Genomic DNA, 42,954 nt, shown 5'->3' on the forward strand with positions numbered 1-42,954 from the left:
GTAGCCGCTAGGTACGGTTGGCAGCGTCAAGCTCGTCGCATCCGCGACCGGCGCGGTTACAGTCGTAATGTCCGCGGCAATCTCCGCGGCCGTTAACGCATGCGCCGGCACCGTTACCGCAATCGATCCTGTATCTGCAGTCGCGCTATTCGATGTTCTTGTAATGGTGAACACCAGATTGACGCTCGTGGCCGTTGCCGGCGGCGTAATCGTTCCGTTGATTCCAATAACGGCTGTGTTACTCGAAGATTTAATCGCAATCGTATAGCCGCTCGGCACGGTCGGCAACGTCAAGCTCGTCGCATCCGCAATCGGCGCGGTTACGCTCGTAATGAGTTCTGCTTCGTCCTCGATCGTTAATGTCGCATGCAAAAAGGGGTATCCGTCATTACGGGCTGAATGAATTCCCCATGTGCTTGCGAAGTCCCAGCCTGCATCGCCATAGGTGCTTTGCGTCTTCATCTCGTCAGTCGACTTGCCATCGCCTTTTCCTTCATCGTCTTGCCCCGTCGCGTCCATATCGTAGAAGCTGTTGTTGACCGTCCCACCCCAACTATAACCAACCAGACCGCCTAATTCATTAGTTCCGTCCACATATCCGTTAGCATAGCTGTTACTGATCGTTCCATGATCGTTTCCACCGACCAGACCGCCTACAAAACTATTCCCGCTCACAGTTCCCATAGCGTAGCTGTTACTGATCGTATCGCTATCGCTGTAACCGACCAAACCGCCTACAAATTGATCTCCGCTCACAGTTCCCGTAGCGTAGCTGTTGCTGATCGTTTCGCCAACGCTGGAACCTACCAGTCCGCCTACAAATGGTGCATCTTCCGAACCGTTCACGGTTACAGCGGCGCTACTGGCGCTGATCGTTACATGATCGCCGTAACCAACCAGTCCGCCTACAAAACCATTCCCGCTCACGCTTCCCTCGACATAGCTGTTGCTGATCGTTCCATAAATTCCGGAACCAACCAAAATACCGCTATCGGAGTCGCCGGTAACACCCGCATCTTCAATGGCCATATTGGATAGTTCGGCATGATCCGTATGACCAAATAACCCTACGGCCTCATCTTCATCTTCCTCTTCAGGCCTATTGATCGTCAAACCTGTAATCACATATCCGTCGCCGTCCATACTCCCTTGAAACGGCGTGTCGCTATCTCCGATTGGCTGCCAGCCATCGCCGGATGCGTAGTCGCTCAAATCAATATCGTCTGTGAGTATGAAGTGCGAATCCGGATAATTCCTGACTGCATCGAGCTGCTCGGCAGTGGCAATCTGATAGGGATCAAGGAATGTGCCTATTCCTCCATCAAAATCCTCGGAAGACTCCCCGATCTCTTGATCGACTATCGCGGCGACAAATCCGGTTGCGCTTACCTTAATCGTATGAATGCCTCGTGCCAGCACGCCTGCATGAATCGTGATCGTCCCATCGTCGATCGAGTAATCCTCTCCCGCCGTCAGCGTTGTCGTTCCGTCCTTCACTGTCGTAATCTTGCTTTCCCAATCCGAATCACCGGTGGATGTAATCTCGATTGCATGATCCGTATCATTGTCCGAATCGTCCGCCGTCAACACAGGCGCTTCGGTAAGTTCACTATAGTTCATTACCACGGCCTTATAATTATCAAAGTCCAAATAAGCGACATAAGGCGTGCCGTCTGTCGTTACATACAGCGTCGTGAATAAGGATCTACCTTCCGAGAAACCCGCGTTGCCTACGAGCGCCCAAGTATTGCGGTCGCTATCAAACTTCATCACCGTGGCTTTTAGATCATTTCCATAATCGCGGTAAGCCACATAAGGTATGCCATTTGCTATATACAGGGACAGGTCTAGTACTTCATCCGAAGAAAATCCCTCACTGCCTACGGACGCCCATTCATCGCTGACGCTATCATACTTCATCACCGTAGCCCTATAATTATTTTCATTATCCTTATAAGCAACATATAAGGTGCCGTCTGCTGCGACACGAAGGGAAGTGTATTGTGCTTCGCCATCCGACAAACCGGCGCTGCCTACGGACGTCCATTCATCGCTGTCGCTATCATATTTCATCACCGTGACCTTTTTGCCTTTTGCAGCATCCTGATAGGCCACGTAAGGGGTGCCGTCTGCCGCAACGACTAGGGACACATCTTCTGCCGTACCTGCCGAGAAGCCCGCGTTGCCAACATTCGACCAAGTATCGTTGTCGCTGTCATATTTCATTACCGTGGCCTTATTGCCAACATCGGCATCCTGATAAGCCACGTAAGGAGTACCGTCTGCCGCGACATACAAGGATGTATATTTTGCATTGTTGGACGAAAAACCATTCGCGTCGCCGACGAACTTCCAAGTGTTGCTGCTGTTATCATACCTCTTCACTGTTGCCTTACTGAAATTTCCCGTATCCCCATAAGCCGCATAAGCCACGTAAAGGGTGCCGTCCGGCGTTACATAGAGGGAAGTGTATTGCGCATAAGATGCCGAAAAAGCAGGCGCGCCTACGGAAACCCAAGCATCGCTGCCGCGATCATACTTCATCACTGTAGCCTTGCCGCCATTCCCACTCCCCCCGTCCGAATAAGCCAAGTAAGGAGTACCGTCTGCCGCTACGACCAGGGAAGGGTATTGTATTCCTCCCGCCGAAAAATACGGGGTGCCTACTTCCTTCCATTTCTGCACCGTTGCCGCATATGCCTTGCCTCCCCCGGACACAAGGAGGATCGGATTCCCTCCCAACACCATCAACATCGCCAAGATTACGGCGATTATTTTATTGCCCGGCATACGTTTTTTACTTCTATTCATTCTACTTCCTCCATCTCCGCGCATTTTTGCAACCGACGCCGAACGAAACGAACTTTTTAGATTTTTGTCCGTTTTTGACGATTCTCGTCCTACTATAGGCCTATTTATGGGCAAAAAAAATCCCCCGCGTCAGGGGGAGACGAAATGAAAAAAGGGGGGATAGACATCATGCATGAACCGATAATCATGCATCCTCAAGCGCGATTACAGCCACTTGTATTCTTTTCCTTGCTCAAGCGCCTCTTCTCTGCTGTTCACCTGAAGTTTCCGATACATGCTTTTCAGATGGCTCTTGACCGTTTCGGCCGTAACTTGAAGCTGTTCGGCGATCTGTTTATTCGACAAACCCATATCGATCATCCGTAATATTTTGAGTTCCTGTTTCGTAATCGGGGCTGCCGCGCTTGCAGCCTCTTTCGTATCATCCGACATCATTAGAAGCAATTCCCTGGCATAGAGCATACTCGCAGACTTGCGGTTAACATTGATCTGCCTTTGCCGGATATATTCACGCAGCAATTCGGCCATCTTGGCCCCTTCATCCAAGAAACTGCGGATGTATTTTCCCGGTTCCGCCAATTGAAGTGCCGCTTCCAGCTTCATTACAGCGTTCAACTTATCTCCCGCTTGATAGAAAGCCATGCTTTGCAGGATGGTCACCTTAACCTTATCCCAGGTCCGATCAGCCTTGTCGGCAAGCCGGTACAATTGCTCCAGCAGTTGCAATGCTTCATCGACTTCCCCGCGTTCCATAAGCGCACTTGCCAATATCAGATATTCTTTGATCGGGCCGGGTGGGATCGTATCGGTATGTTTGATGCCGCATGTTTGCAGCCAGCGCTCGTCGAAAGAACCGTTCGCAAGCGACAAATAGGCCTTCTCCGCCTCTATCCGCCTCATAAACATGGTTTTGTCCACGGAATGGATCTTGGGCTCAATCCCCTCAAGCAACTTGAACGCTCGGGCCGAATCTCCTTTGGCCTGACGGATTCGTGCAGCATTGACAGTGGCGCTTATCAGAATAAGAGCATAAGGCTGCATGCACGTTGACTTTAGTACTCTCTCCGCATAAGCTTCGGCCTCATCCAGGCGGTTCCATTCATATAACAGTAAACTGTACGTATTGTAGAAAAAACCGACGTAGGGGTAATTGTCTCTGTCCCCCCATACTTTGATCCATTTAAAGAAGAATCTCTCTGCATCGTGCAAATCATGGAAAAAACTCAATAGCGTATCGAAATACATCGAAAACGAGTTCGCTTCAATCATCTGGACATAGCTGCCTTCCGGCGTATGCCGGTCAAAGATTTCAAAATACTCATCGGCTCGTCGAAAGTCTCTTCGATAAAAAGAAACAGCCGCGGACAAAAAATGAACGGTTCCCGCGTAAGGTTTCCATTCCGGTTCCGACAGCTTGTCCTCCATTAGGCGAAGACTCGCTTGTGCCAACTCCAGTTCATTCGTTTCCACCATCACTTTGACATAAAGAAACTGGATTCCCGGTTTTCCAGTAAAACAGGACTCCGGTAACTCGCGCAGCCATCGATACAGCACACCTCTCTTTGCATGAAGGTTTTGCAGATGCTTCTCGATCAAAGCGCTTGCTTCGTGATGATGCCCGTCCATAAACAGCTGCTCTACCGCTTCTTCCAAATATCCGTGTTCCTCAAGCCAATGAGCTGCTTTGACATGAAGCTCCTTCGATTGTCCCGCATACTTCTGCCGGAAAAGCCTCCGCAAAAACTCGGAAAACAAATGATGATAGCGGTACCACTTCCGCTGATCATCCAACGAAACGATGAACAAATTATGCTGTTCCAGCATTTCCAGCAGTTCCTGACAATTCGCTTGTCCGGTAACCGTCTCGCACAGCGGGCCGTTCATCTTGTCTACGATCGAAGTTTTCAATAGAAAGGACTGAATCTCACTCGTCTGAAGACTGAAAACCTCCTGAAACAGATAATCGGATATATTGCGGTGCTCCCCGCTAAAGGCACGGATAAAATCCGAATAATTGCCGCTTTTTTGCAGTGAGATGGCCGCAAGATATAGCCCGCTGATCCATCCCTCCGTGCGATCGACAAGCACCGCTATCTTTTCTCCCGACAGCGACAATCCCATGCATTCCTGAAAGTAACGAATTCCATCCGCAAGTTGAAATCGCAGCTCTTGAATCGTGATTTTCACCATTTGGCCAGTCGTCTGCAGCCTTGCTGTTGGAAAGGGCATTTCAGCCCGGCTTGCCATATAGAGGTGGATGTGTGCGGGCAAAAGGCCAAGAAAATAAGCCACAGATGCATGAATGGGGGCAAGATCAATCGCGTGATAATCGTCCCAAATGATGACCAATTCATCCGGGTAGCCGTCAAACTCGCGAATCATGGCTGAGAGGAACGGCTCGAACGCTCCCGACTTTAAGGATGGCAAATACGGGGTGACCGCTTCCGCAAATTGGGGGTTCTTACTACTGACTGCGGCTATCGTATAACTCCAAAAAGCGATCAGATCATTATCTTGAGGGCCCAAGGAAATCCATACGGCAGGTATGGCGGACTGCTGAAGCCATTGACTCAAAGCCGTTGTTTTGCCGTATCCCCCGGGAGCCGTTACGGATGTAAGTTTGCTCTTTAATCCTTTATTTAATAGCTCGGTGATCGCCGCTCGCTCAACAAGATCATCGCGCCGTGTTTGCGGAATATGAAGTTTGGTACTCAGAATCATAGATCGGCACCTCGGATCTGGCTGTGAAATCTATTCTTTATTATATCTGATTTCTAATGATGACGAACAAAAAAAATCCCTTATGTATCAAGGGATTCCAATAGGGGTATCGTACTCGGTCCAAGCTCCCTCGCCGTCGACGATCGCGAAGATCAGCGGCTTCAAGGTGACGTGAACACGGTTACCCGCAATCTCCACCACGCCTTCGTTCTCTGTCTCCAACAAGTTACACAAAACGACCTTGTCGCCCCCTTTCAACCCGATCAAGCCAATATTGCTTCCCTTGACCACCTTAGGGAACTGCCACTCTCCCTTGCCTACCTGTTGTTGGAGCAAGATGACCTCATCTTCGGAGGGCCTTGTAGTCGCCTCATGATCCCAGATCGAGATATGGGCCTCATTCGGCGTCAAGCGACCCAGAACCTCTTTATTTCGTATAGCAGCCGTCCGATCGAAAATAACCTGCTTATACGCAGGCAGCTTCCGCTGCCATTCGGCCGTCAGCTCGTAAGCCCCGAAGAAGAGCAGCAGTTCGCCGCCTTCACTGCTCTGATCCGCGCGGACGGGCTTAACCGGCAAGCCGGCCAGGACGGGCAAGCTTGTCGGGACGATCGGTTCCGCATAAGCGCCATTCGTTCCGTAGGCCAGGTGGACCGGATAGCTTCGCACCAAGCCTGCCACAGCCCGATCCAATTCCCGCAGCACCGGAAGCGCATCGGCTATCGCGCGCCAATAGCTCTCATCCAGCACCCACGTGCCGCTCATGAAGAGGACGTTCTCCAGCCCCGACACGATGGCCATTTTCGCTTTGTACACCAGGTTATGCTCTTTGAGAGAGCGAGGCGGGAAAATGGTCGATTCGCTGTACGCGTATCGGTTGTCGATGAAATTCAGATGATAAGCGATGCCCAACATTTCTTCCGCTTTGGCATAAGGCTTCGTAAAACTCTCATCGTGGAATTGCAGCTCGCCGACCCGGAACAGCGCGTTCGGGATCCGATCGCGAATTGCCGGAATATCGATCCCATGCCGTTCGTCACCGAAATGCATAACCATGATACCCGCTTGAACGCCTTCCCGATGAGTCGCTTCCATGACAGCCGAGACTTTTTCGCATTGGAAGGCTACCCAGTTCTTCATCAAAATCGCGTCCCGCTTCTCCGTCAACAGTGTCGTTAAAGACGCTCTAGTCTCTTGACGGCTGTATTGCTCATTGAATTCCGCTATGCAGGCATCGCAGTAGCAGCCCTCGATAAACTCGTTGAAATTGCCTACGCGCAAATCGTCGTCCAGAAATACTTCTTGAAAACCTGCCTCGCGCAGGAGCCTGGCGGCCTTACCGTTGTCTTCGATCAGGCAGCTGTCGATCGCCCCGCAGTAGATAACCTTCTCTCCCCTGTTATCAACCCGATAATGCCAGGTGTCCGGGATTTCCAAATCGAGATCGGGATCGTCCGGATTCAACGCGTTGCCCGGGTGACCGATCGGAATCGTGACCGATCCTACCTCGAAGCCATGCGCTTCTGCGAACGCCTTCGCTTCCTTCAGCTCTTCGATATCGACCATCTTGCCCGAGAAAAATCCGGCCATCCAGAGCTTCTGAATGCCGGCATTTTTCATTTGTTCCGCTAGCTTTTCTCTCGTAGTCTTATCCAACAAAGGTTCATGAAAAATGCTATAATGCAGCTTCATTAAGTCGCCCCTCCATCATTACAGAAGCAATTTGATATTCGGCAGGCTACTTGCCCAACTGCGCGGCGTCGTATGCGTGCGGCAACGATGCAATCGCATCAAGCCATCCTCGGTAGCGCTCCAGTGAAAATCCTGGAGAGCCCATCATGTAGTGATTGCCGTTCGACTCGCCGTTAACGGTCCATTCGATCAGCAGCAGCCGTTGCACGCTATACGGAGCGCGGATTTTGGCCAATTCCGCCAGTCCGTTCGCTTCCACGCTGAATGTGCCTTCATGAATCGTCTCTCCGCTATCCGCATCCCAAATGCGGAACGGTCCAGAAGCAGCCGCAACAGAATCGTTGCTGACCTTCACAGTCACATGCCAATTTTCCGGCTCGTCGATCATGATGCATACGGGTTGCTGTACTCGTTTGATGTAGTGATACGCCAGTTTTTTCCTTCCGTAGTAGTCGACGACCGCATCGGAAAATTGCGGCCATCCGTCAAGCAAGTTCCACCACAGAATTCCGCCGCAGCGACCTTTATTCAGTCTCGCTTTCTCAATGAAAAACTTCTTCGCTTCCGCCTGCGAAATTTGCGAAGCCAGAATGAAATCCTGAACGTTGTCCGGATGGACGCCGAACAGCTCGTAAATCTGGTCCGCCATCAATTGCACGCGGAAACGGTACGGAGAATCCGGATCGCCGACCGGATCGGTCCCATGCGTAATCCACTGGTGGTTGTCCTGCCACGGCCATATAGAGCCAGGATCCAGAAACCGTTCCATCGAAGACAGATTCGGACAGCCGTGATATCCCGTTTCGCCAATAAAATGCATGTTCGCAGACGTATAATAGCGGCTCTTGAAATAGTCCCTCGGCCCCCACAGATGACGCTCAGGCCAACTGTCCGGCGTACCGAGCCGATAAGCTTCCGGAGAAATATACGGGGAGCTCGGCACATACGGCCGATACGGATCGCACTGGAATACGGCATCCTTCAGCACCTTGCGGGTAAGCACATTGTCGTTCGGGTCCAGCCCGCGATCAAGAAAAATTTCATCGCACTCGTTGTCTCCGGCCCATACCGCGAGAGAAGGGTGGTTCCGCAGCTTACGCACGACGGCGAGCGCTTCCTTGCGCAAGATGTTCTGAAATTCGAGATCCTGCGGATAAATGGCACATGCCATAGCAAAGTCTTGCCAAACCAGGATGCCGCTGCGATCGCACAAATCGAAAAAAGCATGATCCTCGTACACGCCGCCGCCCCAGCAGCGCAACATGTTGCATTCGAGATCGGCGGCCAGCGCGACCGCCTCCGCATATTTACCGGCATCCCGGCTGTGGAACAGATCCATCGGCACCCAATTGGAGCCTTTGATCATAATCGGCACGCTGTTCACCACGAATTGAAACTGTCCGGGACGTTCGAGCGTCGTCACGTCGCTGCGCAACAGCTTCAGCGTGCGGATGCCCAGCATATCCGTGCGCGATGAAAGCACATTCCCCTCGTAAAGCAACTCTGTTGTCACCGTATACAGATTCGCTTCTCCATAACCGCGCGGCCACCACAGCTTCGGCTGTTCCAGCGTGAGCTCTATCGTTCCGTAGGCAAACTTGAGCCCTCGCGTCAGTTCGAACGACGAATCTCCGCATGTCCCTCGAATACGAAGCAGCATTCCGCTCAATGTCCGCGGCTCTACGGCAAGCTGATAAAACACCCTCACATTCGCTAGCCGCTCATTCGCCGCCATTGTAACGAAGTGCATATCGACAATTTCATTCCGTTCATGGCAGACCAGTTCGACCGACCGCCATAGCCCGGCCGAGAGCGCGCGGCCGAATATATCCCATCCGAAGCTGTGCGCCGCTTTGCGGATCCACAGCTGTTCGAAGTTGACCGGCAGCGCAAAGCTCGACGGATCGTACGTTCTGCCAAGTGCTGCGATGACAGGTGACTGCAGTCGCACCGTAAGCACATGCACCCGCCCGGGCTGCAGCAAATCCGTCACGCCGAAGCGGTGTTCGATCAACATGTTGTCGCTGCGGCCGATCTCTTGCCCATCCAACCAATAAGTGGCCAAGCAATCGACGCCATGAAACACCAACTCCAGTCGGGTACTGATGGACTCGACCGAAAACTCCCGCTGGTACCACCACTCAAAAGTTTCATACTTCTTTAGCAGATGGATATTCTCGCCCACGTACGGGTCAGGCAGCAAGCCCGCGCTGCATAAATCCAGCTCGACGTTGCCTGGAACCGCAGCCTGAATCGGTTTCAAACCGGCAGCTTGCAGCCCGGCCGGACGAGCAATGTCAAGCTCTCCCTGAGGAAAATAGTACAAATCCCACAGTCCGTCCAAACTTATCGTTCTCACCTGCGCTTCGTCCTCCAACCATCCTGTTAGTCAATCATAAACCCTGAGATTGCGATAAGAGTTCCATTGCTCTCGGCATTTTTGTCATTGTGGATTTTTAGTTTCAATACGTGTTCTCTTTCATCCAAATCGGATCTGACGTAGAAAGAGAGAAATTCTCCCGGCGAGGGATAGTACCAATCAAGCGTGGTTTCCGCTTGATCATCGATTTGAACGGAGCAAATGCCGGAATCTCTGCTGATATAGTGATATATCCCGATGCACTTCCCGTAAAACGTGAACTCCAATTCGCTGCCGGGTGTACGAGAACATAATGCTTCTCGAACCGTATCGTTTAAGAAAGTTAACGATTCTTCCTCCGAGGTCACCCGTTTCCAGTCCCCATACCGACTTACCTCCTCCAATCCGACGATTCGAGGGAATGCATATCGACGCTCCCCCAAGCATGATTCCGGAACACGTCCCGGAATCATGTATGAGGTCCAGTGCTGTTGAAGTTTTTCGCTAATGTAGCTTGCATATATTTCATGTCCCTTATCGTTCGGGTGCACATCATCCGCGAATAAGTGCTCCCATTCGTAAACTCCATTTTCCACTAGCGATCGGATATGCTCCTGAACGTCGATAGAAGAAATCCGATAATGTTGCGCCACTTTCTCATGAACATCGGAGCAAGCTTTCCATCCCTTCATGGCGGAATAAACCAGAATGATTTTGGTTAGCGGATTTTGCCTTATAAGCGTGTTCACGATATATTCCAATGACGACAACACTTTTTGTTCATCCGCTGCCGCATCCCAGTAATCATTTACGGCAAATTCTATCCACACCAGATCCGGACGATAGGTTAGCACTTCAGTCTGTAGTCTGAATACCCCGACCCCTGTGCCTGTCCCGGACAGACCTGCATTGTAAATTTGGACACGAAATCCTTTGAGTCTTCGCTTCAAATATTGAGAGACTCGATATGCCCAACTGTTCTCATGCTGGCTTGAGCTTGATCCAACTGTGATAGAACCTCCAAAAAAGACAACATTGCATTCTTTTTCCGCTGACATCGTGCTTTATCCACCTCAAGTAATCGAAGTAACGGTTACGTCCTTAGCGGAATGGATGAACACCGGCGCTCCGGTAATCGTTACATTCACAGCGCCGCCGCTAACCGGCAATGTTTGCATGCTTCCATCCGTGTTAACAATCGTGATCGACGATGCCGTTGTCGACAAGTGTGCGGTCTTCGTCGATTCATCCGCAGCCCACAATGTATTAATGTATTGGTTCTTCTGTTCGCTCCAGAATTTGTAGCCATAATACGGATTACTGATGCCTGGAACCGTGCTTAAATATTTGGCTGTTTTCAGTTCCCTGATCAGTAGATGATAGCCATAGTAGGCCGGCTTCGGATTGCCGTTCCAGTCGACGATGCCGAAATTCGTTTCCTGGTCGTTCGGGTCCGTTCCGGAATCCTGGAATGCGTACCAACCGATCCGCTTCATATCCAATCCTAAGCCGAGGAGGAACGCGCGAACTAGATAGTTCCGTTGCGTCGCCTGGCTGACGGGAATCGCCCAGGTCGTGCGCGGCGGACTCTGCGTCGTCCACCCCGTGCCTACGGAGACGATCGGCTTGTTTCCATCGCCATGATTGGTCATAAGCGTACGGATATCGTTTACCTTCTGAATCAGCCCCTCGGGGACGCCGCCGGCGAGGCCCGCAGGCACCGCATCGCCGTACCCGACGAAGGCGCTGAAGCTGAACGCATCGAAATACGTTTTGACCAGATTGCCGTTCTGCCCGTCCGAATTGTAAAAGTCGTTGATAAACGTCGTGTTGACGCCTCCGACATCCGGCGCCGTCAGCATATTGTTCGGGTTGGCCGCCTTGAGAACGTCATGCGTCGTTTTCACGACGGGAGCCCACGTCGCCCCCGTATACCCCGAAAATTCGGGTTCGTCGCCCGCTTGCCACAAGTACGTTCCTCGCGCATTGTCGGAAGCCAGGTTCTCGTTGTTGTAATTGGCGAAGCCGTAGAACGTGATCCCGTTTCTTCCGTACAAATCAAGCACCCATGGCCAATGCTGCCACCAATGGGTTCTGTATACGCCGTCAAGCTGAGTCAGATAGCGCACGTTTTTCATCAGCATGACGTCTTCCTGTTCGCCGTGATCGGTATATCCGCCTCCGCCGTACGGATAATTGTCGATGGCGAAGATGTCTCCGACTTTATCCCGCGGATTGCCCAATGCGGCCGGCGTCGTAATCTTGACCGTCGTCACGTCGGTTCTCTCGCCGCCCGCGTTTACCGGAGCTATCGCAATATAATACGTCTGCAAAGGCGCAAGTCCCGTATAAATGGCCGATCTCCCGTTCGTTTCCGGCATGCCGTTCGTAATCTTCATCTTCGGCGTTTTGCCCGCGGTGCTCGTAAAATCGGACGTCTCGATGTACAAGTTATACGAACCGACGTCGTTCACCGTTTGATTATAATCGGTCCAATCCAGTGTGATAGAGCTTTGGGTCAGTACATCGGTCGTGAATTCTACCTTTTCCGGCGTTGCATTATGAGGCAAGGCAAGATCGTTTAACGGCCATCCCCAGACCGCGATTTCTCCGGTAAGCAATTGATAGGAATCGTTGGCGTTATGCAGGATGAACTTGACGTAACGGGCGTTTTTACCGGATATTCCGTAAGACGAAGTGTTGACGTACGCTCCCGCGCTCCTGCTGTTGGCGTTTACCGTATAGCCCAACGTAGAATAATGAGCCCCGTCGCTGCTGACCTGAACTTCGTAACCGTCCATCCAGTGCTGCGAGTCGGCGAAGGTCCAGACATCCAGCTTCCCGATCGCATAGATGTCTTTCAGATCATAAATGACCTGTTGATATTTCCCTTGATAGCCCCACACGGAATCCAGGTTATAGTCGCCGGCGGTGTTCAGCGGGTCGCCGTCCGTTAAATCCGGCCAGCCTCCGGCCCCGTCGTTTTTCGAGTCGTTATCGGTAACGATCGACTGACTGTCCGTCTCAAAAGGCTTATCCGAGATCCAGCGATAGGTGGAGTTCGTCGTTATTTTCGGCGTCGATGTATTGTAGTAGGGATCCGAGGCTCGCAAATACGTATTGGACAAGAGCGACATCGGCGTTAGCGTGTTATCTCCCCATACGGCAACTTCTCCAAGTATCATTTGATGTTGGGCGGTGTCTTTTTTCATGATCACCTTGACATATCTGGCGTGAACGGCAGGCTTGATCGCAAGGGTGGTGACGCCTACGCCCGAAGTCGCGCCGTTCGTATTGAGAGCGGCCCCGACGCTGCGGTAATTCACGCCATCTTCGCTGACCATGACTTCAAATTGCTTCATATATACGTGCGCTTCCGCATCGGACCATACCTGAACTTTCGATACCCTATAAACTTTTTTCAAGTCGTAAACGAGCGTTCCGTAACTATCGGTACCGCTTGCGAACGATCCGAATATATCAACCAGATTGCTTGGAACGGATTTCCCATCCTGCATATGCGTCGGCGGGGAACTGTCGGTCGAAACGAAGCTTGAATCCGTTGCATATTGGCCTTCCGTAAGCCAGGAATAGCTGGCTCCCGTGCTGATCGTAGTCGTCCCCGCCGGAATTAACCAGCCAAGCGGGTTATCGCTGAGCAGCTTTTCCGATACGGACGATGCCTGCGCCACGTTCCCACGCGGCGGAAAGACAGAGAAAGTCGAGGCGATTAACAGCATGGCAAGCAAAATCATCCCTGCAAATTTGAACCTTCTCATCATCAAGTTCCTCCATTTTGCGTTTTTTTTGCTTCCAACATGCCATCTTCCCTACTCCTTCACGCTGCCAAGCACGATTCCAGTGACGAAATATTTTTGCAAAAACGGGTACACGAGCAGCACCGGTAAGATGGCCACGCAAATTTGCGCCGCCTTGGCCGTTCGGTCCGAGACGTTCGCGAGCAACTCTACCGTTGAAGTACTAACGGAGCTTAATTTCGTTAAATCCACATTGACGATAATCGTCTGCAAATAAGTCGCCAAAGGAAAATGTTCAGCATGACGCATCAGAATCAACCCGTCAAACCACGAGTTCCAATGGTCGACGACGGTGAACAATGTAATGGTCGCAAGCGCAGGCAGCGACAATGGCGCATAGATTTTCCATAGCGTCGTCCAGTGGCCGGCCCCGTCGATAAACGATGATTCCTCCAGTTCCTTCGGCAACCCGCGAAAGAAGTTCAGCAGCAGAATGACGTTAAATACCGGCACGGCTCCCGGCAATACGAGAGCCCAGATCGTGTCCATGAGGCCGTAATTTCGAATCGTCACGTACCATGGGATAAGACCTCCGCTGAACAAAATCGTAAACACGCAGAACCATGCATACCAGGTGCGAAATCGGAACGACTTCACCTCTTTGGAGAGCGGATACGCCGTCAGCAGCGTCAGCAGCATATTGAGCGACAGACCGATCGCGACCCGCTTTAATGAAACGAGGAACGCGTGTCCGAACTCCGGCTTGTTCAGAATAAACTGGTACGACTTGAGCGTGAAATGAACCGGCAGCAAGCCGACCAGTCCCGCCGTCGATGCTTCTTTCGAGCTGAAAGACACGGCCAGAATGTGAATAAACGGAAAGATGCAAGACAAAGACAACAGAGCCAGAAAGGCGTAGTTCAACGTCTGGAATACCGTATGGCTTCTCGTTCTATAATGCATGGCTCCTACCTTCCTTAAAAAATCCGATAGTTTGCGAACCTGTAGGCTAGCAAATACGAGACTGAGATGAGAATGAATGAAACGACCGACTTAAATAAACCAACCGCCGTCGCAACGCTGTACTGGGCATCGCCCAACCCGATTCGGTATACCATCGTATCGATAATATCCCCGCTTTCGTAGACGGAAGCGTTGTACAGGTTGAACACTTGATCGAAGCCGGCATTCAAGACGTTGCCTAAGCTGAGCGTCGTAAGGAGGATGATGATCGGCAGCAGCCCAGGCAACGTAATCTTCAGCGTCATCTTCCAGCGGCTTGCGCCGTCGATACAAGCTGCTTCGTACAGCGACGGGTTAATGCCCGTAAGCGCGGCCAGAAAGACGATCGTATTGAAGCCGAATTCCTTCCACGTATTCGTAGCGACGAGCGTAAACGGAAACCAGTGATTATCGCCGAGAAAATAAACGGAAGGCAAGCCGACGGATTTGATCAGTTGGTTGACTATACCGTGTGACGGCGACAAAATATCGACCAGGATTCCCCCCAGCAGCACCCAGGAGATGAAATAGGGCAAGTAAACGAGCGTTTGCACGCTTCGCTTGAACCACATTTTCCGCACCTCGTTGAGCAGCAACGCCATCGTGATCGGTACGACCAGATTCGCCGAGATTTTCATCACGGCGATAAACAGCGTATTGTACAGCACTTGCATCGTCCCCGGAAGCTGAAGCATGTACCGGAAATTTTCCCATCCCACCCAAGGGGAGCTGAAAAAATTATGCCCCGGATAAAAGTGTTGAAACGCAATGGCGATGCCGGCCATCGGCACATAGCTGAACGCGATCAGAAGCAGTACGGTCGGGAGCAGCATCGCATGCAGCGGCATTTCGCGAATCCATTTTCTCGTTGTCATGATCTCTCCTCATTTACGCGGAAGGGGAAAAGCATGAACGTTCGTCCGCTTCTCCCCTTCGTTTTTGTTTCATGCGGCTTTACCTGGTCGCCGCCCAATCATCCACTTCTTTCGTAATGGCATCTCCGCCGGCCTTTTTCCAATTCGCGACGAATTGGTCGAAGGCGTCGAGCGACGCGGCGCCCATTATTATCTTGGTGACCGTTTCCTTCTCCATCTTGTCGAGCGTCGATTGGTATTTGCCCATGCTTTCCGTCGGCGCCGCGGTATACTCCGTTACGAATACTTCATTGTTCTTGACGTATTGATCGATGACGGAGAACGCGCCCGTAGGTCCGAATACTCGGTCATATCCCCACCCGCTGTTATCCCCGCCCTGGTATTTGACGATGGTGTCGTAGATCGATTTCTGCTCCAAGCTCAGCTTGGACGTATCTTTAGAACCCAATGCCTCCGTGACGAGCAGATGATTTTTCAAGTTTTTTTGCGGCGGTTCAACGAGAATCGGCGCATACTTGAAAAATTCGATCCCGTTGTCCGACATAAACTTGGTCGAATCGGCTGAATTGCCCAAGCCTTTTTCTTCGCTCACATTCATGAGCTTGAACACCGCTTCCGGATGAGGCGCGCCTTTCTTGACCACCCAATACATGCCCGTCGGGAAACCCGATTGTTTAAGCACCGGTTGACCGTCGGTCGTCGGAAGGGCATAGGGATGGAAATCCATTTTCGGATCGTTCTTCTTCCCGTCTCCGAACCACAGCGGCGTCCACATTTGGCCGAAAAACATGCCCAGCTTGCCGCTCACGAGCTGTTCCTGAATTTTCCCGCCGTCCTTCGTGCCGAACTCCTGATCGATTAGCCCCTCCTTGTACATCTCCTGCAGTTTGCCGAGAGCGGTTTTCATTTCCGGTTGAACCGCGCCGTACACGAGCTTGCCCGAGCTATCTTTGATCCACATCCCACCGGGATAAGCATGGAAAGCGTTGAAGAAGCCTTCCAGCCCTGGCGCTCCCCCATAAAGCTCGTTGGAGACGCCGAGACCGTACGTATCGGCTTTGCCGTTGTCGTCCGGGTCTTTGTTCACGAACGCGTCGGCAATCGCCACGACATCGTCGATTGTTTTCGGCTCCGGCAAATTCAGCTTCTTCAGCCAATCGCTGCGTACCCACAGCAGCGGCGTGCTATCGATCGTCGAGCCGATATGCGGTATGCCCAGCAGCTTGCCGCCCACGTACGACGCCTTCAACTGCACGCCCCCGTCTTGATTCAAAATATCTTTCGTGAAATCGGAGGCGTATTTCTCGTAATACGGCGTTAAATCTTCCAATTGGCCCGCTGCCGCCATCTGCTTGTATTGTGCCGGCATGACCTGCATAAAGTCCGGCAAATCTCCGCCGCCGATGGCGACGTTCAGCTTCTGAATGTACTGATCGAGAGAGCCGAAGAACGACCAGGCCGTTTTCAGCTTGATGCCGAGCGTGTCCTCGTATTCTCGGGTCCACACGTTGTTCTCCAGCGACTCGCCGTCCTTGAATTTGAAAGGCGCAGAGTCCCAAAAAATCGTGCTCACCTCGATCGGCGGATCGTACTTCGTCATAGGTCCGTCATCTTGTTTCGTTTCCTGGCTGCCCGTTGCGGTAGCGGATGATCCCGCCGATGCTGTTGCCGACTCTATGGACGCCGTCGAATCCTGCGAATTCCCATTGCTGCATGCCGTTGCCGCGAGCATAACTGCCATTGCGCCGCTGAATGCCGCAATACGCCAATTTCTCTTTGCCACTTCGCTTCCCCCTCGAGAATTGTTCGTCGAAGAATCGTCTTCGTTGCCCCAAGTATAGAAGCAATGCGCCTCGTCTTCTATAATCCGCTCGTGACATCGATAGACTTTTCATGTCGTGTTGCGTTTGCTTCGGGTAAGGGGCGTCAGGTTCGATGCGCTTCCCGATATTCCATAGGCGTCATATTCGTATATTTTCGGAAAAAGCGGATGAAGTAGGCGGCAGACTCGAATCCGACGGCGGAAGTGATGTCTTGCACTTTCATATCCGTTTCCAGCAGCAGCTGTCTCGCCTTCAGCAGCCTGGCTTCCATGATCGTTTCGGCAAGGCTTTTTCCGCTCAACTGCTTGTACACCCGCGACAAATAAGACGGGCTAAAAGCGACATAATCGCCGATGCTCGTGACGGACAAGCTGCTGTCCAAATGCTCGTCGATATACACCCGAACTTTGCGAATCAATTCATGTTCGTTTTGCTGCTTGTCCTGAGCCTTGATTTCTCGAATAAGTTCGGCCAGCAAGCGGACGTCGCGCATGGCGGCGATCCACGAGCCGTACGCCTCTAATCGGTATAGCTTGTTCAAGTCTAATTGCCCGGCCAGTCCGTCTATGTACTGTTCTCGCATCGCATAAACCGTCAGCGCCGTAACGATGCTATAGTAGGCGGTCACCCGGAACGCGTCCGGCATATCCGTCAGTTCTTCGATCAGACCGTCCAGTTCCTGGACAACGGACTCCCCGTCTCCTTGGTTCAATCGCTCTTCCAGCATCGCTATGCGTCTGCGGAGAGAAATCAGCTCCCATGCTTCGTCGTTTCTCATCTCGTCCCTATCGGACACGGATTCTCTCAGAATCACTTCCGTACCTGTCCCGAAGGAACGATTCAACAGACGATACAACCGATCCAGCTTGTTCGGCGCTTCGCTCCATAGAACGGCGTCGCCCGCAACCGCGAAAGATACCGGCAGCTTCAGCAGCTCCCGGCATGTCGTTTGCACTTGCTCCAGCATCTGGGACACGAAGCGAATGGATGACGTCCACGTCTCCTCGGAGACGAAAGAGCCGGCACAAGCCGGCTGCAATAGCCATGCCAAGCGAGAACCGTCAGGCAAGTAGGCGATCAGCTTCATCCGAGCCGATAACCATTCCGAAAATATATTTTGCACGGCATAGACAAGCAGCACCCGATCGGACAAAGAAAGCTCCTCTTGCCACCCATCGATCCTTCCCGCGACAAGTAGTACCTTCTGTTGCGGCTGGAGTGGTAGCTGCAATTCCGCGCACTGCCGCTCCAGCAAACGGAGGGCCCGCACCTCACCCCGCATCAACTGCGCCAAATACTGTTGCTGCAGCGCAGGCAACGCAAGCCGAAGCTGCTCTTTCGCCTGCTTCATCATTTTCTCCGCTTCAATCGATTGCTCCAGTTGGGCTACCGCTTTGCCAATCGCCGATAGGAACGCCTCGTCGCCGTCCGTTTTCAGAACATAATCCACCGCTTGGTGGCGAAGCGCTTCGATCGCATAACCGAAATCGTTATAACCGGTCAGGAAAATGACTTTGCAATGCGGCCATCGTTTCACGATTTCTTGGTGCAGCTGCAATCCATCCATCTCGGGCATATTGATGTCGGTCATCACGATATCGAATTTATAGCGTTCCAGTTTTTCCAGCGCTTCCTTGGCCGACTCGGCGCCATGCACCTCGAGCCCCCACGCTTCTTCTTCCTTCACCGTTCCGACAAGTCCGCTTACGATAAAAGGCTCATCGTCAACGATCAATAACCGATACATCGAATCACTCCTTCTCTCTTCTCGCCGGGATCGTTATAATGACGCGCAAACCGCCCATTTCGCCGTACGATGCTTCGATTCCGTAAGGGGAATCGTATTTTAACTGCAGTCTGCGATGCACGTTGACGATGCCGGTCGTTTCCGAGTTGTCGTCCGCGGCTTGCAGATTGTCCTGCAACCATTTCAACCGTTCCTCTTGAAGCGTTGTGCCGTTATCCTCGATCGCGATTTGGAGCCTGTCCCTTAAACGACGGAACTGAAGCTTAACGATTCCGCCTTCGCTTCGATTTTTCAGCCCGTGTTCGAATGCGTTCTCCAAAATGGGTTGCAAAATGAGCCGCGGCACGACGACATCCCGGCAATCTTCCGGAAGTTCGTCCGCTTCCGTCCGGATTCGGTTCGAATACCTGAGCATCTGAATCCGAATGTAAGCCATCGTATGTCCGACCTCCTCCTCCAACGTGACTTCATCGGCGGTGTTTCGCGTAATAAAGCGGAAATACTCGCCTAAGTACTGAGACGCCGCAATCAGGTTGTCGACATCGAACGCTTTCGCCATGCGATGAATCATAAAATACGTGTTATACAGAAAATGCGGATTGATTTGCGATTGAAGCTGTTTCAATTCCGAACGTTGCGATCGAATCCGCGATTCGTATACTTCCGAGATCAACTGTTTGAGCTTGCTGGTCGTTGAATTAAACTGGGCGTACAAATAGTCGAACTCGTCGCGATTGCGATGACGGATTTCGAAGTTGGCATCTCCTCTTTCCAACCGCCTGAAAGCGGTTACCAATTTTCGTAACGGGGCATGAATGACACGGTAAATGTGATAAGAGAACACGACGACAATAAGCAGTGATGCGACCGACAACACCCAGAACCAAATCTGATACGTGTGCAACGAGCCAAGGACAAGCTTTTCAGGTACGTACGTGACTAATGTAGCGTTTAATGCATCCGATTTTTTGGAGAAGATGAGATAGCGTTGGCCTTGAACGGTTACCGTTTTGCTAGCGGAATCCGTTGGCATTGGGCCGACAAGTTCTTCGGTTATGGCATCGGAAAGCGGATCGTCAGGATGCCCTTTCATTCGCCAACCTTGCTCTTCGTTGAAAAGCATGGCGCCGGAATCCGGATAATTGGAAATCGCGTTCAGGAATGCCGATACTTGAGCTTCATCCAGTTGCACTTGAATGATATACGTAGGATCAAGCCCGTATAAATGGGGATCCGGATAGACCACGTTCATGTAGAGATGATTGTGCCAATAGACAAAAGGGGACGATTGATTCACGGAAAGCGAGGCCAGTTCTTTGACTTGCTGCGGCGGCAACTCTTTGTCGATCGTATTGGTATAAATCGTTTTCTTAATCGCCGGAAGATAGACGAAAGCTTCCTTTACGTATAGGCTGGCGCTCTTTAACACGTTCAGCTTCGCTTGTATTCGTTTTTGCGCCAGCATATTTTCGTACAAAGTATGAGTAAAAGGAATCACGCTCAAGTTGTCGATATCGTCGTCGATCATATACTGGTTTTGCAGCTTCTTGATCCGTCCGACCTCGGCTTCGAACGTCTGCATATAGAACGCGATTCGAGACGACATCGAAAGGGAAATTTCTTTCTTGACATTCGACTCGCCGATTTGATGAATGCGCAAGCTGATCCCGTAAAGAGGGAGGATGATCAGCAAAAACGTGCCTAGCAATTTGGGGAGGATGGAGATTTGGAAGAACGGTTTCGGCAACATAAGCTTGTCTCCTTGAAGTCGACTTTTTCCTGAACAAAAAGAAGCCCATGAATGGATTCGTGTACAATGGAAGTTACGACACAACCATTTTATACATGAAAACCCACCATGGGCTACTCCCAACTTAGCATAATTGAAAGTGGACAATTAGAGACGTATGGACGGAATCGATACCGGATGTCCTTCGCTCCGTGTACATCCGAACAAGACCTTTGCGCTAATTTCCGTTTCTTTATTTATTGTAAAAAGACATTGCCGAGAATTGTTATAGGTTAATCGCGACTTAGAATAGAGTTATCGTGGCATCTTGAGTGGAGAACGACTGGAGGATGAACGGGGGACTAGCTTGCAATATGGCGAAGAGGGGTGAACAGTTTCTTGCGAATGGCTCGTCGATATATTGCTACCACGGAGCCGGAAATTGCTTTTGACGTTAGTATCCACTCGTACACGCATTGACGACAAATAAAAAAATCCCTTAAGCATCAAGGGATTTCAACTTTAGATTATGGTGCGGTCGAGAGGACTCGAACCTCCACGGTATTGCTACCGCCAGCCCCTCAATGTGGGGGACACGTTTTCCTGATGTATCCACGAATGCTCAGAAGCCTACTGTTGTAAGGCTTTTGGGCATTCGCTCTTTCCTTCTGTTTCCTGTCATTTTCTCATGTTATTTGGAGTCTGCTACCACGGTGCTACCACGAAAGAAATCCGACCTCATCGCTACCATCGAGTTTGGAAACATCTCTATTGCTTCGGACCTTATAGCATGTCGATCTCTCCGCTGCATCGACTATATCCATTACTTTAGCCGGTTAATCCGGAACGACATTTTCCTGTTCGATCCGAATTTGCATATGTTCCATTAGACGAAGCAATCCCGCCCACTCTCCATATGACGCGTCATCTGCAAGAGTGGCGATTTTCGCAAGATAGCTCGCGGAAACAGGAATTCCACGGTCACTATAGCGTAAAAATATCTCTTCATTCATATATAACGGAGTAAGCTTCGGAAAGTATTGATGGCGCATATATTCGAAGATGCGTATTCCCCCCACGTCCATATCTCCCCAATGGAACACAGGAATATCTGCGAGGAAAGCAGCTTTGGACAGTTTTGCGAAAAATTGTTGCGCAGTTCGGCTTGGAAACCCGCCTGTATACACGGTCAATAGATCTTGCCTGTCCGCATGGCGTGTGATCCATTGATGATAGCTCGTAAGGTTCTCAATAGTGACGATTCGTGCAGCACCAGCGATCTCCATCCGCACGATGCGACGAATTGTTTCCTGCGACAACGCAATGCCTCCGGGCAGCGTCCCCGTCTCCGTCGCCCGATCGTTCACTATCAGTTGCAACGGGCCACATACATATACGAAAGCCGGATTTTGTACGATTCCGACACTCTCTAGCAGCTCCTCGTCACGCTCCATGCCCTCGCTGAAGTAGTGTTGGCGCAATAAGGAGAGGAGACTTGATTCGACGTTCCGTTCAAAATACTTTGTATCGCCGAACATGGACAGACTGAACAACCGTTTAGGCACGTCGGCATCGAGTCCAGGCAGTGCACATAGTACGCTTGCAAGATCGGACGCCCTTTGTGGGTCATCTAGGTCGAGTCCGCCGCTCTTCCTGCCAGACAACGCCGCGGCGATTTTCTCGAACCAGCTACGAACCCACTCCCAGGGATGCTCTTCAAGCGGCTTCAACAGACGAAGCATCCGCTCCGTCTTTTCGTTTTTCGGTGTTACATCGGCGAGAGAGTAGGCCTTATGGACAGCTTCAGGCATGAGATACACCTTGGCGACATCTTGACCTTCCCGATACCGTTGCCACACAAGCGTTAAGACGCCGCGCCGCTCAAGCTCCACGACTGTCTCATTCATCCATTCCTTTTTGCGAAAATCCATCTCGTCCCCGTAATCTTCGCCAAAAGGATCGACTTGCAGGGACAACTGCGGTCTTTTCGCACGGGTGACAAGCTGCGCTTCGCCGCCTCCCAAAAATCCCCCGCTTCGTTCGTATTTCCCTAATAACTCTTGCAGCAACCGTTTCGCAAATGCCTCTTTGAACGACTGTTCATCCATATGTTCCGTTCACCGCCTCAAAACAACATCTCTTGCCTCGGCACGTCGATGTCGACCCCATCGGATTCGACGGCATCCGCAGTAACTTGCGTCTCGTCCTCCCACCGATCAATCATATCGACGAAGCATTGGTGATTTCGGTTGTTGACGATCAGAGTCGTCGTCACCTCGGGGGCCATATGCTGCATCTTCTCGTCCGGCACGGAGGCGATCAATTGGAGCTTCAACTGCTTGATCAAGCGAAGGCTGGTCTGAATGCGCTGCTCATCCATCTTATTGAACGCTTCGTCAAACACGACGAGCCGAATCGTCTTGCCGCTCGTATACAAGTGATGAAACGACGCCAGGATGGCGATATAAAAAGGCGTCTGTGTCTCCCCACCCGACTTTTCCTTCAGTACTTGCGAGAACCTGTAACGCGTCTCCCCCGATTGCACAATCATATCAAAATCGAGATAGCGGCGATAATCGGTGAACTCATCCATGTCCCCTGCCTCGCCTCGCACGAGCAATTCAAACAGTTCGTGCAGCACGTCAGAACGTTCCTCATTCGCCAGCTCAAATAACGAGCCGCGCTCCATAATTTGCGGATCCATAATCGCATCGTAAAAGCGTTTGTATTTCTCGCTAGCCGTTACTTCAAAATGGTACTTATCTGCGGAGAACGGGAAATTCCGAAGAGAAAAGTTTAGTACATGGAATTCGCGGCGAGCCGTCTCAATCGCTTCACGCAGCTTGAAGACGAAATGCGACTTAAACTCCTCCTCGGAATCCTGCAGCGACTTGGCGACCTTCTCCTGATACTCTGGGATATTCAGATGCTCGATATCGTGCAGCAATGAATCGTAGGCATGGTTATTTTCATCGGCGATGTCGGCGGATAAGGAGTAGTCGTAGTTATATTTCCTCCTCAACTCCTTCATCTGCTCCAATTCTTGATCCCGACGGGTTTGATTCCCTTTCCAATTGCCTTCCCAATTCATGATCTTCGATTCCGTCGCCGCCTGCTGCCGTTCAGCTTCTTCCCACCGCGTTAGCGCTCCTTGCAACGCTTCCGCGCCATGACTCGCCATCCAAACCTGTAGCCAGGATTCCGCGTCACGGATTATGCTTGCCTGCCGTACCTGTTCGGCGAGAATCATATCCTTCTCCAGCGTCTGAACAGCCTCTTCACTGGCGGCGGCCAATTGCTTGCTGTTCCAAAGCTTCTCAGCAGCCACCCAATCCTCGAACACTGCTTTGAGATGCACAGCTTCAGCCATGTCGAGACGCTCTAACTCGTCATGCAGTCGCTTCAGCGTCACTTCCGTTTCCTGTAGATCATTCGGAAGCGCCAGCAATCCGGCAAGACGCTCTCCGTACAACGTCTGTTTATCGGTCAGACGCTCGGACCAAGCATTCAATTCCCGTAGCTCGACCATCAGTCTCGCCTCGTTAGACAATACCACCTCCAGCTCTTCTCGCTTGATTTCGAGCTGACGAGCTATCGCCCTCGATCCAATATAAGGCACACGATACCGATCCTTCGTCATTTGACGTGCGGTTAAATTTGAATAGACCATGCACGTCCGTGTCACAGATGTCCGATGTTTACGCAGCTCTTGCTCATTGTCGGCGCGAATTACGTTTCCGAGCAGATGGTCTACATGCGCCTGTACAACAGGATCGTCTGTACGTAGCAACAACGCGATCGAATCGGCTTGCGCCGTACCGACAAACCGGCTCTCCTTCTCCGTATCGACGAGACCGACTCCCTCAAGCTTGTACGTAAATTTGTCCCTTTCATACAACGAGAGCGCCTCAGCAAATACAGGAGGATCCACTAGCAGGTCGAACCGCTGTGTGTTGAGATACCCCTCGGCCGCATCCCGCCAAGCCTCGTCCTCTAATTCCATCTCCTCGCAAAATACGCGCACCTTGGAACGCGATCCTAACCGCTCTACCAGTAGCAACCTCAGCTTGTCCACTGAAGCCGGATACGTAATTTTGCGATTTTCCAAATCGGTGATGACACGGCGCAGTTCCTCTGCTTCGGCGGATACCGTCTCCAGCCGGTCTTCCACCTGGGAAATGGCCTTGATAAGGCGCATGTGATACTCAGATAGGAATACTCCCGCTCGTCGAAACGCTTCCTCCACTGAGCCAAGATCCACATCCACAGACAACGGTACTTGTTCCGGCAGCAGCCATCCCATTGTGACGGAAACAGTCTCCATCGCGAGCTGTAGCGATTCGCGATCTCTCTCCCGGACCGGTGCATGCGTCGAGCCAATCCACCCGAACAAATCTTCCAGCAGCGATAGTTCGCTCCGAAGCATCCGAACCGCGGCCTGCATTTTACGTTCTAGGTCGGACTTGGCCTCCTCCAGCTGTTGAATCTTCTCCTCCAGCTCTCGCTTGCGCCGTTCCGCGGCATGATTCTGCCACCGCTGATAAGCCTCCTGTGACTCGCGAGCCACCGCCTCGCGCTTATATCCGGCAAGCTCCTTCTCCTCCCCGGCTCGTGCTATCTTCTCACTGGTGTGCCGAAGCTTCAATTCCAGCGCTTCCGCGGTTTCATGTTGGAACTGCACCTTCAGTCGACGGATGACGTAATCCTGTTCCTTCACTGTCTCGCGATGCTTCACGAATTGTTCGAACTTCTCGCGAATTCCGATCAACTTGTCCCTTCGGAGCTGCAACTCCTCCAATTCGCGCTGGTAATTCTCATGGATATCGAAATTCTGCTTCATAAGTGCGAGCTGCAGCTCGCGCTCATCCAGAATATTCTCATACACAAAATCCCGCACGCTATGAATCGGTTTAAAAGATAGCGCTTTGAGGAACGAGCTGAAGAACCTTTCATGCAGCCCGCCCATCCTTTGTAGCAGCGCCTTCTGATAGTTCGATTTGCTCCGCTCGAATACGCTGCGGACCCGCGATGAGATTCCATGACCAGCTCCGGCTGTGTAATACAACCGCCGAAATTCCTCCCGATTACGCAGCTCGCCCGACAGCTTTACGAACTCCATTTCATCTAGTCGCTTCTCGGCAATAATATAGTACTCCTCGTCGTAGGCGCCGTCCCTGAACACATCGATCACTGTGCCAATCACGAAACTCTCGCGCTTGTCGTCGTCGAAGAATTCTGCCGCAATATAAGTTGTAAAATCTCCGTCTCTCAGGAACGTCCGGTCGTCGCTTCCTATTTTGCCCCGCAAATAGCTTGTCAACGTCCGTTTGGCCTCGTCGTGAGCCGCTGGATTAAACCGGATTAGCCGTTGATCCGCGATGAAGATGACCTGCAGCGCATCGATAATTGTCGACTTTCCCGCCCCGTTCGGACCCGTGATCAGCGTCTGCTTGCCGAACTCCATCGTTTCGTCAGAGAAATAATGCCAATTAATGAGCCTCAGCTTCTTCATCCATTTCATCGAGCAGCCCTCCCTCAGCCCCGGACTCGTAACGTTTCAGCTTCTCTTGAACAGCCACCAATTCATCCGCTTGTACGGCATATTGCCACGTATGAAAAAGACGGTACCGGCAATCGTCCGCGCGTACATCATCGTCCAATGCATCCATCAGTTGATAACGCGAGCACAATCGCACATTTTGCTCAAGATTCGTCCGGTTTAACCACGGCAACCGGAATGTCTCGTATTTCGAGCGAATCTCGAACGTCGTCGTCATAGGAAACTCGCTCAGCGACAGCGTCTGACGCTTCTCCTGATACAATAGGCGGAGCACCAACAGCCAGATGCTCTGATCCCGATTTAGTCGAGAGCGCATGCCGCCGTCTGCGGCTTGGACAAAGATGCATTCATGCCGCTCATCCACAACAAGACCCCATTTCAAGAACCGGAAAAAACGTTCTAACGCGTCCCGATGCCTGCGAACAATCATATAGGTTTCTCGATCCTTCTCTTTCGCTGCGAAATTGATGGCGAGCAGCCGATTGATCGCCGTGCTCACCTTTTCTCGCTCCGATTCGCTCAAATCCGGGAACATCCGCCTCAACTCCTCCCTGCAGTCCGCACAATGCGGTGATTATGAAACCTATAGCCACCAATGTGCAAAATCGTTCGCTCCCCGCTCCGCTCCACCCGGAACGCCGAGCTTCCGTCTTGCCCGTACAAGTAAACATATGTCAACATCAGAAACTCCTCAACATTGCCGGGAACCAGCTCTGCGAGCTCCATTTCCGACCGCCCATACAGACGTTCCTGCACATAAGCGTCTACTTTCTTGCGCGTAATCGCCTTGCGCATTCTCGCCAAATTAGCTTGCCTCAGTTCCTCCTTCAACTCCTCCGGGACAGGCACTGTCACATGCTTTTCCGGCTGATGGGGCGCCCTCTTTCGTCGTGGCGTATAAAGCGACGACTCGTCCAGCAGCGACGATTGCCGCAAGGCGAACAGTTCCGGCCACAGGTCGGCCTCGACCTCCTCCGGAAGTCTCTTCCGAATCTGCGACAGTCGTTCGAGCGCATCGGCCAGTTGCCGATCCAGCCCTTGATGGTGCTGGCTTAAGTATCTCGCACGATCGTATGAGGAACGCAAATATTGATTGTGGCGTAGATCGATCTGATAGAAGATCTCGTCAAGCGTTCCATAGATCGCTTCGATCGTATACAGCGACCGCCGGACGCCCTGCTCAGACTCCGATAAGGAAGCATATTGATCGTTCTTCAACGCATCCTCAGCCGCTTCTGCTAGCCAGTCCGCGTTTAGAATCCATTCCTGCACAGTCTGCAAAATCTGGAACCGATATCTCGAAACATGATCGGATGTCTTCAAACGGTGGTAGCTGACATCGATGATCTGGCTTTTGTAAACGTCAAAATGGTGATCTAACACGTCCTGTATCGACGTCTGCCGGACCACCTCCTCCATATGATGCTTCATATTATTATAGAGGGTAACGAGCTCCTGCTGCAGTTGTTCCGACATGCGTTCCGCCTCTCGCACCGCAAAACCCGGTCGCCGCCGAGCCTCCTCCCCCGTCAACAATTGGAAGGTCACGAAGGCGAAGCGCTGGTACTCCACCGTCCTAGCCTCGCAGAGCTCCTGGAACAACGCAAGCATACGACTTGAGTAATGGGGCAACACCACATACTGCTGAAAATGCTCCCTCACCTCCACGTCGATCCATCCAAGCGTCTGCAACCGTCGCAGCATCGAATTCGCCTGCATCCGGGCTGCCTCCTCTAGGGTAAATTGTCGCTCAGTCGCTTGTTCCACCGCGGGGGACTCTCCAAGACCTTCGTTCTCATCGTCTGTCACTAGTTCCTCTCCAAGAGCCTGATAAGACTCGACAATCTCCTGAAGTAGGTCTCGCAGCACATCAAGCCGAATGCCAAATCGCTGGTCCTTGGATAGCTCATATATCGACAAAACCGCTTCCGCGTAGAGCCGCTTGTTGGAGCCTGTCAACAGTTGAAAGAAATAATCCGGTAAAATGTCGAATAATTTCAAAATATGACACCTCCCCCGCCGTTCCGCGTTAATGCACTCAGTATAACATATGGGAAATATTCAAACATTCGGAACATGTTTAAGTCAAATCCAACAATAAAGCACAGCCCCGAAGGACTGCGTACGTTTGCAGTGTATGATGGACTTTAGCTGGGTCGAACCACTGACCTCTTCGCTCCCAGCGAAACGCTCTGCCAGCTAAGCTAAGGACCGGGTTCAAAAACACGTTGTTTTTTTGGGACTGTGGATGCTCCCCAAACACATAATTTACTACGCTAATCACTAGATTCACGCCGGGATTGATGTTCGCTCAAGCTTTTATTTTGGTTACGGTTCAGCGTAACATCTATAGAGCGAAACCGAAGGCACCCGGGTTGGGTGCCTTCGGAAACAAGTATGCTTTCTCTAATCGTAATTGTCCGAATCAGAGTGGTACTCGCACAACTCAAGTCCCGTTTCCTCATCAACCAAGCCATCCCAATCAGGATCGAACTCAGTTGAACAGACTTCACATACCCCGACTTTATGTTTATGTCCACAAAATGCACACTCACCGATTGGAGCCAAGTCCTCATCTACTGATATTCCCACTTTACTGCACTCGTGGCAGGGCCAGCTTGCAACAACACCTGTCCCACCATCTTTTATTGATCTAAAGTTTAACCAATCAATTTCAGCTTCAATGGCTGCATCAATTCGATCTTGAAGAACTTCACCAAAGCTCATCCCTTTTATTGTTTGGTTATAAAAATGAAACTCTTCGGTCGATAAAAATTCGTCAATCTCGGTTTCCAGCTCATCCTCCAAAAAACGTGCAATGTAGTGTAATAAGAATACGATATTGGATTTACTATTAGATCCAAAAGTAAACGATGCATGAGTAGCGGAATTCCGCAAAATCTTTAGGATTTCATATGCCTTAAACTCGTCTGTCGTAATAGCATCAATCTCATCCCTGATTTTTCTATATGCTTTATCCACATGGATAGTTTTTCTGTACCCTAATCCGTATTTATCCTGCTGTTCGCTTTCGTAAATCTGTTCCTCATCGAAACGTCTTAATTTCTCCAATATCATTAGGTCAATGGAATTGACTAGATTCATGATTGCCTGTTTAATATCCGTTACTTCTTGGTTTTCTTCATACTCCATATAATGAGCTAAACCATGCTGTAACGAATCTATCGCATTTTCGAATAAATCAAGTTCGTGTTCCATGTGTCCTCCTTGTTTTGTTAGCTTTCCAACTATTAATCTTCCGGCTAACAACCCTACCATGCCAATACTCTACCCGGAATTGCTCGGCTTCCTTTTTCGCTGACTCCGTCAAATCCGAAGTCGTAACCAGTAGAGTCAAGATACAGCTATGATTCCGATTGGCCGCCATATGCTCCCGGACTGTCTGCAATAGAACCAAATTATGATCTGCATAGCATTTTGCCTGCACAGCCGTTCTTTCTCCACGCTTGTCCACAATGACTAGATTGACTCCCCCGTCATTGACGCTGACCACTACCTCATGAACGGCATAGCCCCGCACTTCTGCCGAATCAACGACGGAAGGGGCTTTTCCTTTGTCCGAAAAAGCCTCTAGGCTCACTTTTGTGATTTAGCTACTTTTGCGAAATATTCAGCATGAACTTTCCACCGAATAAATCCTTAGTCTCCACAATCGTCGACATGTCGGAAAGCTTTCCTATATTAGGTGAGAACGCCGTGTCTGTATCCCGATTAATAACGGCAATTCTATATTCTCTCTGATGCTTAAACGCGTTATCTTTATAGAAGAACAATGAGGGATTCCCTTGGTTGTAATCTTCAAGACGTTGCTTTTGATTAACTTGAAAATCCTCATATATTACTTTATCTGCAACAAAGCGAATATCTTGTTTAGCAAATGATTCCTTGATTCTTTCCATGAAAGCCTGAGGATTTATTATTAATGCATACTTCCCAAAGTTCTCTACAATTTTATCGATATCAGCTTCACCAAAATCTATACTACAATCAACACTATCTTCCAGTTCCTTTACAATTTTTAATGAATCATGACTAACATGAGTCATACAGAAAATCGGTTTTTTCGTTATCGCTTTATCTGTATAAGTGACTCTTCCCGCTTCGCCCTCAAGTACTAAAGTATCAGTGCCCTCCTCGTAAAAACGTAAACTCACGTCATTTAAGACTGCACTCAGTTCATATCTATCTCCGATTCCTTGTGCGCCGTCCTCCTTCTCCCTATCAATAAAATACTGTCCGTTATTCATCCAAATGTTCCCCTCTTGCAACGAGAGAAGATGATCTTTATTGTCTTGAAATTTAATAAGCATGAAGATCCTATCCTTATGCAGTAAGGCAGCCATAATATCTCCTCCATTCCTTTAATCATAATTACAAATTATACCTGTTTTCTGGAGACCAAACCATAAATTTCGCCTTACTTGTGATAGGGCTCACCGTAACGTTAGATAGGGTAAACTGATCGGTGCGGTAGAGCCACTTGGTTAATTAGTGAGAGCCATGATGTTAACGAAATAGAACTAGAGCCAACAAGTTAATAAGGAGAGCCATTAGAATATAAGGGCTCTCCCATTTACACTTTTCAGCTATCGTACCCGTTAGTTTAGTCGTTCATTACTTTACTCTCGGTATCAAAAATGCTTTTTCTGTCTTTTCGAAGCCAATACGTGGGTAATACTCCATTGCAGTCGGTGCAGAGAGCAATAATAAAGAAACCTCTTCTCCTAAGTGTTCCCGTAAACGCTTAACAAGTTCTGTTCCAATACCTGTCTTCTGATATTCCTTACATACCGCTAAATCTGATAAATAACAACAATATGAGAAATCAGTAATCGCTCTTGCAATGCCTACTAGCCTAACCCCATCCCAAGCAGAAATGTTAACATCGGCATTATCAATCATTTTTTGAATACGTTCAAGGTCATCCGCAGGACGTTTAATTCCAGAACTTTTAAAAACCTCCGAAACATCTTTAGAACAAAGAGATGTAATTTTATACTCAATTGTCATATGTAAACCTCTCATGTGAATTGATTTATATAATAATATACATAAAATGGAATGATGAAAAGGACCAATTCTGGTAATTAACGTTGGTCCATTTCTTTAATTACTATTTCGCTCTACTGCCCGTTAGCGCAGCAAAAGCGGTGGATCAGCTCCATCGCTTCACTCTCGTTACCCGTTACTTGCGGCGGCGATAAGATTGGTTACGTTTTTGTCGTTATACTCGCGATCTCCTTCACTTACCGTCATGTAGACGCCGAGCGCTTTGTTATAGAAACTACTTGTATCCTCTCGGCTCTTGGCGATTTTTAGTTTATAATCGGTGCCTGCTTTGGTGGTAAACGCCCACATGGCGCCTGTTGTATTTCCCATGGCCACCCAGGCCGAGGTTCGATCAAAGGCATACTGTCCTTGATTCATATAAAATTCCCCGATGGCATAGGTGGAAGGCTTTCGCTGCACCAAAACAACAGACTCACCTGTGGTCAACATAAGTTCAAGATACGTCTCATTCACTCGTGGCAGCTGCTCTTTGTAATGCGAAAGTGCCTCTTCCTTCGTAGCCGACCAATGCACGGGTTGCGTGCTTGCGGTCTTTTGGCATCCTACTAAGAATAGCAGGATGCTTAGAAATAGAAGGGGAAAGCGAATACGAATAAGAATCACTCCTTTACATTCCTATTATACCGCATATTGGAACCAATCTGCCCGTTAGTTGAACAAAGGCAGCCGATCTTACTGGTCGGCTGCCTTCGAGTATGCGTTGAACTATCGTACCCGTTAGTGCAACAGAAAGTTCCATATTGATTCAAAAAATATTAACAGGAAGACAACAAGATTAATCCAACCCGTTATTTTACGGTCTTTTTTAAATTCCTCTAAACTAATTACCAACAACATTAAACCCAACAGTAATAGCATAAGCGGTTGGAAATCAAAAGTCTGTGTAATGAATTCATAAGCGGCGATTATAATAGCCACTGCTGATAAAACAAAACGTAATATCTTTAACAATATGCCCACCTCTTTTTCTTATGCTCTAATCTGCCCGTTAGCGCAACGACGGCAGCCGATCGTTCTGAGGCCGGCTGCCGTCGTATCATGATTGAGCTATCGTCACCCGTTAGGAGTTGAAATGACTAAGGTTATTTTATCCGATATTATCTAAATTGATTTCACTATCTAATGTGCTTTCCCACCATACAGAATCATCCCCGTTAACAAGTTGGTGGATAAGTTTACGAAAAGGATAAGGCTGTAAATTATGCTTATCAAGTTCATTTACTGGCACCCAATAAAACTCAACATGTGACTCACGAGATGTTGGGGATTTTGGCGCTTCCAGTTCGGGGATTTTTAATTTGAAAACTTGATTGATTTCGCAATGTAACGCCTTGTCTTTCTCCCATTTATGTTCGACCACGCCTAAAAAACTCTCTACATCGCAAGACAACCCTATTTCTTCTTCAATTTCGCGTTTTAGAGCAATCGGCGCACTTTCACCAAACTCAATATGGCCACCCGGTAAAAAGGTGTTTCGATGTCCAATTGCATGCGCCAGTAAAACCTTATTATCACTAATAATAATGCCTCTTGTCAGATGGTGGAAATTGGACAATTGCTTCAACCCCCAGAAATTAGTTGGCCGTTTAAAGGCACCTTAATATTAACACATATTGGAAGTCTCCTGCCCTTTAGCTTAATAACTGACGCGAGAAACAATGTATGTTCTTGTCCTTCTACATTAGTTGAATTGAAAAACGGAACAACTGCATGTTCGTAGCTGTCCGTTGTATTAGGCGATAGTTTTCGTTGGCTCAACGGTGTTTTAGACTTAAGAGGATAAGTTATCAATAATCTCTACTACTTCGATTTCTCCGTTAATCAGCAGTTCAGGAAGATCGTTATTTATATTGCCCTTCCAATAATCTCTGGCCTGTTCAATTTTTCGAGAGAAAGGACTTCCATCTTCCTTTGGTAAGAGGTTCCCATCCCCCTCAAAGACATTCCCAATAACTCGAAGTTTTACTATCTGCAAAACTTTGCGATGGTAAGATTCAAACAGTTCCTTCCATCGCAAAGCATCTTCATAGCTTTTTGCGGCGTATAAGCAAGACAATCGTGAAGGATATTCTGGATATTCCTGGAGTCTAACCATTTCAACTATCACTTCTCTAATAGCTCTGATTGTTTGACCTACATACCTAAAAGCTACATCAGCATTTTCTTTATCCATCTTCAAGCCTTCATTTGTATAATGACTGCGCAAAATTTGAATAAAGTCTTCACCTTTGGAATTCATCTGTTCCTTCTCAAAAAAGAAGTGATATAAGGTGTTTTTTTCGTTTTTGTCAAAGCTTATTATCTGCCCTAGGCCCATTATATTCCGAGTGACAATGTGGTAAACATACATTTCGTTTTCTTGCATGTTATGCCCTCCTATTAACCACTGTTAACGTAGGTTAATTCGGTATTTACCAGCATTATCCTGCCAGTTAGCACAACGACGGCAGCCGATCGTTTTGAGGCCGGCTGCCGTCGTGTCATGATGAGCTATCGTACCCGTTAGCGCAATCAAAGCTGCCGCATTACAGCCCTGAACTGTACACGGTTCATCCCTTTTACTCTACAATTGTAATTACATTGCCGTCTGGATCATGAACATGAAAATATTTTCCACAGGGTAAGTTATCATAACGATTCGATACGGTTACCCCATTTTCCAGCAATTGCGTATAAAATGCTTCAGCATCATCGGTACGCAACTCAAAGATCGGCGCTGGCTTCCCATTTCGTGTAAAATGTAACGGGGTCAGTTCTTGCTCTTCATGCATTAGAACGCTTGGACCATTATCTCCAAGTTGAATGATTGCATTTGCGTTTTGATCAAAGCGCATAGGTTCTCGCAGCAAGATGACACCAAGATTTTCAACGTACCATTTTGCTGAAACCTCGACATTTCGGACCGGAAGATTAATGCATGCTAGCCCTGTGATCCTTTTCATTACCTTTGTAACAAACACCGAACCTAATTTCTGTTCCGTCATCGTTTGCTCCACCAATTCAAACAACTCCTTCTTTAAAATTGTTTTGGCCCTTCGAAGACGACTTTCCACTAAGCTAAGACTCATGCCGTACAGCTTACTGATTTCCGTTGCGGTATAACCACCTAAATAATACTGAGTAATAACCATACGATACTTTCCATCTAGTTCCCCCAGCGCCTTCCATACTGCCTGTTGCCGTTCGCGCAGCAAATACGTTTCTTCGGTGAAGTTCTCGGCACTGCCGACCAGCACGGCATCTTCGAGCCTCACAGAAGGCTTCGTTTTGCGAGCAAAATCCGTCGCAGTATTGCGTGCGATACTCAAGAGCCAACTTCCGAATTTACTTGCGTCCTGAAGTTTGGTTAGGTTATACCAGGCTTTCACGAAGACTTCCTGAGCTACGTCTTCTGCATTATGGGCATCGCCCAACCTTGAATAGGCAGCTAAAAAAACGGCATTGGCGTATCGCCCAACCAGTTGTCTAAATGCATCCGTGTTTCCCTGAGCTGATTGTCTTACCAGTATAGTATCTTCGTTGGTCATGTCTCACCTCTGTAAAACCGTCCCACTTATATAGACGGATCCTTGGACCAATTACAGTCAAAACAGATTACCGATTTTCTATAATAAATATCATATACACTTCGATACGACTCTATATTTACCTTCTATTACTTGTTGCGCTATTCTGCCCGTTAGCGCAACGACGGCAGCCGATCGTTCTGAGGCCGGCTGCCGTCGTATCATGATTGAACTATCGTACCAGTTAGTTCAATGATCTGATTAGAACAACTTGGCAAGTTTGATATCTTCTAAAGGTATGTTTTTTTTGATATCAAATAACCGCACGAATGTTACATCGAAGCTCGGAAAAGGAGGTAATGCTTCTCTCGCAGCCAATTTCATTTCTATAATTTCTGCTTCATCCATGCCCCATTTTGTTTGACCCAAAGTCAAATGTGGAATGAAGTAATCCAACTCTGTATTACTGTCAATAAGTTCGGGAGGTGAGGAAACCGCATCTACCAAATTCTTGTGTAGATTATATATCTCTTTCGATTCAACGCTAAGGAATGTAACCGCTGTTCCAAATGATCCTGGTTCAGACAAAGTTAACTGGAAGATTGGAAAAGAAGAACAAGTTTCTCTTACCTTTTCAAGCCAATTCATATCCTCCGTAAGTCCATTTGAGAGTTTAACGGTAATATGAGGCTCCACAGGAGCCCTAAATCCGTTATCATCCCATCGATTTCGAAATGTCTTAGCCCATTTATTACGAAACACCAAAATTTGTTCTTTATAATCTTCAGGTGGAACGATTCCTATGAAAAAGGGCATTTTACACCCCTCTATAAATAATATGTATTTTTCTCGGAGCGTTCCTATTCATTTCAATCATCAACTTTCCTAACATTTATGTTTTTAGAAATTATTCCTCAAATATTTTCCAAATCCTGCTTTAGTGTTAAACTGCCCGTTCGCAATAACAGTTGCTCCGTAGCAGCCGTTCGAGTATCGTACCCATTAGTTCAACACTATTTCTCTTCAAAGCAATTTTCACACTCAAAACCAGTCAAAGAATTTAATAATTTGATCCCGCAAATTGTACAATTTCTTTCACCCGAATACCAAAATCCTGTTTTGTGGAACAAGGTAACGCTTTTATCCCAATGAATACTATCCTCGTGTTTTGGCGGATAAATATCGCCTTCTTCATCAACTGGAGGTGATGGTTCATTCCCTGATAAGAATCCCTTAATCCAATACTTCGTAGTTATAGGCATGTCACCTATTTCCCCAAGCGAAACATTAAAGAAAACATCTTTTTGTGGGCAGTATGCGGATATTCTCCCATGAAAAGTATGAGGATTCCCCACAATGAAATGCTTACCTTTGCAATGTTCTTCAAAAGTGAACCATAGGTCTTTATCAAAAGCATGAATTTGTTTCAATTACTCACCACCTAAATCGACTCTTACTTTGTAGTATATATTACATGCCTTTATTCCGTTATCCTGCCCGTTAGTTCATTGAGGCTGCCAAACGATTTCGGGGTAACCTCGTGTTGTAGTTTATTGAGTTTTTGTGTCCCTACTGAACAACTTAATGTTATTCTAAGTTGTTTTCAGGGAGTTCTACTTCCAGTGGTTCTCGAACCATATGTTTAAATTCCTTCTTACACACCTCAAATTTCTTGTAGTTCTCTCTTGCTGCAGACAATGAAATATGGTTTGCACCAATATTTTTATCAGGATAATCATGAGCAACAGCATCATACTGCCAAAAACAAACATCACAAATATCCACAATTACCTCATCATCGCTATCAACAGTGAAATATTCACAACATGGACATTGTATTCTCTTCATCTTCAGCACCCCACTTAATATATACTGCCCATTAGGCAACGGAGCGTGCGCCAAATTGTTCATTTTGGAAATACTAAAACATACGATACATCACAGGGGGAATTAGATTTGAACGAAGAACAGTTTCAGCAAATGCGTAAATAGAAATTAATCGAATACGTTCCGAATTAAGTAAACTCAATTTAACAACAAACAACGGGACAATTCGAGAAGTCGAAGAGCAGTTGTCCGATGCTATAGATAAGTTGGATACTATTGAGGAAGGCTCGTGGCTATAAATGAACAGTAAATTATATCTTAGCTAATCAGGTTGCCGATTTACTGGTAGCCTGTTGTTCATTGCACTATCGTTCCCGTTACTTTAATGGACCATTCCAGTTTGTACTATTTTGGTATAATGACCTCCCGCGCTATCCGTAACGGCAAGTTTCATTATCAACATTCTAATAATTACTAACTTGTCCACGATGTACAGCGCTGCATATGGCTAGTGAATTCCCATCTGGGTCAAAAAATCCGCTTGCTCCATTCATCTTTACTTTACGAGTACGCAACCCTGTTAGCATCGGCTCAACATTTGCTGTGTAGAAGTCGATTACACTATGGGTTACATTCGCGTACGAGTTCACAAAAGCAAGTCGTTGTTCATCTTGTGTTTCAACCAAATAAAAGTTCGGTACTCCAAGCCGTTCGCCTCCGTCAAGATAAAGCATTGCAGCCTCCCAATCTCCCTCCGGTTCACCGAGAACTTTCATGCCAAAGGTCACGGTATACCAGGCAACAGCTTTTTTCAAATCCGTCACGGGAATTTCTACGCCTGCAACACGCCATACGAACGGATGCGCTTTTGGAGTTTCTTGACTCCCGCCTCCTTGACCAGTGAGTTCAACATTACAAACCCCGAACGAATTACCGTCGCAGTCCCGAAAACCAAAACCTTGGCGATTCGGTTCCTGCTCCCAATCAATCTCGTTTACGTCAACCCCACGTTCTTTTAGAAATCGATAGTACCCTTTAAGATCATGTGTATAGAGGTCAATGACACTTTGAATATAGCCATGCCGCGTATTCTTAAATGTTAATCGGCGTTTATCTTCTGTCTTTACTAGATATATTGAAGGCACGCCAATCGCTCCCGATCCGCCTTGAAAGTGTAACATCGCAGATTTCCATTCGTCGTTCCATTCCCCTTGAAGCTTCGCACCGAGCATATCACCGTACCATTCAACTGCTCTGCGTAAATCGAATACGGGAATTTCAATCGTAGCAATGCGGGGCACAATCGCACGCAGGACTTCTCGTTCGATGTTTTGTTCAAAACCATCATTTTTCATTAAACCATCCATCAGTACAAACAACTCCTTCTTTAGCGAATCTTTTGACCTTCTAATTCGACTCTCTGCCGCATCAATGGAAATATCCAAAATTTCAGCTGTTTCTTTAATGGTAAATCCACCCACATAATGGAGTGTTGATGCAAGCCGCTGTGGTTCCTTTAGGGAGTTTAAAGCATCGAAAACCTTCCTTCTTACGTCTCGCTGCAATACCAGTTCCTCGACCGACTGACCTGTCTGCAGATCGAAAGCAGCTTCGAGTGACGTATATCTTCCTTCTGTTCTTAGTGCATTCAGACTCAACCTCCTGACGATAGAATATAGCCAACTCCCAAGTTTCTCGGGATTTTTTAAGGAATGCATATTCATATGCGCTTTAAGAAAAGCTTCTTGCGCTATGTCTTGCGCAGTGTGGTAATCCCGAACCACTTCATAAGCAACGGCGTGCACGACGTTTGCATATTTGCGGACGATTGCGCCAAAAGCCTCCCAATCTCCAAGCAGCGCCGCTTGCACCCGTTCAATATCGTCACACACTGTTTACCCCCCTTTGATTAAGCAGACACATTACTTCCTCGATTTCCGTCGGTCTTACCCAAGGAAAAATTTGCATACAAAAAAACTTCGACATTTATGTTCGAAGTCCTTACTCCGGGTTCCCAAAAACTTACCGTTACTTCAATGAAAATAGGAGCAAGATGCCGAGGCAACTGCTCCAAGTTTCATCGAACTATCGTTCTCCGTTAGCGTAAATCCCTTTAGTTAAATCTGGTTTCCTGTTTTGCCCCCCGTCGCACCTAACTACTCCGCAGCAACTGTTGGCCCAGATATCGGGTCAGAAGTACAGAATCGGAAATAGTGGTGTTGCATGATCAAAGGGACTTAAAGTAGCCAGACAGATCATAGCGTTTAAGGATAGCACTCAACAGAAGAGTCATTTTCTCAGGGGAGCTAAACCCGTCTGACCCTAAAACAAATCCAGCAATCTCCCGACCTTCTCGTGCGATATTCGGAAACCGGGATGCATACCAAGTGAAATACTCTGGCTCAGAATTGGGATTGATTTGATGCCAATCGAGCACAGCAGAAGCAAAGTTGAATCTCCAAAGCCAAACATCAAATTCCTGATCTGGTTCTCTGCCTAATGCTGAAAGTTTTTCGCGCTCCTCGTCTTTCTCTCGAATGAAAAATCGCTTTAGGCGATATCCCCTTTGTCCAAGATAATCTTGCACAAGAATGTCGTGGAGCATTGTTTGGATCGCCTCAGCCATCTCAGCAGCCCTCTGATTTTTGCAGTAAGCGGTTTCCAAAGAGAGAAGTGGGAACCCTTGATCATAAAATATGCAATGAGTCATTTCATGAGCAACGGCATAATCGTCAAGTTTGGACTGGCAGGGATCGGGTATCTGTATGAAATAGGTGCGCTCACCTCTTGTCGCACTATATCCCTGTGCCACTCCGGAGTACCAAACGACGTCTTTCATTATCGACGGCCTATTTTCCGAATAGAAAGACTCGAATGACGCGGAAACGTTCCTTACCTGATTAACAATATACGGCTCAGGATAATAGATATCCCCGTTTGGCTGAACGGAAATCAAAGATTTACAACAATTCGAGAACGGTTTCTGACTTCCACACAGACAGAGTGCAGTATCTGCTTGCATTTTTCCAACTCTCTCTCCGATAAAATAGGCCGCAATAGGAGCCACGCCAGCGCACCTGCGGCCCCAAATGTTTCATTATACATTATATCAGATTCGTCTCATCACAAGCCGTGTTCTAACTACGAGGTGTTTGTGTTTGCACACCTAACGATCCCGTGGATGGTAGTTCCGGATTCTCGAACACCCAGGAGTGCACCTAGAGGCACAGGAGCGTGTAAGGGATTTACATATTTTGCATGGAAAATGCTTCCGATTTCTATATACTAGAATAGTCTATTTATCCCAGTATTTCTAGTTCCTCATAAATAGAATGGATCAACAAAGGAGACGTCATATGTCGAAATCAAAGTTTTTAACAAAAACGTTAAGCATGATCGTTCTGCTCGCAGTGGTTTTCGGGGTCATGAATGTCGCTTGGGCCGCTTCCAGCGAGAAGAAAGCGAAAGACGATATGCAGGGCCACTGGGCAGAGATCGCCCTACGTAAATGGGTGAGCGAGGGTCTGCTTAAAGGATACCGCAACCAGTATTCCCCGGATCAGCCGATTACACGAGCAGAACTGATCACTCTGATCAACAGATCCAATAATCTGACTGAAGTCTCCGATATTTCTTATTCCGATTTAGCCCGTACGTATTGGGCTTATAATCAGATCGCCATCGCTGCTAAGGCGGGGTACGTGAAAGGATACGCAGACGGGACGATTCGCCCAGGTAATCCGGTTACCCGCGAAGAGGCCGCTAGCATGATTGCCTCTTATCTCGGACTCTCGTCCATAGATTTGAAAGGTCTGTCTTCCTTTAGAGATTCTGGCGCTCTCTCTTCCTGGAGCAAAAGCGCGGTAGCCGCTCTAGCGGAAGCCGGTATCGCATCCGGGAACGCCACGGGCAACTTCCTTCCGAAAAATCTACTATCGAGAGCGGAAGCCGTGACACTGCTCGACAAAGCAAGAAGTTATCACCAACCGGCTACGGAATACTCCCAAGCGGGCGTGTACGGTCCCCAGACGGGAACCGAGACAATCCGCGGGGACGTAATCGTGTCGGCTCCGGGGGTTACGCTTCGTAACCTCATAATCGAGGGAGACTTGACGCTTACCGCTGGAGTAGGCGAGGGAGATGCTACCTTCAAGAAAGTAACTGTCAAGGGTACGACCATCGTTCGGGGGGGAGGAGCGAACTCTATCCATTTCGAGGATTCCGTACTTGTGCGAATTTCGATCGACAAAACAGACGGAACCGTACGTGTCGTGGTCGTCGGAGCCACTTCCGTCGAAAATGTCGTCGTCCATACGCCGGTTAAGCTAGAAGAGTCAAGCGTGACGGATAGCGGCTTCAAGAATGTCGAGCTTGCGGACAATCTGCCGGCCGGCTCGAATGTTCAACTCACGGGACAGTTCGAAAATGTCAGAGTGCTATCCTCGGACATTCGGATCAGTCTGCCTAAGGGTTCGGTCGGACAGCTCGATGTTGGGAACGACGCTTCGAACAATCAGATTGAAGTTGGCCGCGAGGCAACCATCGCGGAGCTCGTTCTGAACGCCGTTGCGAAACTACTTGGTCAAGGCACAATTGATAAAGCGACCGTCAATAACGGCGCCGCTGGATCGAGTTTTGAGAAGCGTCCGACTAACGTAGATGGAAGTGCTTCGGGCAGCATCGGCGCTTTTGGCGGAAGCTCATACAACGGTAACAGCGGTGGCAGTGGCGGAAACAATGGTGGCGATAATATATGCATCCTATCTCCGGACGATTGCCGGGACGCGACACTAAAGAGCTTGGCCGTATCGGATTTCACGCTGAATCAACTGGATGCAAGCTTCATGAACACAGGTGGAACCGGTTTTACTCCTTCTGTGTTCGCATATAGTATCGTCACTCCTAGGGAGATGGCCGAGCCCGTTACGACGACGATTTCCGTCACGCACGCGACATACGCGACCGTATCTTACACGATTTTCGGGCCAGGAAGGACTCTTATTGCTTCCGGTGTCTTGACTAAAGATAATCCGTCTTTCCAGGTGAGCGTCCGTCCGCTCCAGGACGTCAGTGTTTACATTAATGTAAAAAGCAAAGATGGGAAATCAACGAAAATGTATAGGGTCGAATTCCAATATCCGAGAACCATACAAGAAGGCTTGAGAATTGGGACATTTGCCGGTAGGATTTCGCAATATGCCCTCTATAAGGGATCAGTAAACGGTCAACGATTAGGGGAAACAGACACGGTGAAATTGTTCGAACCCGGCTCCTCCGAACCATTCGTGACATGCAAGTTTACTATTTGCGTAATTCCCGAAGGTAAAGTCACCAACACTGTTGGAACTTGGGATGTTCAGATTATGAAAAACGACATAGTCTTTGCGGAAGGACAATATCACTACGACTTTTCGATTGTGAACGTTGTCTCCAACAATGGAGCGATCGAAGTGGTGCCTTATACAACCCAAGAGTTGATCGAAGCTCTCGTTAATTATCCAGGCACCATTAGGCCCTATCAGTTCGGTTACACGGTATTTGTAAAAAAGGATAGGCTATTGCAGGATTTCCCGAATGCGAAATATATAACCACTGGTACAATACCCATGAATAGTCAAGTAACCGTCTTGCCTGAAGGCTTACCGAAAGAAGATTATAAACTTGACATAATGCCCGCCAGCTATGTCTTTTATGTGATGGGACCCGCAAAAACGATTTACTATGACAATATGGAAAACAGTCAGGAAATAGGCGGCTTTACGTATCCTGTTTTTGACGATCCAAATGTCCCCAAGCTTGTGAATGACATGTACAATTTCGTTGGTGTGTATGATGAGGATTTCCATCTCCTCGGACAGATGATTACGCCAGTCACATTCGATGAAGCCCATGTCGCGTCCGGGTATATCCCGGCACGCAACTGGCAGCCTGTTCTACCGTAAACTTCAGATTGTAGACTGGAGTTGTTAATTAACTAAGCATCGACAGCTTTTGAAAAAATAAATAGAACATGATCCATTCAAAAGAAACAGCTGCGAACCAAGACCTGAAAAATTAAGTCTTGGTCCGCAGCTGTATTTTATTTGATGATACTCCCGCAGTATCCTGCCCGTTAGTTGGGTCCCATACTGGCTCTGTACATTAACATCGTGGCTCTATTTTATTAACAAAGTGGTCTCATTCATTAACTTAATGGCTCCATAGGACTGAAATATTCATCAGACTCGGTATTAGATGAACAAAGGTAGTAATTGAACCTACACCCTTCTGTATTCAAGTTTACCCCAAAACCGGAGTAAATTTTACTCCGGTTTGACTCGGCAAGCGTATCGAAGATTGCTTCTTACGCGACCTTTGATCTTGCCCCGAATAGATGGACACAGAGAAACCCTCTATAATAAAAGGTGGAGGGAATTTCTATGGGGCAACGGAAGAAGTTTGACAAAGCATTTA

30 protein-coding genes and 1 tRNA gene are annotated in these 42,954 nt (G+C 48.7%); 1 reads left to right on the forward strand and 30 read right to left on the reverse strand.

The window, feature by feature from the left end:
- The 30 genes from ACFPOF_RS16280 to ACFPOF_RS16425 form a co-directional block, all read right to left on the reverse strand.
- The coding region (locus ACFPOF_RS16280; RefSeq protein WP_378134488.1) for a hemoblobin-interacting domain-containing protein at positions 1–2,811 on the reverse strand (2,811 nt) is incomplete at its 3' end.
- A 204-nt stretch (positions 2,812–3,015) separates the two neighbouring features.
- A complete protein-coding gene (locus ACFPOF_RS16285; RefSeq protein ID WP_378134490.1) occupies positions 3,016–5,532 on the reverse strand; it encodes a winged helix-turn-helix domain-containing protein in 2,517 nt (838 codons plus the stop codon).
- A gap of 87 nt (positions 5,533–5,619) precedes the next feature.
- Positions 5,620–7,224 (reverse strand): hypothetical protein, encoded by a 1,605-nt coding sequence (locus ACFPOF_RS16290; protein WP_378134492.1) that lies wholly within the window; start codon positions 7,222–7,224, stop codon positions 5,620–5,622.
- 46 nt (positions 7,225–7,270) lie between these two features.
- A complete protein-coding gene (locus tag ACFPOF_RS16295) occupies positions 7,271–9,583 on the reverse strand; it encodes a glycoside hydrolase family 2 protein (RefSeq protein WP_378134494.1) in 2,313 nt (770 codons plus the stop codon).
- Between the two features lie 26 nt (positions 9,584–9,609).
- Positions 9,610–10,641, reverse strand: a complete 1,032-nt coding sequence (locus ACFPOF_RS16300; RefSeq protein WP_378134496.1) for an SGNH/GDSL hydrolase family protein — start codon at positions 10,639–10,641, stop codon at positions 9,610–9,612.
- A gap of 15 nt (positions 10,642–10,656) precedes the next feature.
- Positions 10,657–13,365 carry a discoidin domain-containing protein gene (locus ACFPOF_RS16305; protein WP_378134498.1) on the reverse strand — a complete coding sequence of 903 codons (2,709 nt, stop codon included), beginning with the start codon at positions 13,363–13,365 and terminating at the stop codon, positions 10,657–10,659.
- A 48-nt stretch (positions 13,366–13,413) separates the two neighbouring features.
- Positions 13,414–14,304: a carbohydrate ABC transporter permease gene (locus ACFPOF_RS16310; protein ID WP_378134499.1), complete on the reverse strand. Its 891-nt coding sequence runs from the start codon at positions 14,302–14,304 to the stop codon at positions 13,414–13,416.
- Between the two features lie 14 nt (positions 14,305–14,318).
- On the reverse strand, positions 14,319–15,218 hold the full coding sequence (locus ACFPOF_RS16315) for an ABC transporter permease (RefSeq protein ID WP_378134500.1): 900 nt from the start codon (positions 15,216–15,218) through the stop codon (positions 14,319–14,321).
- Positions 15,219–15,297: 79 nt separating this feature from the next.
- The gene (locus ACFPOF_RS16320) at positions 15,298–17,001 is read right to left on the reverse strand and encodes an extracellular solute-binding protein (RefSeq protein ID WP_378134502.1); all 1,704 of its coding nucleotides are present in this window, start codon (positions 16,999–17,001) and stop codon (positions 15,298–15,300) included.
- A 143-nt stretch (positions 17,002–17,144) separates the two neighbouring features.
- Positions 17,145–18,788, reverse strand: coding sequence for a response regulator (locus ACFPOF_RS16325; RefSeq protein WP_378134504.1), 1,644 nt, complete (start codon positions 18,786–18,788; stop codon positions 17,145–17,147).
- A gap of 4 nt (positions 18,789–18,792) precedes the next feature.
- Positions 18,793–20,538, reverse strand: a complete 1,746-nt coding sequence (locus tag ACFPOF_RS16330; protein WP_378134506.1) for a sensor histidine kinase — start codon at positions 20,536–20,538, stop codon at positions 18,793–18,795.
- A gap of 815 nt (positions 20,539–21,353) precedes the next feature.
- On the reverse strand, positions 21,354–22,625 hold the full coding sequence (locus ACFPOF_RS16335) for a Wadjet anti-phage system protein JetD domain-containing protein (protein ID WP_378134508.1): 1,272 nt from the start codon (positions 22,623–22,625) through the stop codon (positions 21,354–21,356).
- Between the two features lie 17 nt (positions 22,626–22,642).
- A complete protein-coding gene (locus ACFPOF_RS16340; protein ID WP_378134510.1) occupies positions 22,643–26,038 on the reverse strand; it encodes an ATP-binding protein in 3,396 nt (1,131 codons plus the stop codon).
- Positions 26,007–26,612, reverse strand: a complete 606-nt coding sequence (locus ACFPOF_RS16345) for a DUF4194 domain-containing protein (protein WP_378134512.1) — start codon at positions 26,610–26,612, stop codon at positions 26,007–26,009. Before ACFPOF_RS16345 ends, ACFPOF_RS16340 begins: the two co-directional genes overlap by 32 nt.
- A 5-nt stretch (positions 26,613–26,617) precedes the next feature.
- Positions 26,618–28,078, reverse strand: a complete 1,461-nt coding sequence (locus ACFPOF_RS16350; protein WP_378134514.1) for a Wadjet anti-phage system protein JetA family protein — start codon at positions 28,076–28,078, stop codon at positions 26,618–26,620.
- A gap of 140 nt (positions 28,079–28,218) precedes the next feature.
- Positions 28,219–28,285: transfer RNA gene (locus ACFPOF_RS16355), tRNA-Pro, on the reverse strand.
- 198 nt (positions 28,286–28,483) lie between these two features.
- Positions 28,484–29,296, reverse strand: a complete 813-nt coding sequence (locus tag ACFPOF_RS16360; protein ID WP_378134516.1) for a hypothetical protein — start codon at positions 29,294–29,296, stop codon at positions 28,484–28,486.
- Positions 29,280–29,678: a restriction endonuclease gene (locus tag ACFPOF_RS16365; protein ID WP_378134518.1), complete on the reverse strand. Its 399-nt coding sequence runs from the start codon at positions 29,676–29,678 to the stop codon at positions 29,280–29,282. The genes ACFPOF_RS16360 and ACFPOF_RS16365 overlap by 17 nt, the downstream gene beginning before the upstream one ends.
- Positions 29,679–29,691: 13 nt before the next feature.
- The gene (locus tag ACFPOF_RS16370; RefSeq protein ID WP_378134520.1) at positions 29,692–30,441 is read right to left on the reverse strand and encodes a hypothetical protein; all 750 of its coding nucleotides are present in this window, start codon (positions 30,439–30,441) and stop codon (positions 29,692–29,694) included.
- 271 nt (positions 30,442–30,712) lie between these two features.
- Positions 30,713–31,108: a GNAT family N-acetyltransferase gene (locus ACFPOF_RS16375; protein WP_378134522.1), complete on the reverse strand. Its 396-nt coding sequence runs from the start codon at positions 31,106–31,108 to the stop codon at positions 30,713–30,715.
- 168 nt (positions 31,109–31,276) lie between these two features.
- Complete coding sequence (locus ACFPOF_RS16380) at positions 31,277–31,771, reverse strand: hypothetical protein (RefSeq protein WP_378134524.1); 495 nt, start codon at positions 31,769–31,771, stop codon at positions 31,277–31,279.
- Positions 31,772–31,885: 114 nt separating this feature from the next.
- Positions 31,886–32,026: a DUF3953 domain-containing protein gene (locus tag ACFPOF_RS16385; protein WP_378134545.1), complete on the reverse strand. Its 141-nt coding sequence runs from the start codon at positions 32,024–32,026 to the stop codon at positions 31,886–31,888.
- A 229-nt stretch (positions 32,027–32,255) separates the two neighbouring features.
- Positions 32,256–32,723 carry an NUDIX domain-containing protein gene (locus ACFPOF_RS16390; protein ID WP_378134526.1) on the reverse strand — a complete coding sequence of 156 codons (468 nt, stop codon included), beginning with the start codon at positions 32,721–32,723 and terminating at the stop codon, positions 32,256–32,258.
- Between the two features lie 216 nt (positions 32,724–32,939).
- Positions 32,940–33,533 carry a DUF2441 domain-containing protein gene (locus ACFPOF_RS16395; protein WP_378134528.1) on the reverse strand — a complete coding sequence of 198 codons (594 nt, stop codon included), beginning with the start codon at positions 33,531–33,533 and terminating at the stop codon, positions 32,940–32,942.
- A 193-nt stretch (positions 33,534–33,726) separates the two neighbouring features.
- Positions 33,727–34,695 (reverse strand): sigma-70 family RNA polymerase sigma factor, encoded by a 969-nt coding sequence (locus ACFPOF_RS16400; protein ID WP_378134530.1) that lies wholly within the window; start codon positions 34,693–34,695, stop codon positions 33,727–33,729.
- A 240-nt stretch (positions 34,696–34,935) separates the two neighbouring features.
- A complete protein-coding gene (locus ACFPOF_RS16405) occupies positions 34,936–35,490 on the reverse strand; it encodes a 2'-5' RNA ligase family protein (RefSeq protein WP_378134532.1) in 555 nt (184 codons plus the stop codon).
- A gap of 197 nt (positions 35,491–35,687) precedes the next feature.
- Complete coding sequence (locus ACFPOF_RS16410; RefSeq protein WP_378134534.1) at positions 35,688–36,104, reverse strand: hypothetical protein; 417 nt, start codon at positions 36,102–36,104, stop codon at positions 35,688–35,690.
- A 157-nt stretch (positions 36,105–36,261) separates the two neighbouring features.
- On the reverse strand, positions 36,262–36,522 hold the full coding sequence (locus ACFPOF_RS16415) for a CPCC family cysteine-rich protein (protein WP_378134535.1): 261 nt from the start codon (positions 36,520–36,522) through the stop codon (positions 36,262–36,264).
- A 443-nt stretch (positions 36,523–36,965) separates the two neighbouring features.
- On the reverse strand, positions 36,966–38,393 hold the full coding sequence (locus ACFPOF_RS16420) for a sigma-70 family RNA polymerase sigma factor (protein WP_378134537.1): 1,428 nt from the start codon (positions 38,391–38,393) through the stop codon (positions 36,966–36,968).
- A gap of 335 nt (positions 38,394–38,728) precedes the next feature.
- Positions 38,729–39,340 (reverse strand): hypothetical protein, encoded by a 612-nt coding sequence (locus ACFPOF_RS16425; RefSeq protein WP_378134539.1) that lies wholly within the window; start codon positions 39,338–39,340, stop codon positions 38,729–38,731.
- Positions 39,341–39,857: 517 nt separating this feature from the next.
- Between ACFPOF_RS16425 and ACFPOF_RS16430 the strand changes: the two genes are divergently transcribed.
- Positions 39,858–42,443, forward strand: coding sequence for an S-layer homology domain-containing protein (locus tag ACFPOF_RS16430; protein ID WP_378134541.1), 2,586 nt, complete (start codon positions 39,858–39,860; stop codon positions 42,441–42,443).
- The last annotated feature ends 511 nt before the right edge of the window (positions 42,444–42,954 follow it).

The organism is Cohnella soli (genome assembly GCF_042655525.1).
GTDB lineage: Bacteria > Bacillota > Bacilli > Paenibacillales > Paenibacillaceae > Cohnella > Cohnella soli.

Coding starts and splice junctions, on each gene's coding strand:
- ACFPOF_RS16345 (WP_378134512.1), bottom strand. CDS start 26,612: ATGTTCCCGGATTTGAGCGAATCGGAGCGAGAAAAGGTGAGCACGGCG.
- ACFPOF_RS16430 (WP_378134541.1), top strand. CDS start 39,858: ATGTCGAAATCAAAGTTTTTAACAAAAACGTTAAGCATGATCGTTCTG.
- ACFPOF_RS16370 (WP_378134520.1), bottom strand. CDS start 30,441: ATGGCTGCCTTACTGCATAAGGATAGGATCTTCATGCTTATTAAATTT.
- ACFPOF_RS16335 (WP_378134508.1), bottom strand. CDS start 22,625: ATGGATGAACAGTCGTTCAAAGAGGCATTTGCGAAACGGTTGCTGCAA.
- ACFPOF_RS16285 (WP_378134490.1), bottom strand. CDS start 5,532: ATGATTCTGAGTACCAAACTTCATATTCCGCAAACACGGCGCGATGAT.
- ACFPOF_RS16360 (WP_378134516.1), bottom strand. CDS start 29,296: ATGGAACACGAACTTGATTTATTCGAAAATGCGATAGATTCGTTACAG.
- ACFPOF_RS16310 (WP_378134499.1), bottom strand. CDS start 14,304: ATGCATTATAGAACGAGAAGCCATACGGTATTCCAGACGTTGAACTAC.
- ACFPOF_RS16405 (WP_378134532.1), bottom strand. CDS start 35,490: ATGCCCTTTTTCATAGGAATCGTTCCACCTGAAGATTATAAAGAACAA.
- ACFPOF_RS16300 (WP_378134496.1), bottom strand. CDS start 10,641: ATGTCAGCGGAAAAAGAATGCAATGTTGTCTTTTTTGGAGGTTCTATC.
- ACFPOF_RS16400 (WP_378134530.1), bottom strand. CDS start 34,695: ATGACCAACGAAGATACTATACTGGTAAGACAATCAGCTCAGGGAAAC.
- ACFPOF_RS16330 (WP_378134506.1), bottom strand. CDS start 20,538: ATGTTGCCGAAACCGTTCTTCCAAATCTCCATCCTCCCCAAATTGCTA.
- ACFPOF_RS16415 (WP_378134535.1), bottom strand. CDS start 36,522: ATGAAGAGAATACAATGTCCATGTTGTGAATATTTCACTGTTGATAGC.
- ACFPOF_RS16325 (WP_378134504.1), bottom strand. CDS start 18,788: ATGTATCGGTTATTGATCGTTGACGATGAGCCTTTTATCGTAAGCGGA.
- ACFPOF_RS16340 (WP_378134510.1), bottom strand. CDS start 26,038: ATGAAATGGATGAAGAAGCTGAGGCTCATTAATTGGCATTATTTCTCT.
- ACFPOF_RS16395 (WP_378134528.1), bottom strand. CDS start 33,533: ATGCAAGAAAACGAAATGTATGTTTACCACATTGTCACTCGGAATATA.
- ACFPOF_RS16385 (WP_378134545.1), bottom strand. CDS start 32,026: ATGCTATTACTGTTGGGTTTAATGTTGTTGGTAATTAGTTTAGAGGAA.
- ACFPOF_RS16425 (WP_378134539.1), bottom strand. CDS start 39,340: ATGAAAGACGTCGTTTGGTACTCCGGAGTGGCACAGGGATATAGTGCG.
- ACFPOF_RS16315 (WP_378134500.1), bottom strand. CDS start 15,218: ATGACAACGAGAAAATGGATTCGCGAAATGCCGCTGCATGCGATGCTG.
- ACFPOF_RS16305 (WP_378134498.1), bottom strand. CDS start 13,365: ATGATGAGAAGGTTCAAATTTGCAGGGATGATTTTGCTTGCCATGCTG.
- ACFPOF_RS16375 (WP_378134522.1), bottom strand. CDS start 31,108: ATGACAATTGAGTATAAAATTACATCTCTTTGTTCTAAAGATGTTTCG.
- ACFPOF_RS16290 (WP_378134492.1), bottom strand. CDS start 7,224: ATGAAGCTGCATTATAGCATTTTTCATGAACCTTTGTTGGATAAGACT.